Source organism: Paenibacillus germinis (genome assembly GCF_013141785.1).
Classification (GTDB): domain Bacteria; phylum Bacillota; class Bacilli; order Paenibacillales; family NBRC-103111; genus Paenibacillus_E; species Paenibacillus_E phytorum.
The window spans coordinates 1-57671 of record NZ_WHOC01000137.1; the positions used below are offsets into that span (position 1 = coordinate 1).

50 protein-coding genes, 1 riboswitch and 1 other annotated feature (1 of these 52 running past the window's edge) are annotated in these 57671 nt (G+C 44.5%); of the genes, 40 read left to right on the forward strand and 10 right to left on the reverse strand.

Features of this window, described 5'->3' with window-relative positions:
* Window positions 1-254: 254 nt before the first annotated feature.
* The gene (locus GC102_RS24755; protein ID WP_171691873.1) at window positions 255-563 is read right to left on the reverse strand and encodes a hypothetical protein; all 309 of its coding nucleotides are present in this window, start codon (window positions 561-563) and stop codon (window positions 255-257) included.
* A gap of 56 nt (window positions 564-619) precedes the next feature.
* The gene (locus GC102_RS24760) at window positions 620-913 is read right to left on the reverse strand and encodes a DUF3055 domain-containing protein (protein ID WP_171646239.1); all 294 of its coding nucleotides are present in this window, start codon (window positions 911-913) and stop codon (window positions 620-622) included.
* Window positions 914-1112: 199 nt separating this feature from the next.
* Here GC102_RS24760 and GC102_RS24765 point away from each other — a divergent pair, with 199 nt between their 5' ends.
* Together GC102_RS24765 and tyrS are read left to right on the forward strand one after the other, a co-directional pair.
* On the forward strand, window positions 1113-2126 hold the full coding sequence (locus GC102_RS24765) for an HRDC domain-containing protein (RefSeq protein ID WP_171691874.1): 1014 nt from the start codon (window positions 1113-1115) through the stop codon (window positions 2124-2126).
* 52 nt (window positions 2127-2178) lie between these two features.
* Window positions 2179-2447: a binding site (T-box leader), on the forward strand.
* Window positions 2448-2499: 52 nt separating this feature from the next.
* On the forward strand, window positions 2500-3759 hold the full coding sequence (gene tyrS, locus GC102_RS24770; protein ID WP_171691875.1) for a tyrosine--tRNA ligase: 1260 nt from the start codon (window positions 2500-2502) through the stop codon (window positions 3757-3759).
* Window positions 3760-3832: 73 nt separating this feature from the next.
* Here tyrS and corA read toward each other — a convergent pair whose 3' ends face one another.
* Together corA and GC102_RS24780 are read right to left on the reverse strand one after the other, a co-directional pair.
* A complete protein-coding gene (gene corA / locus GC102_RS24775) occupies window positions 3833-4768 on the reverse strand; it encodes a magnesium/cobalt transporter CorA (protein WP_171691876.1) in 936 nt (311 codons plus the stop codon).
* Window positions 4769-5071: 303 nt separating this feature from the next.
* Entirely contained in the window at window positions 5072-5299 is a 228-nt protein-coding gene (locus GC102_RS24780; protein WP_171691877.1) for a hypothetical protein, read from the reverse strand.
* 237 nt (window positions 5300-5536) lie between these two features.
* A riboswitch (SAM riboswitch) is annotated at window positions 5537-5665 on the forward strand.
* Between the two features lie 101 nt (window positions 5666-5766).
* Between GC102_RS24780 and metA the strand changes: the two genes are divergently transcribed.
* From metA to GC102_RS24825, 10 genes are all read left to right on the forward strand, one after another.
* Window positions 5767-6711 carry a homoserine O-acetyltransferase MetA gene (gene metA, locus GC102_RS24785; RefSeq protein ID WP_171691878.1) on the forward strand — a complete coding sequence of 315 codons (945 nt, stop codon included), beginning with the start codon at window positions 5767-5769 and terminating at the stop codon, window positions 6709-6711.
* 35 nt (window positions 6712-6746) lie between these two features.
* Window positions 6747-7916: an aminotransferase class I/II-fold pyridoxal phosphate-dependent enzyme gene (locus tag GC102_RS24790; protein WP_281367704.1), complete on the forward strand. Its 1170-nt coding sequence runs from the start codon at window positions 6747-6749 to the stop codon at window positions 7914-7916.
* Window positions 7913-9085, forward strand: a complete 1173-nt coding sequence (locus tag GC102_RS24795; protein WP_171691880.1) for a trans-sulfuration enzyme family protein — start codon at window positions 7913-7915, stop codon at window positions 9083-9085. The genes GC102_RS24790 and GC102_RS24795 overlap by 4 nt, the downstream gene beginning before the upstream one ends.
* 136 nt (window positions 9086-9221) lie before the next feature.
* The gene (gene mqnC / locus GC102_RS24800; protein WP_171691881.1) at window positions 9222-10358 is read left to right on the forward strand and encodes a cyclic dehypoxanthinyl futalosine synthase; all 1137 of its coding nucleotides are present in this window, start codon (window positions 9222-9224) and stop codon (window positions 10356-10358) included.
* 1420 nt (window positions 10359-11778) lie between these two features.
* Window positions 11779-12720 carry a putative sporulation protein YtxC gene (gene ytxC, locus GC102_RS24805; protein ID WP_171691882.1) on the forward strand — a complete coding sequence of 314 codons (942 nt, stop codon included), beginning with the start codon at window positions 11779-11781 and terminating at the stop codon, window positions 12718-12720.
* Window positions 12721-13067: 347 nt separating this feature from the next.
* Window positions 13068-15002 (forward strand): threonine--tRNA ligase, encoded by a 1935-nt coding sequence (gene thrS / locus GC102_RS24810; protein WP_029194118.1) that lies wholly within the window; start codon window positions 13068-13070, stop codon window positions 15000-15002.
* Between the two features lie 187 nt (window positions 15003-15189).
* Window positions 15190-15843: a 3D domain-containing protein gene (locus GC102_RS24815; RefSeq protein ID WP_171691883.1), complete on the forward strand. Its 654-nt coding sequence runs from the start codon at window positions 15190-15192 to the stop codon at window positions 15841-15843.
* An 86-nt stretch (window positions 15844-15929) separates the two neighbouring features.
* Window positions 15930-16058, forward strand: a complete 129-nt coding sequence (locus GC102_RS40155) for a hypothetical protein (RefSeq protein WP_281367701.1) — start codon at window positions 15930-15932, stop codon at window positions 16056-16058.
* Window positions 16059-16204: 146 nt separating this feature from the next.
* Window positions 16205-17728: a methyl-accepting chemotaxis protein gene (locus tag GC102_RS24820; protein ID WP_246321116.1), complete on the forward strand. Its 1524-nt coding sequence runs from the start codon at window positions 16205-16207 to the stop codon at window positions 17726-17728.
* A 78-nt stretch (window positions 17729-17806) separates the two neighbouring features.
* Window positions 17807-18184, forward strand: a complete 378-nt coding sequence (locus GC102_RS24825) for a hypothetical protein (protein ID WP_171646250.1) — start codon at window positions 17807-17809, stop codon at window positions 18182-18184.
* A 42-nt stretch (window positions 18185-18226) separates the two neighbouring features.
* On the opposite strand, the gene GC102_RS24830 is transcribed toward GC102_RS24825, so the two are convergent.
* Window positions 18227-19516: an ammonium transporter gene (locus GC102_RS24830; protein WP_171691885.1), complete on the reverse strand. Its 1290-nt coding sequence runs from the start codon at window positions 19514-19516 to the stop codon at window positions 18227-18229.
* 268 nt (window positions 19517-19784) lie between these two features.
* Here GC102_RS24830 and liaF point away from each other — a divergent pair, with 268 nt between their 5' ends.
* The 22 genes from liaF (at window position 19785) to GC102_RS24940 (ending at window position 42414) form a co-directional block, all read left to right on the forward strand.
* Complete coding sequence (gene liaF, locus GC102_RS24835; protein ID WP_171691886.1) at window positions 19785-20897, forward strand: cell wall-active antibiotics response protein LiaF; 1113 nt, start codon at window positions 19785-19787, stop codon at window positions 20895-20897.
* Between the two features lie 9 nt (window positions 20898-20906).
* A complete protein-coding gene (locus GC102_RS24840; protein WP_171646253.1) occupies window positions 20907-21974 on the forward strand; it encodes a HAMP domain-containing sensor histidine kinase in 1068 nt (355 codons plus the stop codon).
* Complete coding sequence (locus GC102_RS24845; RefSeq protein WP_171646254.1) at window positions 21964-22614, forward strand: response regulator transcription factor; 651 nt, start codon at window positions 21964-21966, stop codon at window positions 22612-22614. Before GC102_RS24840 ends, GC102_RS24845 begins: the two co-directional genes overlap by 11 nt.
* A gap of 87 nt (window positions 22615-22701) precedes the next feature.
* Window positions 22702-23115, forward strand: coding sequence for a YugN family protein (locus GC102_RS24850; protein ID WP_171691887.1), 414 nt, complete (start codon window positions 22702-22704; stop codon window positions 23113-23115).
* Window positions 23116-23256: 141 nt separating this feature from the next.
* Window positions 23257-24861: a S1C family serine protease gene (locus tag GC102_RS24855; protein WP_171691888.1), complete on the forward strand. Its 1605-nt coding sequence runs from the start codon at window positions 23257-23259 to the stop codon at window positions 24859-24861.
* Between the two features lie 143 nt (window positions 24862-25004).
* The gene (locus tag GC102_RS24860) at window positions 25005-25694 is read left to right on the forward strand and encodes a response regulator transcription factor (protein WP_171691889.1); all 690 of its coding nucleotides are present in this window, start codon (window positions 25005-25007) and stop codon (window positions 25692-25694) included.
* A 1-nt stretch (window position 25695) separates the two neighbouring features.
* On the forward strand, window positions 25696-27168 hold the full coding sequence (locus GC102_RS24865; protein WP_171691890.1) for a sensor histidine kinase: 1473 nt from the start codon (window positions 25696-25698) through the stop codon (window positions 27166-27168).
* Window positions 27169-27214: 46 nt separating this feature from the next.
* The gene (locus tag GC102_RS24870; RefSeq protein ID WP_171691891.1) at window positions 27215-28171 is read left to right on the forward strand and encodes a 4-hydroxy-3-methylbut-2-enyl diphosphate reductase; all 957 of its coding nucleotides are present in this window, start codon (window positions 27215-27217) and stop codon (window positions 28169-28171) included.
* 60 nt (window positions 28172-28231) lie between these two features.
* Window positions 28232-28753, forward strand: a complete 522-nt coding sequence (locus GC102_RS24875; protein WP_312880355.1) for a DUF2062 domain-containing protein — start codon at window positions 28232-28234, stop codon at window positions 28751-28753.
* 129 nt (window positions 28754-28882) lie between these two features.
* Window positions 28883-29926, forward strand: a complete 1044-nt coding sequence (aroF, locus tag GC102_RS24880; RefSeq protein ID WP_057304848.1) for a 3-deoxy-7-phosphoheptulonate synthase — start codon at window positions 28883-28885, stop codon at window positions 29924-29926.
* 243 nt (window positions 29927-30169) lie between these two features.
* Window positions 30170-31594 carry a type I glutamate--ammonia ligase gene (gene glnA / locus GC102_RS24885; RefSeq protein ID WP_171691892.1) on the forward strand — a complete coding sequence of 475 codons (1425 nt, stop codon included), beginning with the start codon at window positions 30170-30172 and terminating at the stop codon, window positions 31592-31594.
* Between the two features lie 181 nt (window positions 31595-31775).
* The gene (locus GC102_RS24890; RefSeq protein WP_171691893.1) at window positions 31776-32330 is read left to right on the forward strand and encodes an NADPH-dependent FMN reductase; all 555 of its coding nucleotides are present in this window, start codon (window positions 31776-31778) and stop codon (window positions 32328-32330) included.
* A gap of 246 nt (window positions 32331-32576) precedes the next feature.
* Complete coding sequence (gene bioA / locus GC102_RS24895) at window positions 32577-33908, forward strand: adenosylmethionine--8-amino-7-oxononanoate transaminase (protein ID WP_216628159.1); 1332 nt, start codon at window positions 32577-32579, stop codon at window positions 33906-33908.
* On the forward strand, window positions 33905-34642 hold the full coding sequence (bioD, locus tag GC102_RS24900; protein ID WP_171691895.1) for a dethiobiotin synthase: 738 nt from the start codon (window positions 33905-33907) through the stop codon (window positions 34640-34642). Before bioA ends, bioD begins: the two co-directional genes overlap by 4 nt.
* A 52-nt stretch (window positions 34643-34694) precedes the next feature.
* Window positions 34695-35693, forward strand: coding sequence for a biotin synthase BioB (gene bioB, locus GC102_RS24905; RefSeq protein WP_171691988.1), 999 nt, complete (start codon window positions 34695-34697; stop codon window positions 35691-35693).
* A gap of 12 nt (window positions 35694-35705) precedes the next feature.
* Complete coding sequence (gene bioF, locus GC102_RS24910; protein WP_171691896.1) at window positions 35706-36884, forward strand: 8-amino-7-oxononanoate synthase; 1179 nt, start codon at window positions 35706-35708, stop codon at window positions 36882-36884.
* The gene (locus tag GC102_RS24915; protein WP_171691897.1) at window positions 36881-37627 is read left to right on the forward strand and encodes an alpha/beta hydrolase; all 747 of its coding nucleotides are present in this window, start codon (window positions 36881-36883) and stop codon (window positions 37625-37627) included. Before bioF ends, GC102_RS24915 begins: the two co-directional genes overlap by 4 nt.
* Entirely contained in the window at window positions 37617-38486 is an 870-nt protein-coding gene (gene bioC / locus GC102_RS24920) for a malonyl-ACP O-methyltransferase BioC (protein ID WP_171691898.1), read from the forward strand. Before GC102_RS24915 ends, bioC begins: the two co-directional genes overlap by 11 nt.
* 115 nt (window positions 38487-38601) lie before the next feature.
* Window positions 38602-39921 (forward strand): DUF1800 domain-containing protein, encoded by a 1320-nt coding sequence (locus GC102_RS24925; protein WP_171691899.1) that lies wholly within the window; start codon window positions 38602-38604, stop codon window positions 39919-39921.
* Between the two features lie 15 nt (window positions 39922-39936).
* On the forward strand, window positions 39937-41166 hold the full coding sequence (locus GC102_RS24930) for a DUF1501 domain-containing protein (RefSeq protein WP_171691900.1): 1230 nt from the start codon (window positions 39937-39939) through the stop codon (window positions 41164-41166).
* Window positions 41167-41275: 109 nt separating this feature from the next.
* On the forward strand, window positions 41276-41794 hold the full coding sequence (locus tag GC102_RS24935; protein ID WP_171691989.1) for a mismatch-specific DNA-glycosylase: 519 nt from the start codon (window positions 41276-41278) through the stop codon (window positions 41792-41794).
* Entirely contained in the window at window positions 41794-42414 is a 621-nt protein-coding gene (locus GC102_RS24940; RefSeq protein ID WP_171691901.1) for an NUDIX hydrolase, read from the forward strand. The genes GC102_RS24935 and GC102_RS24940 overlap by 1 nt, the downstream gene beginning before the upstream one ends.
* A 17-nt stretch (window positions 42415-42431) precedes the next feature.
* Here the strand turns inward: GC102_RS24940 and GC102_RS24945 are convergent, their stop codons facing one another.
* Both GC102_RS24945 and thpR read right to left on the reverse strand, forming a co-directional pair.
* Window positions 42432-43292 (reverse strand): DUF421 domain-containing protein, encoded by an 861-nt coding sequence (locus GC102_RS24945; protein ID WP_171691902.1) that lies wholly within the window; start codon window positions 43290-43292, stop codon window positions 42432-42434.
* Window positions 43293-43408: 116 nt separating this feature from the next.
* Complete coding sequence (gene thpR, locus GC102_RS24950; protein WP_246321110.1) at window positions 43409-44257, reverse strand: RNA 2',3'-cyclic phosphodiesterase; 849 nt, start codon at window positions 44255-44257, stop codon at window positions 43409-43411.
* Between thpR and serC the strand changes: the two genes are divergently transcribed.
* From serC to nrdF, 4 genes are all read left to right on the forward strand, one after another.
* Complete coding sequence (gene serC / locus GC102_RS24955) at window positions 44256-45344, forward strand: 3-phosphoserine/phosphohydroxythreonine transaminase (RefSeq protein WP_171691903.1); 1089 nt, start codon at window positions 44256-44258, stop codon at window positions 45342-45344. The genes thpR and serC overlap by 2 nt on opposite strands.
* A 590-nt stretch (window positions 45345-45934) precedes the next feature.
* Window positions 45935-46294: a class Ib ribonucleoside-diphosphate reductase assembly flavoprotein NrdI gene (nrdI, locus tag GC102_RS24960; protein WP_047677314.1), complete on the forward strand. Its 360-nt coding sequence runs from the start codon at window positions 45935-45937 to the stop codon at window positions 46292-46294.
* Window positions 46281-48365 (forward strand): class 1b ribonucleoside-diphosphate reductase subunit alpha, encoded by a 2085-nt coding sequence (gene nrdE, locus GC102_RS24965; RefSeq protein ID WP_171691904.1) that lies wholly within the window; start codon window positions 46281-46283, stop codon window positions 48363-48365. Before nrdI ends, nrdE begins: the two co-directional genes overlap by 14 nt.
* A 22-nt stretch (window positions 48366-48387) precedes the next feature.
* Window positions 48388-49374: a class 1b ribonucleoside-diphosphate reductase subunit beta gene (gene nrdF / locus GC102_RS24970; protein WP_171691905.1), complete on the forward strand. Its 987-nt coding sequence runs from the start codon at window positions 48388-48390 to the stop codon at window positions 49372-49374.
* A 427-nt stretch (window positions 49375-49801) separates the two neighbouring features.
* On the opposite strand, the gene GC102_RS24975 is transcribed toward nrdF, so the two are convergent.
* From GC102_RS24975 to GC102_RS24985, 3 genes are all read right to left on the reverse strand, one after another.
* A complete protein-coding gene (locus GC102_RS24975; protein WP_171691906.1) occupies window positions 49802-50908 on the reverse strand; it encodes a GerAB/ArcD/ProY family transporter in 1107 nt (368 codons plus the stop codon).
* A 273-nt stretch (window positions 50909-51181) separates the two neighbouring features.
* Window positions 51182-52378: a Ger(x)C family spore germination protein gene (locus GC102_RS24980; RefSeq protein WP_171691907.1), complete on the reverse strand. Its 1197-nt coding sequence runs from the start codon at window positions 52376-52378 to the stop codon at window positions 51182-51184.
* 43 nt (window positions 52379-52421) lie between these two features.
* Window positions 52422-53996 (reverse strand): spore germination protein, encoded by a 1575-nt coding sequence (locus GC102_RS24985; RefSeq protein WP_376769409.1) that lies wholly within the window; start codon window positions 53994-53996, stop codon window positions 52422-52424.
* A gap of 196 nt (window positions 53997-54192) precedes the next feature.
* On the opposite strand from GC102_RS24985, the gene GC102_RS24990 reads away from it, so the two are divergent.
* Together GC102_RS24990 and GC102_RS24995 are read left to right on the forward strand one after the other, a co-directional pair.
* Window positions 54193-56511: a helix-turn-helix domain-containing protein gene (locus GC102_RS24990; protein ID WP_171691908.1), complete on the forward strand. Its 2319-nt coding sequence runs from the start codon at window positions 54193-54195 to the stop codon at window positions 56509-56511.
* A gap of 196 nt (window positions 56512-56707) precedes the next feature.
* On the forward strand, window positions 56708-57671 hold the 5' portion of the coding sequence (locus GC102_RS24995; RefSeq protein WP_246321112.1) for an extracellular solute-binding protein. The gene runs 671 nt beyond the window's last position; the window shows 964 of its 1635 coding nt (coding positions 1-964); it begins with the start codon at window positions 56708-56710; the stop codon falls past the right edge of the window.

The following is a 57671-nucleotide window of genomic DNA, read 5'->3' on the forward strand; positions in this document are numbered from 1 at the left end:
TAAATACAACAATTTTCTCCTTTTAGAAGTGTAAATGGTGAAGATGTTGTACGTCATACAACAATTTCCATTAAATCGAGTGAAATAGCTCCAATTTAAGCAAACATGTTGCACTTTCTACAACACTGGAGAGCTTTATAGACAAAATTGAAGAAAATTGTTGTATGTTTTGCAACTTGATGGGCTCTATTCACATCTAAAAACATAAAACGAGCCGAACGTTTGTAGTTTCAACGTTTGGCTCGCTTGTTTTTTTATTCTTCATTTGTAGGTTCATTTCGATAATCGTCTTCACCCGGATAGTCCCGCTTAATGCCTTCATGCAGCTCGCGATTCTCGTAAGAGAAAGGGTTAGGCGGGCGTTGATCCTTACGCCATGGTGAGCTCTTTCCCAGCGATTCTGTATTTAGGCTAGTGCCGTATGGACCCTCTGGGAACTCCTCTGGAATTAGGTCATTGCGCTGCGACTCAACCGTCTCTAGATCAGTGAAGTCATCGCGGTATTCAGGGATGAAGCCTTTTGCTTCAGTTTTCTTAGCTAGTTGGGGGGATTCGTCAATCATGGATAAAGCCTCCTTATCAGGTTGCTATGCTTTTTCCAGTGTCCCCCGCAGACAGCTTAAATATCCGTAAAATGAATGGAACCAATAATTTGCGACAAGAATTCATTAAGTTCTAGCGCTTGTTCCTCATTCAGTTTATACACATGTTCCAAATATCCTTCTTCAGCCAGATCATCTGGACCAATAACAGCACTGCGTCCGGATTGCAAATCAATAACAAGCTTTTTGCCGAAATAACGGGATGTCGTCATAATTGCCAGATCAAATCGATGCAATGCGTTGCCAACGAAACAAACGAAACGCGTTGTTGTTTCTTCCTGATGGTCGTATAAAAAGTCATAATCAGACATGAGGGCCCTCCATTCTCTTTCTAGTATGCATCTCATTATAACCGAAAAAAGCTCGTCAACAAAACATATCTTGCGCCCATCTGACAAACATGGTATGATTTGGATATTAGAAAAAGGGAAGCACCTTTTCAGCTAACGCTGAAGGGGTGCTTTTTCGTTTTTCTGAACCTATTTTTAGCTACCGTTTGGAGGAGAAGGCATGAACATTGTATTTATGAACACATTGGAGAAAGAAGCGGGGGATCATCGCGTTACATCGGCCCAAGTGTCGATTGGGGAAGAACAAGGCATTTGGAATGTCTATTGGAATGAGCCTGATAGCGCTGGAAAAATTCAACAAGATCAGTGGTATCAGGGGGTGAGCTGGGATGAGATGTTAAGTGCTTTCCGTCAGGGGTTGCGGGATAAAGTTCGTTCCGGTTACCGTCCGCTTGTTAGTACGGATTTGGAATCAGCGCAAGGACTGTCAGGCAAAGCTAGAATGACACAGATGCTGACCTACTACTGCGAAGAAAATCCAAGTGAGGAAGTGTACGAAACGCTCCGCGCTTGGAGGCGCGAACAAGCTGCCCGCGAGGGGAAAGCACCGTATATTCTTGCCACGAACCGAGTCCTTCGCATGATCTCCGTCTTCCTGCCTCAGAGTAAGGAAGAGCTGCAGCAAATTCCTGGCTTCGGCGAGCAGAAGACGACCATGTACGCGGCAGATGTGCTCAATCTCACCGCTGAGTATACTCGTTCGAATGGCTTCCCATTAGATTGGGTGGCTAAAAGCGTAGACACAGTGAAGTTTGAGGCTTGGCTCCACGCACAGAAGGAGCAAAAGCTGCGTACGGAGCTTGATCGTGAGGTTAGCAAACGCAAACTTCTTGAGGTTGTTGCTGGCGGAGGAAGCTTGGCGGATTTGCAAGCAGTGCTAACGATGCCACGCAGGGAACTGCTGCTTTGGGTGGAGGATTTGGAGCGAGAAGGGTACGATATGGATCCGCTTGTGGAAGCGGAGCTTGCTTCGATCCCGGAAGAAGAGCAAATCAAAGCATGGAACGCCTTCGAATCGGAAGGTGACCGCTACCTGAAGCCGGTGCTGCAGCGCATCATCGGCACGGAGGAGCTCAAAGGCAAAGAACTTGACCGCGCCTATGAGTGGCTGCGCTTGCTTCGTTTGCGCTTCCGCAGGGAGAAGGAAAGGTTTGCTTCTCAAGCTGCAAGCTAGTATTGACATTGCTTAGGATTATATGATTAAATGGTCAATAATCTAAATATCAATTAAAGCGATGACGAACATGGGCTATGCCCGAAGTAGGAGAAATGCCGCTGCTGCAGAGAGTCGGTGTAGGGTGCAAACCGATGCAAGTATGGCTCCGAATTACAGTTCTGAGTTGGTTAAGGGAACATGCTCGTTAGGGCATCAGTAGCTTTTACCCGGCATTCATTTGTCGTTATGTATCTAAGTGAAAGAGAAATTTGCGAATGAGAGCGCGAACCCTTCTCTTTAATTAGGGTGGTACCGCGAGACAACCTTCTCGTCCCTTTGTGGACGCGCAGGTTGTCTTTTTTGTATTTAACATGATGAGGAGGATAATACGATGTTGATATGGGATCATCTTACCGAAATACAGCAGCAGGAAGTGGAACGTCAATTGCTTATCATTGGGCGGGGTGCTGCCGAAATCGTGCCTGAGGAAGCACTCAAGCAAAAGATCATGCACGCAGTGGTTACAGGAAAGCCGTTAAAAGTGAAGCTTGGCTTAGATCCATCTGCACCCGATATTCATATTGGTCACACTGTTGTTTTGCAGAAGCTGCGTCAATTTCAAGATTTGGGACACGAGGTTCAACTCATTATTGGAGATTTCACAGGACGCATCGGGGATCCTACCGGAAAGTCAGAGACGCGCAAACAGCTGTCAGAGGAAGATGTTAAGCACAATGCGCAAACGTATCAGACGCAATTGTCCAAAATATTAGATTTGACCAAGACCACTTTTTACTACAATTCATCTTGGCTTGGAGCGCTTAGATTCGAAGATGTGCTGAAGCTAGCAGGTAAAGTAACGGTTGCGCGCATGCTGGAGCGGGACGATTTTGCAAAAAGATACGCGGCTAATCAGGCGATTCATGTTCATGAGTTTTTCTACCCTTTAATGCAAGGATATGACTCCGTTTCTCTAGAAAGTGACATTGAGCTAGGTGGAACTGATCAAACCTTCAATATATTGATGGGCCGAACGCTTCAAAGTGCTTATGAGATTAAAGATGGTCAGGTTGCGATTCTGATGCCGCTGCTCGAAGGCTTGGATGGTGTTCAAAAAATGAGCAAAAGCTTGCGAAATTACATTGGCATCGATGAGCTTCCTAACGAAATTTTCGGCAAAACGATGTCGATTCCGGATTCGCTCATGACCAAATACTATGAGTTAACAACGACCATCTCAAATGAATCCCTGCATGATCTCAAACGAGGACTAGAAGCAGGTGCCATCCATCCGAGAGATGCCAAGATGAAGCTGGCTAAGGAATATGTGCAAATGTATCATGGTACGCAGGCAGCAGAAGAGGCGGAACAGCATTTTATAACCGTGTTCCAAAAGCGAGCTTTGCCCGAAGACATCGAAGAAATGACTCTAAGTATCAGCCAGCTGGAAGAAGGCCAAATCTCCATCATTAAGCTTCTCGTTTTACTAGAACTGCAAGCTTCCAACGGGGAAGCAAGACGCAGTGTGGAACAAGGGGCAGTGAAGATCAATGAACAGAAGATCATGCAAATTCATGACCAAATAACCCCAAAGGAGGGGGATATTATTCAGGTGGGGAAACGGAAGTTTGTTAAAATTAAGTTGCTTTAAACAGGACAAAAAGGGCTCCTTGATAGCAGCTTACTGCTTCAAGAAGCCCTTACAGTTCTAAGTTCAAAAGTACCTACAGCCATTCTTTTTTGCGGAATAATACATACATGCCAATGCCCAATGCACCCATGAACGCCAAAACAATTTCATCGCCATGAGCCACATGAAGCCCGAGAATGTTATCAAAATTCATCCCGAACACGCCGGTAATGAACGTTAAAGGCATGAAGATCGTCGAAGTTGCTGTGAAAACGCGCATGATCTCATTCGCACGGTTAGCGACGCTAGACTGATAGGCTTCTCGTAAGTTGCCCATGAGATCGCGCAGCGTATCAAACGTATCCACGATCTTTACGGCATTTTCATAAATGTCTCCGAAATATTTTTGCAGCTGATGGTCAATTAATCTAAGCTCTTTTTTACCAAGTGTTCCAATGACATCGCGCTGAGGAACAAGTACTTTTTTGAGCCATAGAATCTCTGACCGAAGTCCAATAATTTCATTCAAATGCGACTTCTTCGTTGCCACCAGGATATCTTCTTCCAGCTTTTCAATCTTGGCCTCGATACGGTCACCGACCGCCACATAATTATCGACGACAAGATCGACCAGATGGTATAGGAAACGATCGGCGCTGTTTACTTCCTCTTCCCAGAGAAAAGGTTTCAAAGCTCGAAGTTCATTAATTTTTTGTCTAGTAACGGTAATAATGACATGTCTGCTTAGAAATAGATTAAGTGCGCGAAGGAAAATTTCTTCATCATCAAATCGAATACTATTAATAACGATAAAATAATGGGAATCGTAAAACTCAATTTTGGGACGTTGTTCCTCTTCGCTTAAGCAATCCTCCACGGCCAAATCATGAAGATGGAACAAAGGTTGAAGGATCTCTAAGTCCTCTACCCCTGCATCAATCCAATAAAAGCCTCTTTCTGGAGGTGTTAGGGCGATAGTCACGTCATCAACCAACGTAAAAATGCCATTCTGAACCCACCGTGTTTTCATCTGATCCACCCCTTTGAATGGAATCAGCCGGTTAGTTCATCATTTAGAGCAAGGCTCCGGATGAAGGAATAACCGACTGCATTCCTACACTATTAAATTGTTTAAGATCCTTGCAGGTTCTACTCCTCGGTTCTCCGTCCAAACGTATGCCCTCCTTTTTCGTCCGTGTCGAATACTTGTCTAGTATAACCCTTCATATATCACGTTTCAAGCCATAAAAGTTTGCTGAAACTGGGTAAATTGTTGTTTAGATAAAGTATGGAAATAATGCTCAGTAGGTGTCAAAAAAATAGCCACCATGACTTACATGGCGGCTTTTAAAATTTTATTTTTAATTTCTTTGTAAATCTCAATTAATTCAGGATCACCGCGCTGCAGCAATACTTCTTCACTGTTAGCACCGTAAATACGGCATAACAGGGCGGCAGCATCCTCTGCTTGTTGAATCGTTGGTTTTGTGGTTTCAATCAGGGCGAAAAAGCGGTTCAATGAGGCAAAAGCAGAGAAGCTATCGATCGTTTGGGTTGACATAAATGACCTCTTTTCATGAAATAAGATTTATAAAATAGGGTGTTGTTATATATATTTCGTTGTTTTAATATCATATAACCCGTTTTTAAGCTGGCTTAAACATATTCCTTTGATACGTTTTGTAACAATTGTTTCATAAGGGGACATACCGTTTCAATTTCTTCTCTTGACAAGTCTTTCATGCCTTGACTTTGGTTGAATTTATAGTATGATAATTTTAATCGCATACGTTACATTTTCTTATCAAGAGTAGGTGGAGGGACTAGCCCTATGACACCCGGCAACCGACAAACCTTTGCAAGCAAAGGGATGCACGGTGCTAATTCTTGCGGAAACGCTGATTAAAGCGAATCTGGGAGATAAGAGAAGGACATTGACTTTGATTTTCCATGGCCTTTCTCTGATTCCAGAGAAGGTCATTTTTGCATTTTTTATCCATTTAAAACTAATGAAGAGGAGTGAACAGGATGCCGATCAAGATTCCTGACAACCTGCCTGCCAAAGAAATTTTAAACCAAGAGAACATCTTCACAATGGACGAATCCGTCGCGTATCACCAGGATATACGTCCACTTCGAATTGCTTTATTGAATCTGATGCCAACCAAAGAAACGACGGAGACGCAGCTGCTGCGCTTAATCGGGAATACGCCATTGCAGGTGGAATTCGTGCTTCTGCATCCGAAAACTCATACTTCTAAGAACACTTCCGTCGAGCACTTGGAAATGTTTTATAAAACATTTGACGATATTAAAGATGAAAAGCTGGATGGCATGATTATCACGGGTGCTCCTGTCGAACAGATGGAATTCGAAGATGTGAATTACTGGGAGGAATTGACGCAAATCCTGAATTGGAGCAAGCACAACGTCACTTCTACCTTGCATATTTGTTGGGCTGCTCAAGCGGGCCTGTATCATCATTTCGGTGTGCGAAAGTTTGCGCTCGAGAACAAGATGTTCGGTGTTTTTCCTCATACTGTTCAGGTACCGAATACAAAGCTGCTGCGCGGCTTTGATGAAGTCTTTCATGTACCACAATCTCGTCATACGGATATTAGTCGTGAAGACATTGAACAATGTCCGGATTTGGAAATTTTATCGGAATCTGAGGAGTCCGGTGTTTATATCGCCGCAACGCAAGATGGGAAGCATATTTTCGTAACAGGACATTCGGAATATGATGCTTGTTCATTGAAATGGGAGTACGATCGGGATGTGAGTAAAGGGCTTACAATCGAGATCCCCAAAAATTATTACCCGAATAATGATCCGAGTAGACAGCCTTATAATACTTGGAGAGCGCATGCGAATCTTCTGTTCTCCAATTGGTTGAATTACTATGTCTATCAAGAAACACCATTTGAACTGAACGCTAACATCAACGAAAGCTTGGCAAGCTCGCAATTGTAATTCGAACCCATATCCCTGAGGAGGAACTCCCTTTGTTGAAAATCGAAAGTCGTCTCGCCCAAATTGGGTCTATTGAAGAACCTGTTACTGGAGCTATCAGCTTCCCAGTCTACCAAGCTACTGCGTTCCGTCATCCGAAGCTTGGGCAAAGTACAGGATTCGACTATGCACGTACGAAAAGTCCGACACGCAAGGTGCTCGAGGATGCTATTGCTCAGCTGGAGTCTGGAGATGCGGGCTTTGCATGTTCCTCAGGAATGGCTGCGCTGCAAACCATTTTTGCTTATTTCAGCCAAGGAGATCATCTGATTGTTTCCTTGGATTTATATGGCGGAACGTACCGTCTGCTTGAGAAAATCATGTCGCGCTTTGGTGTGACCGCTTCGTATGTAGATACGAATGATTTAGACGGATTGGAAGCGGCTTACCAGCCAAATACCAAAGGGCTTGTCATTGAGACACCGACGAATCCGCTGATGATGATTACAGACGTTGAGCTTGTGTGTACATGGGCTCGTAAAAAGGGCATAGTATCAATTGTCGATAACACCTTGTTAACGCCGTATCTTCAACGTCCTATTGAGCTTGGTGCTGATATTGTCATTCATAGCGCGACCAAGTACCTCGGCGGTCATAATGACGTGCTCGCAGGTCTCATCGTGACCAAGGGCAAAGAGCTCTCGGAGCAGATGGCTTTCCTGCACAACTCCATTGGTGCTGTGCTTGGACCGCAAGACAGCTGGCTCCTTATGAGGGGGATGAAGACGCTTGCGCTTCGCATGGAGCGTCATGAGCAGAATGCAACGGCAATCGCAAAGTTCTTATTAGAACACCCGCTGATCGGTGAAGTTTACTACCCAGCGCTTGAAACGCACCCTGGTTATGCGATTCAAAACAAGCAGTCGAGTGGAAACACAGGCATTTTCTCCTTTAAAGTAAAGGATGCAAGACTGATTGAACCGATTCTTCGTCACGTAGAGCTCATTGCTTTCGCGGAAAGCTTAGGCGGTGTCGAATCACTTATGACCTATCCGGCTGTACAAACACATGCAGATATTCCACTCGAAATTCGTCAGCAAATCGGTGTAGATGACCGTCTTCTACGTTTCTCTGTGGGCATCGAGCATATTGATGATCTGATTGCGGATCTTTCGAAAGCTCTCAGCAAGGCGCAAGCCGAATTGGAAGGAGATTCGCTATCATGAACCATCCACAAGATGATAAACGCAAGCCGCATGGCAAATTCGCAACGAAGCTCATTCATTTCGGTGGAGAGATCGATGAAGCAACAGGGGCATCCAGTGTGCCCCTGTATCAAGCCTCGACCTTTCATCAAGCCGACTTAGAAGTCTCACCAGAGTATGACTATACCCGTTCCGGCAATCCAACCCGGCAAGCTCTGGAAGACTACATTGCATTACTCGAAGGCGGTACACGCGGATTTGCTTTCGCCTCGGGTATGGCGGCTATTTCATCAGCCTTCATGCTGTTGTCGCAGGGTGATCATGTTATTTGTACCGAAGATGTATATGGTGGTACTTATCGCTTACTGACAACGATTATGAATCGTATGGGCGTTGAGTCGACTTTCGTTGATATGACGGATATCGCCCAAGTACGTGCTGCACTGCGATCTAACACAAGAGCCGTATTTATCGAGACTCCTTCGAATCCGACACTCCGAATAACTGACATCGCGGAAGTAGCAGCTTTTGCTAAAGAGCACGATTTGCTTACGATGCTGGATAATACGTTCATGACACCTTATCATCAGCGTCCAATCGAGCTGGGTATCGATATTGTGCTGCATAGCGCAACGAAGTTCCTCGGCGGACACAGTGACGTTCTGGCTGGACTGGCTGTAGTCGCTAATGACAGTCTTGGTCGCAGAATGAAACAAATCCAGAATGGCATGGGGAATGTACTAGGCATTCAAGATTCTTGGCTGTTGATCCGTGGGATGAAAACCTTGCGAGCTCGTATGGAAATGTCCGAAACTAGTGCTCGTAGACTGGCAAATTGGCTTTCAGAGCAGCCTGATATTGATGTTGTTTACTACCCGGGACTTCCGAACCACCCTCGTAGAGACGTTCATGAAAAGCAGTCTTTAGGCTATGGAGCGGTTGTTTCGTTCGATGTTGGTTCCGGCGAGAAAGCGAAAAAGCTATTAAGCAAAGTGCGTATTCCACTCGTTGCGGTAAGCTTGGGCGCAGTGGAAAGCATCTTGTCCTATCCGGCTATGATGTCGCATGCCTCGATGCCGAAAGAAGTTCGCTTACTGCGCGGCATTACAGACGGTCTTGTGCGATATTCGGTAGGTCTTGAAGATATCGAAGACATTATTGAAGATTTGGAACAAGCCCTTCGCGGTTAGACCTCCATTAATTCGGAAATTATTCATATTTGAAATGGAATACACCTTGGTAAAAGCAGCATATTGCTGCTTTTTTGGCATGAATATGGTACGATTAGTGGATACAAGCCTTCAGAAAGTAAAGGAGTGAGTAGCTTTGAAACCGATTGATCGCATTTTATATAAAGCACAGTCAGGCGGACGAATTGATATAGAGGAATGTGTTACGCTTTTCGAATCCGATCAAATAGAGAAGATTGGCGACACCGCTAATCAGATTATGAAGAAATGGCATCCCGATCCAATAACGACATTCGTCATTGGGCGGAATATTAACTATACGAATATTTGTGACGTTTATTGCAGATTTTGTGCGTTTTACCGTCCACCGGGTTCATCAGAAGGTTACGTATTGCCGGATGAAACCATTTTCCAGAAGATCCAAGAGACTCTGGATGTAGATGGGACCGAAATCCTCATGCAGGGCGGCACGAATCCGAATCTTCCATTTAGCTATTACACGAATATCCTTCGAGAAATTAAGAAACGTTTTGACATTACGATGCATTCTTTCTCACCAGCTGAAATTATGAAAATGAAAGATGTTTCGGATGGTTTATCTTTAGAGGAAGTCGTTCGTCAATTACACGAAGCAGGACTCGATTCTTTGCCTGGTGGCGGCGCAGAAATTCTGGATGATCGCACTAGACGCAAAATTAGTAAGTTAAAAGGTTCATGGCGCGATTGGATGGACGTTATGCAAACCGCTCACAAAATTGGTATGCATACAACGGGTACCATGGTTATCGGATTTGGCGAATCCATGGAAGAGCGCGCGCTTCATATGCTGCGTATCCGTGATGCGCAAGATGATGTTCTGTTTCAGAAGCTCAATACACCAGGTTTCCTAGCTTTTATTCCGTGGACATTCCAACCGGATAATACGAACATGAAGGTAGAGAAAGTCACGCCTGAGGAGTATTTGAAGACGCTGGCGATTAGCCGAATTATGCTGGATAACATTCCTAACTTCCAATCGTCGTGGGTGACGATGGGACCTGAAGTTGGCAAGCAAACACTCAGCTACGGCTGCAACGACTTTGGAAGTACGATGATTGAGGAGAATGTAGTCTCCGCGGCGGGTACAACGCACAAGGTCAACGTTAACTCCACGCTGCGAATCATTCGCGAAGCAGGTAAAATTCCTGCACAGCGGAATACGAAATACCAAACATTGCGAGTGTTTGATGATGAGTCGCTCGTTATCGATAAAGATTTCGTGATGCAAAACTAATAATGTAATTTGGAGAGTAGCTGCGGCTGCTCTCTTTTTTTATTGTATAGGAGATTATGATAGATGCCGATCTGTGGTGTTGTAAAATGAAATCGGAAATGGAAGGGATACATGTGGAGAAGCAGTCCCACGGGGACGTGAATACAGAATTACGGATATCCTTTAAAACCAAAAAGGACCGTCAAGGTGATCTTCCCAGCCGCTCCTTTTACTAAGTAGCCAAACGTTTCCCAAACTCAACACGTACCTGGCATCACCAGATTTTAGCGGAACGTAGAAGCCTTATTTTGCTCAAAACAGCGTAATTCACGTTTTCGCGGAACGAGGAGCCTCTATTTCCCACTTTCGACGTGGAAAAACAAGTAAAACACCAAAATAGAGCCTCTACGTTCCGCGTGCGGGTTCCCCATCGACATAATCACCGAAATAAAGGCTCCTCGTTCCCCGCGATCCTCAGATTTGCAGCTTAAATGATCGAAATCACTCCATAGAGTTTCGCTTTCAAGTTTTAAGGTTAAGTTCACGAAAGCTGGAACAGTCAGATTGAATCGGAAGGTGAGCGAGTCGAACGGATCATTCGTGAATCACAGGCGGCTCGAGAGAATCAAGCGAATAGAAATCCGTCAACGGAGAGAGCTGAGCCTACCTTTGACCGACATCGAGATGAGTGGTCAACCTGGAAGTCTAAGGAGCCTTATTCGGAAACAGGGACAGGTGCCAGATACGCGAAATCAACGAGTACTCCTTGGATTCGAATTGCTACATCAGTGGCAGGAGCGGTGGTGACGGGGATTGCGTTTGAATTCTTTGTTCTTTCAAATTTTACTTGGACAAGCTATGAAAAAATTAATGTTATTTTCATGTTTGTTTCTGAAAAAGGAGTATAATTGAAGTAGTTCACAATTTAGACAAACATGATAGGAGTGATTCTTGTGAAACTATTCAAAAATTTTCTTCAAGGATTTTTTTATGCTTTTGTCTCAATTGGTGCACTACCATTCTTGCTTGTAAAGAGTATTTTTGAATCATACTTAGGATAATGGCACAAGATCGATAAGGATTTCGTGATGAAGAACTAGCCAAGGATAAACGACTTCGTCGTCCTTCTGGGACGAGCGCGTTTGTCAAGGTAGATGCGAAGCAAAAGTATAAAACTTATACTTTCTTATCTACTAAAAAAGGCCTCCAACTTGGAGGCTTTTTTTTAATTGCTCGGGTGACAAAGAATAGAGAAATTCGTAACTTCCGATTCCAGTCCTGTTTGTGCTGATTGAATGCGTCAATTTGCGAGATTGGCATATATTAACTAGAGATTCGACAAAAAATGAGGAATGGAAATGGCAAATTGTTCGTTGTATATCTGATTCCTATCGACCATATACTCTTAGGAGGAGGATGTATTGATGAAAGGAGTTAGCCGATGGAACTGTTTGCCATAGTTGTAATGAATGCCGATGAGGCCTATGTACGTTCGCTATGCGCTCAGATAGAACGTGAGCTGCAGCTTTTACATAACGCTGAAAGTGGAGTAACAGCCCCATTTGATCTACATGAAACACATGCTTATATTCGAGTAGAAGTGAGGATGAAGGAAAGAGAAATATCTTCAATTCACAAAGAAGTAAGGGAAGGACTTGCTGGCGTTTTGGCTGATCATATCATCGCAGAGAAAGAGTTGCTTATTTTGCGTGATTTGATTGTTAAAGAATTTAAATATGAAGCCATAGACGATGTGGAAGCCATAGAAGGGTACTGCAAGCAATCCATGTGTGCCGAGACGGTCATTGAGGAATTGCCTATTTTGAATGGCAGCTCAGCAAGACTTCGCCGCAAACAAATGCTAACGGAGCAGCTCACGCAGTCTCTGGAGGAAACTCCGCGACTAAGCTTGGATGGTTTTCTCAAATTTCGCTTACAGGATTATACCGAGGAGCTGCGAGAGATAGCTGAGTATGCCATTGATGAATTTATGATGGATCGCCAGTATCAGGAATTTATTTCTCTATTGCAGTACTTTGTATATATTCAGGAAGCCAAGATCCCCGTTGCTCATCTTATACATAAAGGCGGGCATGAGTTTGTCATCTTGAATGATCAGCTTGAACTCATAGACGCGAATGAATTCGATACAACCTTTAAGCTAGAAGTACTTGAAAAAGATATTAATTTCGAGGACATGATTGTTAGCACACTCATTACGGTATCTCCGGCAAATATCTACATCCATACGCGAGATCCCGAATTAACAATCATCAAGACGATTAGACAAATATTTGAAGATCGAACAACAGTCTGCTCCTATTGCCGAACTTGTGATATCTTCTTGGGTGAAGCCAAGAAACAAGATCAACTGTCCCCTTGACCTTGAGCGATGAGGCAATTATAATAGTGATCGAAGGCGTTAATATCAAAGACATGAACTTTCTGCAAGAACTGCTCAGAGAGAGGAGACTAGGCTGCAATCTCCTTCAGCTATTCAGATCGTTTACCCCTTTGTAGCCGTGTTGTGGAATTCGACCTGACTTGCAGGATCGTTAGTATACAATACCGGAGTCATTCCCGTTACCGAATGCTGATGAGGATTCGCCTTACCCCTGTGGGCATGCAGCGAATCGAACTAGGGTGGAACCACGAGCTGAGCGCACTCGTCCCTTTTGGGATGCAGTGTGCTTTTTTGCGTTCAAAAATGAACCTATAGGAGGAACAAAAATGGTTGTTCAAGTAAAATTACCAGATGGCGCAGTGAGAGAGTACGCAGTTGGAACGACCATTGAACAAGTGGCGGAATCCATTTCATCCGGACTGAAGAAAAATGCGATTGGCGGCAAAGTTAACGGGAAATCTGTGGATCTGTCGTTCTCCTTGGAAAATGATGCAGACGTTGAAATTCTAACGCTCGATAGTGAAGCGGGATTAGAGATGTATCGTCACAGCACAGCGCATTTGATGGCTCAGGCGATTAAACGTATTTATGGTGAAAAAGCGGTTAAATTAGGGATTGGACCTGTCATTGAAGACGGATTTTACTATGATATCGATTTGGAAACACCGCTTAATCCCGAAGATTTGGTGAAAATCGAGAAGGAAATGGAGCGTATTTCCGGTGAGAACCTGGCGATTACTCGCCGCGTTGTTTCCCGGGAGGAAGCGATTCGCATTTTCACTGAAATGGAAGATCCGTTTAAGCTGGAATTGATTCGTGATCTGCCGGAAGATTCGGTACTTACTATCTATGACCAGGGTGAATTCTTTGATTTATGCCGCGGACCGCATTTGCCATCAACTGGCCGAATCAAAGCGTTCAAATTATTGAGCGTTGCTGGTGCTTACTGGCGTGGAGATGCGAAGAACAAAATGCTGCAACGTATTTACGGCACTGCTTTCCCTAAGAAAGCGCAGCTGGATGAGCATTTGCATCTTTTGGAAGAAGCTAAGAAACGTGATCACCGTAAGCTGGGCAGAGAGCTTAAAATGTTTGCTTTTTCACGTGAGGTTGGGCAAGGGTTACCGCTTTGGCTGCCAAACGGTGCTAAATTGAGACGTACAATGGAACGTTATATTGTCGACCTGGAAGAACGTTTGGGTTACCAACACGTTTACACGCCAGTTCTCGCTAATGTTGAGTTGTACAAAACATCCGGGCACTGGGATCATTACAGCGAGGATATGTTTCCGAAAATGGTGATGGACAACGAGGAGCTTGTCCTACGTCCAATGAACTGTCCACATCACATGATGGTTTATAAAAGCGATATGCGCAGCTACCGTGATCTGCCGATTCGGATTGCTGAGCTTGGTACTATGCACCGTTATGAAATGTCAGGAGCTTTAACAGGCCTACACCGTGTTCGTGCCATGACACTGAATGACGCTCATATTTTCTGTCGTTTGGATCAAATTAAAGAAGAGTTTTCCCGCGTTGTGAACCTGATTCGTCAGGTTTATGCGGATTTCGGAATTACAGAGTACCGTTTCCGTCTTTCCTATCGGGATCCTAAGGATACAGAAAAGTATTTCCAAGATGATCAAATGTGGGAAACTTCCCAACGCATGCTGCGTGAGGTTGTTGAAGAGCTAGGACTTGATTTCTACGAGGCTGAAGGTGAAGCGGCCTTCTATGGTCCTAAACTAGACGTTCAAATCAAAACAGCACTCAAGAAAGAAGAAACACTTTCAACAGCGCAAATTGATTTCTTGCTCCCAGAGCGCTTCCAGCTTGAATACACAGGTGAAGATGGTCAGAAACATCGTCCGGTCGTTATTCACAGAGGGATTATCAGTACTATGGAACGTATGACTGCCTTTTTGCTTGAGAATTTCGCTGGTGCGCTGCCAACTTGGTTGATGCCTATCCAAGCCAAAGTCATTCCGGTATCTCCGGCATTCGAAGAATTCTCGAATCTCGTGACTGAGCGTCTACGCGAAGCCGGTATTCGTGTTGAAGCAGATAATCGTAATGAGAAGCTGGGTTATAAGATTAGAGAAGCGCAGCTGGAGAAGATTCCTTATATGCTAGTCGTCGGTGAAAACGAAGTGAAGAGCGAAAGCTTATCGATTAGAAAACGTGGTCAAGGGGATCTAGGAACCCATCCGATTGATCAAGTGATTGGCATGATTAACGAGGAAATTAGCAAGAAACTTTAAGAGTTCAATCCTATAAATGAAGCAGAGAAGATAATCTTCTCTGCTTTTTTGTTTTCAAATTCAGTTAATTGGGTATGTATAGGGGAGCGTGATTAGGACACCTTAAACAGTGAGTCTGCATCCGGAGGTTTAAAGGTGGTAGGTATTGGACAACCTGCAATAGTAGGGGAGGTATTAAAAAATAGTAATGTTAACCAATTTTTTGACTCAGTCTAAATGGTTTAGTGCGTCGATCATCGTTGTTCTGATGGCACTTTTCGGACAAGAGACGACGGGCAAAAGTGACCAAAGCTACACGACGGCAAACTCCGTCACCCATATACAAGATCAGCAGCAAAAGGTTATTCCGGTCAAAACGGCACCAGCTTCACTGCCCGTTGCGCAAGAAAACCTGCAACAAATCAATTATCGTTATGTTCCGAAGTTAGACTCAGATTTGTCCAAGCTCAAGGCAGTCGAAGTGACAGCCACCGGTTATTTTGCAGGTAAGGAATCAACAGGGAAAAATCCGGATCATCCTGAGTATGGGATCACGTATTCAGGTATTAGAGTAAAGCGGGATGATAAATCCTTATCAACGATCGCAGCAGACACGAACGTTTTTCCGCTTGGAACTGTCTTGTTTATTCCCGGTTATGGCTATGGCGTTGTTGCAGATACAGGCAGCGCAATTAAAGGTAAGAAAATTGATCTGTATTTCGACACAAAGGATCAGGTTTATAAAGAATGGGGTAAGAAGACGGTTAAAGTATTTATCGTCAAAGAAGGGCATGGGAAAGTGACCGAACTCATCTGGAATCAACTAAAGGATGAGATCATCGCACCTACCAAAGCACTATGACGAGAATTAGCTTTTCACAAAGCCGAACATTTCCATCATAAATTCTCCTGTTTGGGAAATCCTATACTTACAGGAGGTGATTGAACATGGCTAAGAACAAGAACAACAAGAATAAAAATTTGAGCTCGAATGTAGCTCAAGACGTAGAATTTGCTGCCGAAACATCAGCAGCGAACAAGCAGCAACAAACGAATACACAAAACCAAAATAAATAATGAAATATCAATAAGCTGAAAAGCGATAAAGAGCAGAGATCTGAAAAGGTCTCTGTTTTTTTATTTCTTTTCAACATCTCCTATTTTCGATATAATGTAACAAAAACTAACATTTAGGTTCCTTTTGGGAGGAGTTCCAATTGCTTATGCGCGCAGAAATGAAACTCAAAGCTTGGTTGTATGCTCTTATTCTCATTGGTATTACGGTAAGTGTATTCGCATTATTTACTTCCTCTCGGTGGTTTACGGCTGCAAGTTTGGCTGTTTTTTTGTTTATAGGTAGTATTACTTGGCTTAGTACCAGATCATCAAGATCATCTAATAGCCACGATTATAAGGGCCAACAAGAGCAATTCCGAACGTTTATACAAGAATCACAGGTTGTAGCGGACAGATTAGCAGCTGCTGTTGAGGAAGTCAATCGTTCGATCGGACATCTTTTGCAAATAGCCGATGCTTCGATTCAAGGAGAAGAGGATCTAAAGCTACGAAGTAATCAAGCCGTTGGACAACTGCAGGAAGCATTCGCTGCGATTCAGCAGGTAGCGGCTGCAGCAGACCAAATTCTAGATTCGTCCTTACATATGCATCAAGAGAGTGAGCAAACCAAAGATACGGTGGTCGATGTATGCCGGTCACTGAATGCCACAGATGAAGTCATGAATGATCTACATATTAATAATGATACCATGCAGAGGAAGATTCAGGATTTGACCGGACATACTTCCAAGATTGAAGAAATCAATACATTTATTGCGGAAGTAGTGACTCAAACCTCGCTGCTCGCGCTTAATGCATCCATTGAAGCAGCCAGAGCGGGTGAGCATGGACGAGGCTTTTCTGTCGTCGCACAAGAAATTAAGAAGCTGGCCTCACAAAGTCATGAAGCAGTTACGAAATCTTCCGAACTATTGGCATCCATCGAGAGCGGTGTTTCCCAAGTTGTGACAGCGGTTGCTGAAGAGAAGGCATCTGTCGCTCATGGGATTGCTGAGATGAAAGTAATAAAAGACAAGATCGATACGATCTTCGCGTTGATTCTGAACGTCAATAATCTTGTATCGAGTACAACAAGCTCCACCCAACATCAGTCCTCGCTTGTCTCAGGTACAAGAACATCACTGGGTCAAGTTGTTGATTTGATGAATGAGACGATGTCTAGTGTAGAGATTACCTTGGATCAAATGAAAAAGCAGCGCCATGAAGTATCGATGCTGCAGCATATCAACCAAAATCTAGATCGTTCCTCTAAGGAACTGATACAGGCGATACAAGCGGTAGGTATGCAAAATAAAGAAGGTACGATTCATGTAAATATCCAAGAAATGAAGCAAGTACTTAGCTCACTTGTACTAATACCTGACATAACTTCATTGATTGATGGTAAGCATGCTTCCCATTTAGGCACTGTATTGCAGAAAACGGCCGGCATTGAAGCAATTTGGTCTAACCGCGCGGATGGAACCTTCATCTATTCGATGCCTGAGGCAGGTCTAGTTAATGCTAAGGGCAGAGAGTGGTGGAAGCGTGCGATGGGGGGAGAACTCTTCGTTTCTCCGGAATACGTGTCAGCTATTACTAAAAAACCGTGTATCACGATGTCAAAAGCGATAATAGATGACACGGGAACCCCTGTTGGTGTTGTAGGAATCGATTTAATATTGAAATAAAGGTTCTCAAATCGCTTATTTTGGTGTAAAATAAGATTACTGTTATAAATCTTGACACGGGGAGATAGGTGAGTGATCATGCTGAATGCTTTGCGATTGGACGGAAAACCTCAAAGAACACCAAGGAAAGCTGCAGAGGTACTTCCTTTCTTGGAAGCTTACATTGTCCGCAAGGAACAGCAGGTCCTGGATATTGAGCAGGTAGTAGAGCGCTATGAAATCAAAAGAATGAAAGAAGAGCGCGCTTATCAGACGATGTCATCATTACGCCGCATGTTTTCTGGTAAGAAACCTGACCATCATCTTGCTGTCGAGTATATCCACTATGTGAAGAAACCCATGGAGCAAGTTAGGAAGCTTCGAGCTGAAATTGCCCATGCGAGACAAATTATGAATGAATCCAAACCTGGCGATGTGATCTCAGTACCGGATGAGATTGAAGAGCTGCTTTCTTAATACAAACAAAAAAACCTTCCAATTGGAAGGTTTTTATTGTTCTCATTGACCTTTTTTTAGTTGTTCTAAGTCCAAAAATCCATCCTCTTGGCTGTAAGCCGGAACACCATGGATACCGACGTCCAATCCGACTAATTCCTCATCTCTACTAACTCGCAGTGGAACGATAAGTTGAATTAGCTTCATACAACCCCATGTAATAACGAATCCCCATATACAAATCGTAACAAGTCCTAATGCTTGAACACCTAGAAGGCTGAAGCCTCCGCCATAAAATAAACCAGCAGTACCTTCACGAATCGCGTCAGGCTGTGCAAAAAATCCTACAGCGAGAGTCCCGATGCTGCCGCTGATACCATGAACAGGAAAAGCCCCGACTGGATCATCAATCCGTCTTGCTTCAAGTATTTCTGTTGCATAAACCATTGCGATCCCGCAAATTGCTCCGATTAAAATGGCCGCAGCATCACTAACGAAAGCACAGCCTGCGGTAATGCCGACGAGCCCTGCAAGAGCGCCGTTGATAACCATAGGGGGATCGGCTTTGCGGTAGCGCATCATGGTGAATAGAATGCACGTTGCACTGCCCGCCGCTGCTGCCAGCATGGTGGTTACTGCAATGTGGCCGATCGAAGTATTGGTGGCACTTAGCGTGCTTCCTGAGTTAAAGCCAAACCAACCGAACCAAAGGATAAATGCGCCTACAGAGGCAAGCGGCAAATTGGATGGTGGGACAATATTAGCCGTACCGTTAGCGGAAAATTTGCCAATCCGTGGACCAATGATCATCGCTGCGGCAAGAGCGGAGAAGCCGCCAAGTGCGTGAATGACAGCTGAACCTGCGAAATCAACCATGCCTAATTTGCCGAGCCATCCATTGACGGCCCAAACCCAGTGGCCAGCAATGGGGTAAATTAAACCAGTCATTGCGATGGTGTATAGAATGTAAGCGCGGAAGTTGATGCGTTCGGCTACAGCCCCAGATACGATCGAGATCACAGCGATAACAAAGGCACACTGGAATAGCCAATAAGTCTCATGTGAGATATTTAAAACGATATGTGTTAAATCTCCTCCCATGAAGAAACCGGTAGTTCCAAATAATCCAGAAACATCTTTTCCGTACATAAGGGCAAAGCCGAATAAATAAAAAATAAGTGCTCCGAAAGAGATATCAACAAACACTTTCATAATGATACTTACTGCATTTTTTTGTCTGACGAAACCTGCCTCCAATAAAGCGAAGCCGCCTTCCATCAATAGAATCATGGCAGCTGTCAGAACCACCCATATGGTATCTAGGCCGCTAGAAAGCTGTTGGATAGCATCCATAATCTGATCTCTCCTTATGTTTGAGGAATTCTTTGCACCAATTATACGGTTCTGATGATAAACATGTCAACGATATACGTAAGAATACATAACATCTGATGGTTATTGTTCGTTTTCCAAATAATTGATGTCAGTTATTCATCTAATTCTGCGAAAACTCAGTCTCTAGACCGAGGGAATCATCAATCTTTCGTCTCTTTTCATTCATGGCTGTATCTTATAAACTAGAGGTATCTTAACGACGTTGCACACAAATGGAGGAAGAAGCATGAATCCGCATATGTTTCAAAGAATAATTTGGGGGCTTGTCCTCGTAACGGCAGGTGTCCTTTATTTACTTAACCAACTAGGGTTTATTGATATTGATCTTGCTTATATGTTTTCCACTTATTGGCCTGTCATTCTTATTTTCTACGGTCTCGTTGGTTTTGTTTGGCAGCGTAAGTATCATTGGGGAGGCTCGATTTGGAGTTTGCTCGTTTGCTGTATTGGGACGATCTTTCTCCTGAAGAATTTAAGGCTGACCGATCGATCGCTTGGAGAGATGTTTCAGATTTTGGGACCTGTTGCCTTAATCTTATTTGGATTGAATGTGATATTTAAACCTAGCAAGAAAGAGTCACCGGATTGGCCTTCTATTAAAGAAGAGAAAAATCAAGTTAGACAGGCAAGACGTGAAGCTAGAAGATTGCAGCATGAAAAATATAGAAATCCATGGGATCAACCCAAGTGGACTGATGGAGCACCATCGCCTACAAATGAGAAGGAGCGCGAAAGTAAATCTACTTTTAATGAAGCAAAGCATGAGCTCAGTGACGAAGAGAAAGCTGTACTCAAGGATATTCATGGTGAGTTTCATGATAAGCATATATGGGATGTCCCTGACGCGCCGGGAGAACCGGATCTAAAGCAACCTCAGCCACCGGGACAACCGAAAACGCATGCGTTTAACCATCATGGGCACAAATACGATGATTTTGTACGTAACTTCGACTCCGGTGATGTACTTCATCGGCATGGTTTTATCGGAGATGTGCATCTGGGACAAGAAGCTTGGGAACTGAAGCCGATTCAGATTTCACATTTCATTGGTGATTCCGTCATAGATCTTACTCGCGCAGCCATTCCCTTGGGAGAAACGACGATTCATGTTTCAGCATTTATTGGTGATGTGAAAATATTCATACCAAATGATATTGATGTTGAAGTTCGCGTAATGGCAAGTTCTTTTATCGGAGATATGAAAGTGCTTGATCGGCGTGAGAGTGGGTTTCTGCGCAGCGTGAGAACTCAGACCTCGCAATATGAAGAAGCTGATCGGAAAATAATTGTAACCTCGAGCATGTTTATTGGTGACATTACAATCAAAAAGATAGGTTAAGGATGGAGCATGTACAAATTGCGAATGTTCAATATGAAGTGGCAGCTGCTGAATTATTTTCTTATCTCGAGTTTACTCACGGTATCTAGCATATATATTGTGCTTGAGTATTATAAGGAGGAGCTTGTTTCGTGGCAATTCCGCATGTGGTTCGTCATAGCCATTCTCTTGGTCTGTTTAACGGTGGGTTATGTTGCGACCAAGAGATGGCAGCGCAAAGTGGATGAACTGCATGTAGCCATGCTCGAATTGTCCAAGGGGAATTTCTCCAGTCGGATTGAGATGGAACCCGTAGAACCATTCTTGTATTTGTATGATGCTTTTAATAACATGGCCTCTGCCGTTGAAGAGCGTATTCAGCTGCTGCAAAAATTGGGTGAGGCCGAGGCGATTCGAGATCAGGAGCTCACGGAAAATGCTGTGCTTGAGGAAAGACGCCGACTGGCACGGGATTTGCACGATACAGTTAGTCAAGAGCTGTTCGCCATTCATATGTCAGCATCCTCTTTACCCAAAATTCTGGAGAGAAACCCGGATGCGGCTCCGGGCGTTATGAATCAACTTATTCAAATGTCTCACCATGCCCAGAAGCAGATGCGCGGACTTATTTCGCAATTAAGACCCATCGAATTGGGAGATATGAGCTTACAAGAAGCCCTAGAGAAATGGTTTCCGGAATATTGCCGAAACCATGAACTGCAGGGCCAACTTGATGTTTCTTTGCGTGAAACGATATCTGAAGCGATTGAACATCAATTTTTCCTCATTATACAAGAAGGTCTTGCGAACGTAGTTAAGCATGCTTCTGCTAAGCAAGTTCGCCTAGCTATATATGAAAGAGAGCACCAATATGTGCTTCAGCTGCAGGATGACGGTCAAGGTTTTGAACGTAGAGACATCCCATCGGCTTCACATGGTTTATCGACAATGAGAGAGCGAGCGCAAAAGCTTGGTGGCGAAGTGGAGATAGACAGCAAGTTAGGATCAGGAACACGAGTTAGAGTGCGTATTCCGCGGTTTACGGGACAGTCGAGCTTGCTAACGAAGGAAAGAGAGGGAGAAACAAATGAGCAGTAACATTAAAGTGATGATCGTAGATGATCACGACATGGTTCGGGTTGGGCTTCGAACCTACATCTCATTGGAACCCGGTTTGGAAGTTGTGGGGGAAGCAAGCAATGGCCAGGATGCGTTCGATAAGTTAAATCAGGAACTCTCTCATCAATTGCCGGATGTTATTTTGATGGATCTGACCATGCCTGTTCTGGATGGTATAGGCGCCACGAAGTTGATTTGCGGTAAATTTCCACAGGTTAAGGTTATTATGCTGACCAGCTTCTTGGAGGAAGCGAAGGTTCTTGAAGCCGTCGAATCGGGTGCCATCAGTTATATGCTGAAGACGGTTTCATCCGACCAATTGATTCATGCAATTATGAGCGCTTACCGCGGTATGCCAGTTATGAACTCGGAAGTGTCCTTGGCGCTTACAAGAGGGATTAGGCAGCGTAATAGTACACCCGAGGAAGAAGGGTTGACTTCACGAGAGAGAGAAGTATTGCTTTTGATTGCAGAGGGAAAGAGTAATAAAGACATTTCAGAAGAGCTTTTTATTAGTATCAAAACGGTCAAAACACACGTCAGCAACCTTCTAATGAAGTGTGAATTAGAGGATCGGACTCAGCTTGCTATCTTCGCGCACCGCAAAGGCTTGGTTTGATAATAAGGAACGTACCACACATAAAAACTAGATTTTGACACATTCTATGCGTAAGTAAAATAATATGAGCGCTTAAGGAGTGTCTGAATGAAAACATTATCATCATCATTGGAGCAGGTTCAAGAATCTTTCGATAGTGTCCGTGAGCACCTGCATGAATTCGATTTTGCGCTGGGTGGCAATTGGGATTACGATCATGGCTATTTCGACCACTACTTAGATGAAGACCATCTAGTTTGGCTGCGTATTCCTTTTCAAGTTGTGACAGGAAGGATTGATGGCGATGCTGAATCAACAGATGCGATCGTCGAAGTGGGAACTCCTTTCGTGCTGAAGCATGTGTATAATGAAGGACTTAGTCAGGATGCGGAAGCAGAAACCTATGGCGCATTGATCGATCAATTCCAAACTCCGCTCGATCCGGATGCCAAAATCGAAGATAAATGGGTGAAAGAAGCAGCGGGACTGCTCCATAAAGTGGAACAAGCTTGGATACAATGAGTTAGCCCTTTTTTTACCTCCATTTTATTGTTTTTTAATATTCGTTTAAGGTTGCAGGTGCATGATAGAACTACAGAGAACAAGACATCCCTTCAAGAAGCATGCACTTATAACTTTATTAATCAAATGGAGGTAAGAACTATGGAAGACAACAAAAAAGACTATAGCGACTTCTTTAAGCCGCAGAACGACAATAGCAGTAACAATGATCAGGCTAATCGAAATGATTCTAATCATCAAGACCCGCAAGATCCACAAGATCCTAACAAAGCAAGACCTTCCTACTATTATTCGTATGGCCCTTACAAGTCGGCTTTTAACGAAGAAAACGAAGGTCATTCGCTTACAACTTCTTCGTCGGGAACTGAAGGAACCTCCAGTGTTGAAGTTACTCCGCCTAAAAACTTGCGTCCTTTCAGTTTTGGACCTGAAGCAGGCGCTCCACAAGGCTCGGGTCCTTGGGATCCAAACGCAAGAAAGCGTTCATCTGTGAAAAGCGTTTTCGCGGCTTTCATGGCAGGCGCCTTGGTCGTAGGTGCACTTATGTTCAGCGCTGATAAATTGAATTTGTTTACTGGCAATCAGCCTCTAGCTTCGGGCAGCTCCACAGCGGCTGCAACGAAGAGCGGGAGCACTAATGGAGGCGAAGTGAAAAATGTTGGGCTGGACGTTGTTCGCCCGGGGAACATTTCGGCTATTGCACAGAACGCTGGGCCTGCCATTGTTAAGGTTGAATCACTAGTAAAACCGAAGCAATCAAGCCGTGGCGGTAATTCCCTCTTTGATGATCCGTTCTTCCGTCAATTCTTTGGTGATAATGGCGGCGGTAATACAACGCCTAACAATAATCAGAATAATTCCGGCAGTGGTGAACTACAGCCAGCAGGTATGGGAACAGGATTTATTTTTGAAAAAACCGGATATATTTTAACCAATGAGCACGTTGTGGACGGTGCTGATGAAATTCAAGTAACGGTAGAAGGTTATGATAAGCCTTTTAAAGCTAAATTGTTAGGTAACAGCTACGATTTGGATTTGGCTGTACTCAAAATCGAAGGCGAGAAAGAGTTTCCAATCCTTCCACTTGGTAAAGCTGAAGATGTGAATGTTGGGGATTGGGTTGTTGCTATCGGTAATCCATACGGCTTCGACCACACGGTTACTGTAGGTGTGCTTAGTGCGAAGGAGCGTCCTATCAGCATTCCAGATTCCAAAGGAACTCGCGAGTATAAACACTTGCTGCAAACGGACGCATCCATTAACCCTGGTAACTCCGGCGGACCTTTACTGAACTTGAATGGTGAAGTTATTGGTATTAATACTGCCGTTAGTTCTCAAGCGCAAGGTATTGGTTTCGCCATTCCTACTAGCACAATTTCTTCTGTTCTTGAAAATCTTAAAAACAATGTTCAAATTCCTAAAGAACCAGTTCCTTACTTAGGTGTAGGTCTACAAGATATTGGTAAAGACTGGGTAAGTGAACTGAAGCTTTCGAACACAGACGGAGCATTAGTTGGCAGCGTTCAACGTAAAAGCCCTGCTTTCCAAGCTGGTCTGCGTCAATACGATGTCATTGTAGACATTAACGGAGCCAAGGTGAAAAATTCGCAGGAATTGATTACCAAAGTTCAAGCGACTAAAGTTGGCGACAAAGTTACTTTGGGACTTATTCGAGACGGCAAGCGTATGGAAGTACCTATTACAATTGGGGATAAAAACTCACTAGCCGAGACCCCTGCCCAATAATAAAAGAAAAATTAGAGATAAATAAAGGTTAGTTCGGAATAAAAGGAAGTGGAGTCCCGCGGCCGCAAGCTTGCAGGCTCTACTTCTTTTTGCTTAGATAGCTGAATTTGTTACAATGGTTGATAGAAGGGTGGTCAAAGTCGATGAGAGAGAACATAATGGTGATTGATGATGATGAGAAAATTACGTCTATGTTGAGACGAGGTTTGGCTTTTGAAGGATATTCGGTCGTCACTGCGACTAATGGTGCGGATGGTCTTAAGCAAATGTTGACAGCGGAACCACATCTGCTGATCTTGGACGTTATGATGCCGCATATTGATGGCTGGGAGGTCGTTCGTCGAGTGCGTGAAAGCGGCAGCGAAGTACCGATTCTTATGCTTACAGCAAAAGATGAAGTCAGTGACCGCGTGAAAGGCTTGGATCTCGGTGCTGATGATTATTTGGTCAAGCCGTTTGCGCTTGAAGAGCTGCTGGCTAGAGTGCGTGTACTTCTTAGGAGGAGAACAGAGCGTCCTGAGCAGCAGACGAATAGATTGAATTATGAGGATACCATTTTGGATTTGGATACACGTGAGGTTTTTCGCGGTGAGAAACTGATTGAGTTAACAACCAAAGAGTTTGATTTGCTTCACTTGTTCATGCAGAATCCGAAGCGTGTCCTTTCACGAGATATTATTATGGAAAAAATATGGGGCTACGATTATAGCGGTGAATCCAATGTTCTGGAGGTCTATATCGCGCTGCTGCGCCAAAAGACCGAAGAATTTGGCCATAAACGATTGATTCAAACGGTTCGGGGGGCAGGTTACGTATTGAGAGGGGAATCTTAATATGTCTCTTCGCTTGCGGCTAACGCTTTGGTATTCAGGGATATTGGCACTAACCATGCTGCTTTTTGGCATTGTTCTTTATTTTTTCTTGAATTATTTCCTATACGATCAGATTCGCCAAGATGTGAAAAGGGAGGCAGGCAATAGCTCCTTGCGTATTCAGAAGAGCATTGCTCTTTCACAGAAGGGACTCGTCGTTGATTTGGAACTGGAAAGCAGGGATTTCTACTCTACGAATACGTTTCTGCAATTATATAATGTTGCACTCAAAAGCTTTAATCGCTCGGCTAACTTACAATACTATGATGTTACTTTGCCTTTAGCGAAGAATACGATTGATAAATTAATGCAAGAGGATGGTTTTTTCGAAAAGACCAAGGTGCTTGGGCAAGACTTCCTCATTTATAATCAAGCGATCAGGTCCGATGCCCAGAACCAACTTATCGGGATTCTTCAAGCGGCAGTACCGATTGGCAGTTATGAAAAAACAGCTGTTACCCTTAAATATACGCTGATGATTTGGGCATTGCTAACGATTATTGTGGCAGCTTCACTAGGCTGGTTCTTGGCACGCAAAGCGCTCAAGCCGATCGAACGCGTCATTGACGCCGCGAATCAAATAGGAAGCAGCGATGATCTGGAGAAACGTATCCACTATGACGGTCCACTTGATGAGATTGGGCGCTTGACGGAGACGATCAACGGGATGCTCTCTCGTATTCAGATCACCTATCTGGAATTGGATGAAGCGTACCGCGCCCAGCGCAGGTTCGTATCGGACGCTTCTCATGAGCTGAGAACACCGCTTACAACGATTCGAGGAAATGTCGACTTGTTGGAAAAGATGTGGAAGCAAACTTCGGGGAGTACAGAACTTGCTACGCCAGATCAAATGCAGATGTCACTTGAGGCCATGCATGATATTGCAGGAGAAGCACAGCGAATGAGCAGACTAGTCAATGATCTTCTTGCTCTGGCGAGAGCAGATGCCGGCGTTCTTATGGAAAAGAAGCCAGTTGAGATCATGTCGCTCGTTCAAGAAGTGGTAAGGCGTGCTCAATTGCTCGAGCATACCGCTGATTGGCAAGTGGGTGATTTAGATGCATTAGAACATGCGGTTGTGCAAGGGAACCGGGATTACTTGCAACAATTGTTGTTTATTTTCATCGAAAATGCGTTCAAGTATACACCCGTTGGAACCGTAAGGTTCGAGGCGTCGCGAACGGATAGCTTTATTGGAATTCGGATTACCGATACGGGAATTGGCATGGATAAAGAGGATATTCCTCATATTTTCGACCGCTTTTATCGTGCAGATTTATCCAGGGGACTGACGTCTGGAACTGGACTTGGTTTATCGATCGCCAAATGGATTATTGATGAACACGGTGGGTCTATTGAAGTGACAACACGTAAAGACGAGGGAAGTACCTTTATGATTTGGCTGCCAGCAAACTTTCCTCTCTCTGTATAATCAGCTATAATGAAAGAAAATAATGTTTCTTAGGCAGGTGGAAGAAATGGAAGTAGTCCGAATATCACCCAGAGGCTATTGTTATGGTGTTGTAGACGCTATGGCACTTGCTATGCAAACTGCTAAAAACTTAAATCTTCCGAGACCTATTTATATATTAGGCATGATTGTTCATAATGCGCATGTCACTGATTTCTTCAAAGAAGAAGGTGTCATCACATTAGATGGTGAGAACCGGCTTGAAATATTAGAACAAATCGAAACAGGGACGGTCATATTCACAGCTCATGGGGTATCTCCTGAGGTAAGACGCCGAGCCCGAGACAAGGGCCTGACCGTTGTGGATGCAACCTGTCCAGATGTAACGAAGACACACGATTTAATTCGAGAAAAAGTAGCCGACGGCTATGAAGTTATCTATATCGGGAAGAAAGCTCATCCTGAGCCGGAAGGGGCAATAGGTGTAGCTCCGGACAAAGTACACCTCATCGAAAAACTTGAAGAAGCAGACCGGCTAGACATAAAAGCCCAACGTATTATTATTACGAACCAAACAACAATGAGCCAATGGGACATTAAGCATATTATGAATCGTTTACTGGAACTATTCCCAAAAGCTGAGATCCATAATGAGATCTGTTTAGCCACGCAGGTTAGACAAGAAGCGGTTGCTGAACAAGCGAAGGAAGTCGATCTGGTCATCGTAGTTGGAGATCCGAAAAGTAATAATTCGAACCGCTTAGCGCAAGTTTCAGAGGAAATTGCAGGAGTAAGAGCGTATAGAATATCTGATATCACGGAGCTTAATCGCAGATGGTTAACCAATGTACGCAAGGTCGGTGTTACGTCTGGTGCTTCAACTCCGACACCTATTACCAAAGAGGTAATTTCCTACCTGGAAGCTTATGATTTAAAAGATGAAACCAGTTGGGATATTACGCGTACTATTAATATGAAGAAGCTCATTCCAGCTGTTAAATCCAAAGCAGCGAGTAGTGAGTGATCTCTATTTATTCCACAGGGCGGGATTGAGACCAGCATGCAAAGCACTCAGAAGGTGAAAATGATGAAAGTGAAAGCTCGCTACGATTGGAAAAGCACGAAGCGCTGGTTTAGATATAAATATTTACTTCTCTTACGTGCCAAAGGCGGTCCTTCCAAGGTAGCACGCGGCTTTTCAATTGGATTGTTTGTAGAGATGTTTACACTACCTACAGCCGGTTTTGCATTCGCTCTTATCTTTCCGTTGGTCTATTTATTAAGAGCTAATTTACCTGGAGCGTTAATTGGTTTTGTGTTTGGAAAAGTGATTTATATTCCATTCTCGATTCTCAATAAGCAAGTGGGGGATTGGTTGGTACCGAAGCACTTTAAGATTTATCTGATCCATCATTTACCCCACATGCTTTCTAACATTATTAGAAGTGGTTTGGATTTGATTGTAGGCGGTATGGTGGTTGGGTTGATACTCGGAATTATTGCTTACTTCCCAATTATGCTCTTACTTAAATACCATGCGAATCGTCGCAAAGAAAAACGTAAAATCCGTAAAGATCAACTTGCCCCTTCGAATACAAAAGAATAGCAAATAAATAAACGCTTGACGAAAACTCGTCAAGCGTTGTATATTTACTTTAGTGATTAAAAGCGTAGAAGCGAACAAGCGTTGAAGTAAACAAGTGTTCCAACCCATATAATAAGGAGCGTGTTTAAGATGATTGCCATTACATCCAACAAAACGTCAGATGAGCGTATTCAGGAAATTGTACAATTCATAGAAAAGCAAGGTGTCCAAGCTCATGTCTCCAAAGGTGAGGATCGCACAGTAATCGGAATTATTGGTCAAGCAGATCCTAAATTAGCAGAACAGTTGCGTCAAATGTCAGGAGTTGAGCAAGTCGTGAAAATTTCCAAATCCTATAAATTAGCAAGTCGTGACTTTCATCCGGCTGATACGGTTATCAAAATTAAAGGTGTTGAAATCGGTGGCGAGCAGCTTGTTGTCATGGGCGGCCCGTGTGCTGTAGAAACGCCAGAGCAGATTGATGAGATTGCACGTTTAGTGAAAGCAGCGGGAGGTCAAGTTCTCCGCGGTGGCGCATTTAAACCAAGAACAGGTCCTTACAGCTTCCAAGGTGTTGGCGTTGAAGGCTTGATCATGATGGCAGAAGCGGGTAAGAAGCATGGTCTTCTTACCATTACAGAAGTCATGACACCTGAGTATGTTGATGTATGCGCACAATACGCGGACATCCTACAAGTAGGTACACGTAATATGCAAAACTTTGATTTGCTTCGCAAGCTCGGAACCATTCAAACGCCAGTACTGCTCAAACGTGGTTTCAGCTCCACATATGATGAATTCTTGAATGCTGCTGAATACATTCTTGCTGGCGGTAACCCGAATGTTATGCTTTGTGAACGCGGAATCCGAACATTCGAAACGTACACGCGGAATACACTGGATTTATCGGCAATTCCGGTTCTTAAACAATTGAGCCATCTTCCGGTGATCTCAGATCCGAGTCACGGTACTGGCCGTAGAGAGCTTGTTGTTCCTATGACTAAGGCATCCGTAGCCGCAGGAGCAGATGGTTTGATCATCGAAATGCACACAGATCCAGACAATTCAATGACTGGCGATGGCGTTCAATCCTTGTTCCCTGATCAATTCGCTAATTTGCTTGTTGATCTTGAGAAGCTTGCTCCACTGCTTGGTAAAAAGTTTGATACACATAAAGAAGTTATCTTGGCGTAACGGTTATAGTTCTAATATGACTGGTTTCCTCGAAAGAGGAAGCCAGTTTTCATGTTTTTAGATATAAGACGGACAAATATGTGAATTAGTGTGAGCATAGCTTACACATCTTTAAAAAATACCTGACATAAGTATTGACTGTGTAAGCTTAATCGCTATATAATATGTGCAAGATAACAACCAAAAGTTGAACATTAATCATGCAAAGTACGTTGAATGTACGGAAATGGGAGGGTTTTTAAAATGTCAGTTCAAAATGTGTTGAACCTTATCAAGGAAAAAAATATTGAGTGGGTAGATTTTCGTTTCGTAGGTCTTTCCGGAAAAGCACAGCATATTTCTTTGCCTGCTACTGAAGTAGATGAAGAAACTTTCGTTAACGGAGTCGCGTTTGACGGTTCATCCATCCCAGGATTCCGTGGTATTGAACAATCTGACATGGTTATGATGCCAGATACTGAGACTGCGTACATTGATCCTTTCACAGCGCACCCAACATTGATCATTATGAGCAATATCCATACGCCTGAAGGCGAACGTTATGATCGCGATCCACGTAGCATTGCTCAAAAAGCTGAAGAATATTTGCAAACAACTGGTGTAGGTACAACAGCATTCTTCGCACCTGAGTCCGAGTTCTTCATTTTTGATGATGTGCGTTTCGAAAATGGCATGAATAAGTCTTACTTCGAAGTTGACTCCGAAGAAGCAGGCTGGAACACAGGCCGTAAAGAAGAAGGCGGAAACCTTGGTTATAAAGTTCCAGTTAAAGGCGGTTACGTTCCGGTAGCTCCAATGGATTCCCAACAAGACATTCGTTCCGAAATGTGCAACAAGCTTGCTGATGCAGGTCTTCGTATTGAGCGTCACCATCACGAAGTGGCTACAGCTGGTCAAGCTGAAATTAACTTCCGTTTTGACACATTGACTAAAACAGCAGATAACCTGCTCAAATACAAATATATCGTTGCTAACACGGCTAGAGAATATGGTAAAGTTGCTACTTTCATGCCTAAGCCACTGTTTGGTGACAATGGTAGCGGTATGCACGTACACATGTCCATCTTCAATGAAGGCGAGCCTTTGTTCTATGAAAAAGGAGCATATGCAAACCTGAGTGAAATGGCAATCAACTATATCGGTGGTATTCTTTACCACGCACCAGCATTGATTGCTTTGACAAATCCAAGTACAAACTCCTTCAAACGTCTGGTTCCTGGTTATGAAGCGCCGGTTAACCTTGTATTCTCCAAAGGTAACCGTTCCGCAGCAGTTCGTATTCCAATCGCAGCTGTGACACCTAAAGGTTGTCGTATCGAATTCCGTACACCGGATAGCACGGCTAACCCATACCTCGCTTTCGCAGCAATGCTGATGGCAGGTCTTGACGGTATCAAAAAGAAAATCGATCCGCGCGCTCTTGGATACGGTCCTTTCGATACAAACATCTATGAAATGTCCGATGCAGAGAAAGCTGAGATTCGCAGCGTTCCTGGTACATTAGATGAAGCTTTGGATGCTCTTGCAGCAGATTCCGACTTCTTGATTGAAGGCGGCGTATTCACACAAGATTTCATCGATAACTATATCGAATTGAAACGTGGCGAAGCGAAAGCTGTAGCAATCCGTATTCACCCACACGAGTACAACCTTTACTTCGATTGCTAATTCCTTAGCATTTATACATCAATATCATACGAGCTGCTTCTTTCATAGTTTTCTATGGAGGAAGCAGTTTTTTCATTTATCGATATTAAAACTCTTTTGATAATAATTCTAATTAATGCTGTTATTTGATGGAAATTAAGGTATAATGAATGCATGAATCAGATGTGAAAGGAAGATCATTATGAAAATTACCATGATAGCAGGAAGTAATCAGAGAGCAGCGACAAGTACAAGACTTGCTGAATATATCAAGCATCTTGCGACCCTAGAGGGCCACCAGGTGACATTGATTGACTTGTATCAAACACCGCTCCCTTTCTATTCACCAGACGATGCAAATGCGGGGCACGAAGCTCTAGAGAAATTAAAAGAAGCGATGCTTGAAGCAGAGGGGATCGTGTTGGCAACACCGGAATATCATAGTGGAATTTCCGGAGTTTTGAAAAATGCACTTGATCATCTTGGACAAGATCATTTCAATAATAAGGTTGTCTTATCTGTAAGTTCAGCAGGCGGGGCAATTGCTGTAAGCTCTCTGACACAGATGCAAACCATTGTACGCAATCTGCATGGCATTAACTGCCCAGATTGGCTATCTATTGGAGGCGACCAACGGAAGAACTTCCAAACGGGTGTAACCTATCAAGATATCCATCCAGATGTCGAAAAACGTGTTCGTCGTGTTGTGGGTTCATTCCTCGATTTAGCCAAACAATTGACAGTTAAACTAAGATAATAGTTTCCGATAACAAGACGCCATTAAATATATTATGAGCAACGCAAAGTGTAAACTACGCTTTGAGTTGCTCATTTTTTTATGTTTAACAACATGCTGCGATGAATTGGAATTCTCTTTACAGGGACGTTCCGATCTGCTAAAATAACCACAATCAATTGTCAACCTTAAACCAGATTTTAAGTTGACAATCAAATATATGGATGGTGATCATTTGTGACAACGGATTACGAACGTCTTGCTGCAATGAACAAGTCGCACTTATGGCTTCCTTTTACGCAGATGAAAGACTACAACAACGCTGATCCTCTCATTATCGAACGCGGCGAAGGTATCAGGCTTTATGACGTCCAGGGAAGAGCCTATTACGACGGTTTTTCGTCCGTTTGGCTTAACGTACATGGACACAATGTACCGGAGTTAAATCAAGCGATTGCGGACCAGTTAGGGCGAGTCGCCCACTCCACCCTTCTAGGAATGGCCAATATTCCGGCAATCGAGCTAGCAGAGAAGCTGGTAGGGATCGCTCCGAAAGGATTAAATAAAGTATTTTATTCGGATTCAGGAGCAACCGGTGTCGAGATTGCGATCAAAATGGCATTTCAATACTGGCACAACCAGGGAGCACGGGGGAAAACAACGTTTATTACGATGAATCAAGCGTATCACGGAGATACGCTTGGCGCGGTTAGTGTGGGTGCGATACCGCTGTATCATGATGTGTTCCGTCCCATGCTGTTTCCATCGCACGTTATTCCATATCCCTACGCTTATCGCCATAAAGGGGGTGCGGCAGAAGCATTGGAAGCTACGATAACTGCACTGCGCAAGTTGCTTGAGACGAGCGCGGATGAGATCGCGGCTCTCATTGTGGAGCCTATTGTGCAAGGGGCTAGCGGGATGATTGTCATGCCGCCGGGCTGTTTACGTGAGATGGCAGCGCTCTGCCGCAAGTATGACGTACTGCTTATCGCCGACGAGGTGGCAACCGGCTTTGGTCGTACAGGCGCTATGTTCGCCTGTGATCTCGAAAATGTATCACCAGATTTGATGGTGGTAGGGAAGGGGCTGACCGGCGGCTATTTGCCTGTGGCAGCGACACTTGCAACGGACGAGATTTACACCGCGTTTTATGCGGATTACCAAGAGCAAAAAACATTTTTTCACGGTCATTCCTACACGGGGAACCCACTTGGCTGTGCCGTTGCTTTGGCCAGTTTGAAGCTGTTTGAAGAGAACAACATCATTGAAGGAGTTAGAGCTAAGGCGTCACTTGTCGAGAATAAGCTCGCAGCACTTAAGGAACGACCGCATATTGGTGACATCCGGCAAAAGGGACTGATGATCGGAATCGAGCTCGTACGCGATAAAAATTCACGTGAGCCCTACGATTGGGTAGAACGAATCGGTGTTCGTACGAGCATGAGGGCCAGAGAGCTCGGGATGCTGACGAGGCCGCTCGGTAATGTAATTGTCTTCATCCCTCCGCTTGTTAGCACAGAAGCTGAACTTGAATCGATGACAGATATTTTGGCTGAATCGATTGTTGACGTCACGGAAGGCAGCGCAATTTCATGAACAAAGTCAACATGGGATCGATACGCGGATTATTTGTGACAGGCACAGACACCGGCGTTGGGAAGACGATTGTGACGGCAGCCATCACCGCTGCGCTCCGCGCCGAAGGACTGGACGCAGGTGTATGGAAGCCGGTGCAGTCCGGTGCACTCCTTGGAAGCGGAGTTACCGATGCTGAACGGCTGCTGCAAAGCACGGGAATCAATGGGAGGCCAGAGGCGGTGGCGCCATTTACATTTGAAGCTCCACTTACTCCGATGCTCGCCGCAAAGCATGCTGGTGTGACCTTTACGCTGAATGAGCTTATCGCCGCTGGTAAACCGCTCATTAAACGTTATGAAGCGCTGCTCATTGAAGGTGCAGGCGGTGTAGCAGTTCCGCTGACCGATGATGCTCTCGTAGTGGACTTGATTTCTGAGCTTCATATACCTGCTCTAATTGTAGCCCGTTCTAGCCTCGGCACGATTAACCATACGCTTTTGACTGCATCATTTCTGCGGCATCATGAAATCCCGATTGTAGGCGTCATAATGAACGACGGTGAATTAACGGAGCGGCATGACGATCCGAGCGCTGATACGAATGCGGAACTTATCGAGCAATACAGCGGCCTTAAGGTCCTCGGTCGATTTCCCCGTATGCACACCGATGTGAATTCAGAAACCTTGATACATACCATACAAAAAACAATACAACTCGCACCCATCAGACAGGCTTTGAAATTTAATCTATAGCAAATGTTTACAAGAAAGCTTTCCTACGAAAGCGCTAAGGAGGATGAAAATGATGGAAATTATTGCTGCCGATATGGAGTGGCAAGCGCTTGCCAAAAAAGCGTTGAGTGGGGAATGTTTAACGTTAGAGGAAGGGCTATCTGTGCTCGAAGCTGACAATGATGAGGTACTGCCCTTGCTGCAGGCTGCTTTTAAAGTGAGAAAACATTTTTACGGTAAAAAAGTGAAGCTGAATATGATCATCAACGCCAAAAGCGGCCTTTGCCCCGAGGACTGCGGCTATTGCTCACAATCCATCGTTTCTACGGCACAGGTTAAAAAATACACCCTGCTTGATAAAGACACGTTGCTTGCAGGCGCGCGTGAAGCCATGGCACGCAAAGCAGGAACTTATTGCATTGTAGCAGCCGGAAAAGGTCCGACAGACAAGGAACTAGATCAAGTGGTGGATGCAGTCAGAGAAATCCGTGAAACGATGCCGCTAAAAATTTGCGCATGTCTGGGCATTCTGAAGGATGAGCAAGCTGAACGTCTTGCAGAAGCGGGCGTACATCGATATAACCACAACTTAAATACCAGCAAAGCCAATTACACATCTATCACCACGACCCATACCTACGACCAACGTATTGAAACGGTGGAAAAAGTAAAGACACACGGCATGTCTCCCTGCTCCGGTGTGATTATCGGCATGGGTGAGACAAATCAGGAAATTGTTGAAATGGCTTATGCACTCCGCGAGATCGATGCGGATTCGATTCCGATTAATTTCCTAAATGCGATTCCGGGAACCCCGTTGGAACATGCAGGCCGCACGCCGTCTATGAAAGCTTTGAAAGTACTGGCACTGTTCCGTTTCATCTGTCCGTCTAAAGAAATTCGAGTAGCGGGCGGTCGTGAGATCAACCTTCGTACTCTGCAGCCGCTATCATTGTACGCTGCAAACTCACTATTTGTTGGTGATTATTTAACAACAGCAGGCCAAGATGTTGGAGCGGATCATCAGATGATTGAAGATTTGGGATTTGAGATTGAATTAAGTGCCCTTTAAGGTGGAACTGACATGAATTGGATGGAAAAAGAACTCGAGGCAATGGCGGACGCCTCGTTGATACGTTCCTTACGTGCATGCAGCTCGATCCCAAAATGTCCTGGTTATACGGTTCGTGGAGAACGCGCGCTGCTCAACTTGTCTTCCAATGACTATTTGGGACTATCCCAACATCCCAGCATTATTGAAGTGATGCGTGAAGCGCTGCTCATCGAAGGTGCAGGCTCTGGTGCTTCGCGCCTTGTGACAGGCAACCGATTGGCTTATGGCCGACTTGAAGAAGCACTATCCGATTGGCAGAACTGCGAAGCAGCGCTTGTTTTTGCAAATGGATATATGGCGAATTCTGGTGTTATTAGTGCGCTAGTAAGGCGAGGTGACGTTGTTTTCAGCGATCAGTTAAACCATGCCAGCATTGTGGACGGCACTATATTGAGCCGTGCGGAGCTCGCCAGGTATCGTCATAACGATATGGAACATTTGCGTTTCTTATTGAGTAAGTACCGTGATAAACGGCGAAAGCTGATCGTTACAGATGCCGTCTTCTCAATGGATGGTGATCAGGCGCCTTTGCATGAACTCGTTCTGCTCAAACACGAATACGGGGCGATGTTGATGGTGGACGAGGCACACAGTGGGGGGATATACGGGGGGCGCGGTGAGGGATTGTGCCATGAACTCGGGGTGCAGAATGAAGTGGATGTCCATATGGGAACGTTCAGTAAATCTTTCGGAGTGTATGGCGCCTATGTATGCGGTAGCCACACACTCATTCGTTGGCTGATAAATAAGGCAAGGCCGCTCATCTATTCAACAGCGCTGCCTCCTTCTCTTGTTGCTGGCAGTACAAAAGCATTAGATTTGGTACAGACTGAGCACTGGCGCCGTGAACGGCTTCACGAGGCTATTATGCTATTTCGGTCCTCGCTTAGCGCGGCAGGATTTGATGTCGGTGCCGGCGATTCTCCAATTGTTCCGATAATCATCGGCGATAATGATATGGCCCTGCGTTTCAGTAATGCTCTTGAAGATGAAGGGATAGCGGCGGTTGCTATCCGCCCACCTACTGTGCCTGATGGTACAGCGCGTATCCGCTTTTCATTGTCAGCCGCTCATACGGATAAGGAATTGATCGCTGCCACCGCAAGAATCCGTACTGTCGGACTTCAACTAGGAGTGCTAAGACTATGATTGCATCGACAAGCGGCACCATCTTATGGCTGACCGGTTGGAGCATGCCGGATACGGTTTTCGATCGACTTCGCGAGTCACTGCCGGATTTTCATCATGTTTCCGTAGATTACAGTGATGCCGATTCTCCGGAGAAAATGCTGCTGCTCACGGAAACGGCTGTAAAAAATTTGATAACAACTGAGTATAAGAAGGCTTTACTTGGACCGCTATTGATCGGAGGTTGGTCGCTCGGCGGATTACTGGCGTTGAGGCTAGCGGTTAAAGGTTATGCTGATGGCCTGGTGTTGTTTGCGGCTACAGCTCGTTTTACCCGTTCTAAGGAAGAATTGGACCGTGGCTGGGCAGATGCCTACGTTAGGCAGATGATTAAGGGTCTCATGAAGGACCGACAGGGTGTTGAAATGAAATTCCGACAAAATATGTTTACGGAAGCAGAATGGGAGGCAGGTCTTGGCAAAAGATTTCCTCTCCTTGGCAGCTGGACAACTTCGGCGCTAATTGCTGGTCTTCAGATTTTGCGAAGTGAGGAAATCTTGTCTGGACTGCCGGAAATTAAATGTCCGGTTCTTCTTGTTCATGGCACGGAGGATAAGATTTGTCCTTACAACGCTGCGGAGGAGCTTGCAGCACAATTGCCTCAAGCAGAGTTGTTTTCCATACCCGACAGCGGGCATGTGCCGTTTTTGGGAAGAGAAAATGAGATAGCTGAGGAACTGAGGCGATGGTGGGATGAGCAGTAGGATAACGAATATTGAGCGTCAATTTAACCGGAGTTCAGCGGGGGCGTATGATGTTTACGCGAATGTACAGCGCATTATGGCAGAGCAACTTGCAAAATCTCTCATTGCGTGGAAAGGCGAAGAAGTTATAGAGACGTCTAACATTCTTGAGATTGGCTGTGGCACGGGTACTCTGACCGGAATTCTGGTTAACGAATGGTCCAAAGCGTCTATTACAGCACTAGATATTGCACCTGGAATGATCAAAGTGGCGGAACAACGTGTCCGATCAATTGCGGTTAACCATTCAGCTATCAGTAATAGTCAACCAGATCGATTAAGCTTTATTCATGCCGATGTAGAAAGGTGGTCGACAGATGCGCAAGAAGCCTCTTTCGACCTCGTTGTCTCGAGCGCCTGCTTTCAATGGCTTAAAAATCCGAAGCAAACGTTACGTCACCTTCGGCAGATGCTTCGTCCTGGAGGCTTATTGGTGTTCACAACATTCGGGCCGAGAACGTTTTACGAGCTGCATCAGTCATTTAATGAAGTGTATCGAGCTAGTGACATGGAACCACAGCGGCACGGACTGTCGTTTCAATCCGATGCTCAGTGGAAAAACTCGCTCAAGGAAGCAGGATTTTCAAGTATTCAAAATGAGCGTTTGATTCAAAAAGAAACGTATGCTTCCGTTAGAGATTTTCTACTTTCGGTTAAAGCAATGGGAGCCAGCACTTCGGAAGCTGCCGCTACGCCTGGCCTCAGCTCGCGAAGGCTGTTCGCAGGCATGTATAAGGCATACGAAGATAAGTTCAGCATACAGGGAGGCATCGCTGCTACTTACGATCTTCTTTTGATCCAAGCTAGGGTCTCACGTTAATAGGTTCATGGATAGAGAATCAGATATTTTCTGAGGACTCTATCCTTTTTTGTTTCCACACACTTTTGACACATTTATGTGGTACAGTTTGGAAAATAGGGCGAGGGGGGAGATCATGGGAGTACCATGGACTAACAAGGAAGTCGTTTATTTATTACATCGAGCCGGATTTGGTTCCACTGGGGAAGAAGTCACCGCTTGTATTGCACTTGGTCATGAGGAAACGGTGCGTCGTCTTATTGCCGGAGAAGCGTTGATCGATCAAGCGCCATTGCTAACCCCATTTGATCAATTAACCGCTGATGGTAAGAAATCATTAGATCCGCTGCAATTAGCCGATCAACAAATGTACTGGTTATATCGAATGGTCTATTCTAGTGCGCCGCTCATTGAGAAGATGACGTTGTTCTGGCATGGACATTTTGCTACGGCGAATTACAAGGTTAACGATGTCACGTTAATGGTTCAACAAAATACACTTTTTCGCAAATATGCACTAGGAAATTTCAAAGAACTCGTACTTGCCATTGGCAAAGATCCAGCTATGATGATTTGGCTAGATGTGAATCGGAATAAAAAGGGTAAACCGAATGAGAATTATGCCCGCGAAGCCATGGAGCTATTCACGCTTGGTATAGGTCACTATACAGAGACTGATGTGAAGGAAGCAGCGCGCGCTTTCACTGGTTGGACCTATGATAAGAAGGAAAATAAAGTAGTTTATAATCCCAAACAACACGACAATGACACGAAAACGCTGCTTGAAGAAACGGGAAAGTTGGATTCGGATGATGTGATTGAAATTATTTTCCATCAAAAAACGCTGCCGATCTTTCTTGCTACAAAGCTGCTCAAATATTTTGCTACGGACAGCCCATCCGAAAGTTGGATTCAAAAAGTTGCCGAACATATATCAAATAAGGCTACTTTAGGGGAAGTGCTTCAGGAGCTATTTCTATCTGACGAATTTTATGAGGAGAAATTGCGGTTATCTCTCATCAAAACACCGGCGGACTATGTTGCAGGTATTCTCAAATGCTGTAAGCTAACTGTTTCGAAGGGGCATGCACAAGCGATGAGGAGGATGGGACAGGAGCTATATTCCCCGCCGGATGTTGCAGGTTGGAGAGGAGGCGCCTCATGGCTGAATACAAGCTCCTTATTATCAAGGTATCAGTTTGCCGAGTCCATCGCCAAGCAACTAAACGGCAAGGTGCTCTTATCGGCAGAGTATACACCTGAACAACAGAATCGTCCGGAAGAATGGGTGAAATTGTGGAGTCAGCGTATTGGAATCACTGATTTATCGGATAAGACTTTACAGGGTTTAAGCACTTACGCAGACGATACCATTATACATACAAAGCAAAAAAATGCGGGTTTGAGAGGCTTGCTTCAATTAGTGCTGATTAGCCCGGAAGCTCAAATGAAATAGCAAGGGGGGAGAAAAGTGAAGTTATCGAGAAGGGATTTCCTGCTTAAAGGAACAGCCATGTTTGCGACTTTAGGCCTAGGTGGGGCTTTCTTTACGGAAACGGGAAAATCGATTTTGGCTGGCGGTTTTGACGATGATGTTGATGAACCAGTGCTTGTTGTTGTTCAGTTAAGTGGCGGGAATGATGGCATTAATACGCTAATCCCTTATGGACAAGGGATTTACTATGATGAGCGGCCAACGCTGGCTTACCAGCAGAAGGATGTGCTTGCTTTAGATAATCAAGTAGGCTTGCATCCGAGTTTAGTTGGCCTGGCTGCACTTTATAAACTTGGGAAGATGGCTGTCGTACAGGGAGTTGGATATCCAAGACCCGATCACTCTCATTTCCGCTCAATGGAAATTTGGCAGACAGCTGAGCCAACGAAGATTAGTCGAAGCGGTTGGCTTGCACGCTATGCAGAGTCTTCTTTGCGGGATAGCAGCAATCCGCTCAAAGCTATTCAGATTGGCGCAGGGGGCAAGGCTTTTGCTTCGGAGAAAATGAGCTTTCCCGTTATTCAATCTTTAGAAACGTATCATCTGATTGATCCGAAAACAGCGATGATGGACAAAAATCGGATCACCAAAGCATTCTTGGAGATGTATGGTGTACAGAATCAAACGGAACAGCTGCGTGTCGTATCAGGCCGTGGATATGAGGCCTTCAAGAGTGTAGAAGCGATTCAAGCTTTAACGGCTACCTATGCGAATAAAGTGGAGTACCCGAAAACTAATTTTGCAAGAGATCTCCAATTAGTATCCAAGCTGCTGGCTGGTAAATCGGGCACAAGGATATTCAATGTACAGATTGGCGGTTTCGATGATCATGCCGATGAGAAGGTACAGCATGCCAAAGTGCTGACTCAAGTCGACGAGGGGCTGACAGCGTTCTACAAAGACTTGGAGGCGCAAGGGCTGCAGGACCGTGTTGCGGTGATGATGTTTTCGGAGTTTGGGCGCAGGGTGAAGGAGAATGGAAGCGGCGGAACAGACCATGGAACAGCAGCTCCGATGTTTGTGATAGGAGGCAAGGTGAAGGGCGGTCTCTATGGAGCGTACCCGAGCTTAAGCAGTTTGGACAATGGCGATTTGAAGTATGAAGTTGATTTCCGCTCTGTTTATAGCACGCTTATTGATAAATGGTTAAAAGGTGATACCACCGCTGTGTTAGGCAAGTCCTATGAGTCTTTAAAGTTTATCTAATGAAAGCCGGGGCTCTGTGCCTCGGCTTTTGGTTTTTAGTCGTTCATGGTAACCTATTAAAAAAAGACAAAAAATTCATCGTGCCGGTGGAGGTGACTTAACGTTGAGCATAGAGCCTATTTCAGATCATCTGCAGGAGCATTTAAGGATACTTTTCGTGGGGTATAACCCCAGTATACGATCCGGAGAAACGGGTCATCATTATGCGAATCCGAACAATCGCTTTTATCGGATCCTTTTCCAAGCGGGATTAACACCTCGGCTGTATAAACCTCAAGAGGATGGGGATCTGCTGAAACTCGGGTATGGATTTACGAATATCGTGGCTCGCCCCTCGTTAACAGCTGCTGAAATTACGCCTGAGGAATACCGAGAAGGTCGACTTATTTTGAAACAAAAGATCCAGGCCTTTCGACCTTGTGTAGCCTGTTTTGTAGGAAAAGGCGTATATGAGCAGTATAGTGGCCTTAGGGGGATGAATTGGGGGAGTCAACAGGATCCTCTGGTTGAAGGTGTGATCGACTATGTATGTCCCTCTTCTAGTGGGCTTGTTCGGATGAAGCTTGAGGAGATGGTAGCTATTTATAGTGGAATTAAGACTTATATCGAAATGGAGCTGGGTTACTGATGAATATTCCATGGTTGGAATGGGCCAAAGAGATCCAGGCTATTAGTCAAGCTGGTCTTACTTACGGTGAGAATGGCTATGACTTGGAGCGATATGAGGCGTTGCGCAAGATCAGCGTGGAGATGTTGAGTTATTTCTCAGAGACACCGATCGATAAGGTGACGGCTTTGTTCGCCAGCGACACGGGGTATCAGACGCCGAAAGTAGATATTCGGGCCGTTATCTTGAGTGAGAACAAGCTGCTGCTTGTGAAGGAAAGAACCGACGGTGCTTGGGCTTTGCCTGGAGGCTGGGCGGACATCGGCCTCACACCATCGGAGGTCGCCGTCAAGGAGACCCGGGAAGAGGCCGGCTATGATGTCAAGCCGGTGCGATTACTGGCGGTCTTCGATAAGAAGCGCCACGCGCACCCACCCTCGGCAAATCACGTGTACAAGATGTTCATCTTGTGCGAGCTGGTGGGCGGGGAAGCACTTGAAGCCGGTCTGGAAACGATCGGCGCTCAGTTCTTCGGCGAAAGTGAGCTGCCGCCGCTCTCGGTGGAGCGAAACACCGCTGAGCAGCTGCAGCAGATGTTCAAGCTAGCCCGTGACCATACAGCGCAGACGCTGCTCGATTAGCCAAGCGCGTAAGGATTTTACCGCTTAAGTACGGGCTTCAATTGTGCGATGATATCCTCCATTTGCTTCGAGCAGTGTTCGTACATCTCTTTTGCAGCTTTATTTTTCGTTGTAAGCCCGAATAACATCAGATCGCCTTCGCACTTTTTTAATGTAGCAAAAAGGGAAGCTTTTTCCTGTGGCACAGGTACCATGATCTTGTCGTCAAATAAATCCACATACAATTGGCCGTAGGAATCGACTTGACCTAGAAATACATTTTCAATCGTCACACCTATTTTATCCAATTCGGTTTTAAGCCATCCCCGGTTAAAACCGATTGTGGCTAATGCTTCATCCATAATTTCACCATCCATGATAACCGCTTGGGGCTCCTTCTCAGGTGCGACTTTGATGCCCAAATGTTTTGGAGTCAACGGTTGATTATCACGTGTTAATAGAACATTAATTTCCCCGTTGGGCTCCATGATCGCAAATTCAACATCAGCCACTTTAAATGCCGATCTCTTTCGTAATTGCTCCATGAGTTCATCGGTGGTGAGTCGTTCCTTCTTTAAATTCTCTTCCAAAACTTTTCCGTCTCTAATAAGTACGGTTCCTTTACTATCAAAAAAGTCCCGCATTTTTTTGCTTTTCAGCTGCAAAAATTCAATCCCTAAAGAGCAAGCGACCCAAGCGGCTAAGGATACCAAACCAAGATACCAATCCGTATCCAAGTCCATCGATATGTAAGCCGCAAGACTACCAATTGTAATACCGGTAATGTATTCGAACAAGGAAAGTTGAGAAACTTGCCTTTTACCCAACACTTTCGTCATAACGAAAAGTACGCCAACCGCTAATAATGTACGTAAAACAATTTCAAACCAATCAGGCATATTGGTTCCTCCTCTGTTATTAAATCTAATCCAATCGGTTAAATTGTTTGTATAATCCTTGAAAGTTATACAAAAACAAGAGATTAATTCCAATGTGGGAAATCATGTGCAGGGTGTTAAGTAGCCTGTTGTTCCTCAAAAGGGAACACGCCTAACGGCTCGTACGCCGGCTGGCGGCCCAAGTGGCTGCGGTAGAGGACGATGTCCTCTACCTGCCACGCGGGCCAGCCGCCGGTAGGCGCTCCAACCGCTGCTAGGGCGGAGCGTTTGAATGGCCCCGCCGCTGTGCGGTAGCGGCGGGCTAGTGTGAGGTGCGGCCGATAGGCGCGAGCCTCGGCCGGGAAGCCGTGGCGGGCGCAGACGCCCGCGACCTCGCGCTGCAGCGCAGCAAGCGCGTCTAGGTCGCCGGCGAGGCCCGCCCAGAGGATCGACGGCGCCGCCGGAGGTCCGAACACGCCGAGGCCCTCGGCGTGCAGGGTTAGCGGCAGCGCAGCTGCAGCAAGCTGGCGCAGGTCGGCCGCCAGCGCTTCGGCCGTCTCGGCGGATGCGTCGCCGAGGAAGCTTAACGTGACGTGGACGTCCTGCGGATGCGTCCACTTTTGGAAAGGCAGCACATTCTGGATGCTGTCTTTCCATATCTCGAGCTCCCGCTGGACGTCTTGCGGGAGCTGAATGCCTACGAACAGCCGATACGTCTCGGAGGCGTTTGTGGAACTTGAGTTGTTAGTTGAACTTGATGCGTTCGTGGAACTTAAGGTGTTGGATTTTTCAGAATTCGCAGCGTTTGTAGAACTTTCTCCTATCGTATCAAGCAATGTCATAAATAAATTAGGCTCCTTTTGTATCCAAATCTGTTCTCTTCTTCGTTCTTCTCCTAGCATTGCCAACTGAGGTTTTACTTGATGCATGAAGAGAATATTGCTATCATAGCCATAATACAAAAAAGCAAAGGTGTGGTCATTCATGGGAAATAGGGCCTATAACTTTAACGCAGGGCCTGCGGCATTACCGCTCGAAGTACTGCAGAAAGCACAAGAGGAGCTTGTCGAATTTAAAGGCATCGGCATGTCCATTATGGAAATTTCTCACCGCAGCGCGGAGTTCGAGCAAGTTCATAATGAAACGCAGCAATTGTTGAAACAAATTTTTAGCATCCCTGATGGGTACCAAGTGCAGTTTCTGCAAGGTGGTGCGAGTACACAATTCGCCATGATTCCGCTTAATTTTCTAAAGCCAGGTAAAGTAGGCAGCTATGTGCTTACAGGTGCATGGGCGGAGAAAGCTGTTCAGGAAGCAAGCTTGTTCGGAGAAGTTGCCATCGCAGCAAGCTCGAAAGAACAGAAATTTATGAAAATTCCGGACTTAAATGAAATCAACATTCATCCGGATTCCGCTTATCTGCATTTGACTTCGAACGAAACGATTGAAGGCGCTCAGTTCCAGAGTTTTCCGGATACAGGGAATGTGCCGTTAATCGGGGACATGTCCAGTGATATCTTGAGCCGTCCTGTTGATGTTTCGAAATTCGGCATGATCTATGCAGGAGCGCAAAAGAATCTAGGTCCTTCTGGTGTAACTGTGGTTATTGTTAAGGAAGATTTATTACAAGATCTGCCTAAAACGATTCCAACCATGCTTCGCTACGAAATCCATAGCAAAAACAATTCTCTGTACAATACACCACCAGTTTATTCAATCTACATGATGAACCTAGTATTAAAATGGATTCAGGAACAAGGTGGACTAGCTGTCATCCAGAAAAACAACCTTGAGAAATCAGGTTTAATTTATAGCGCAATCGACCAAAGCGGTGGTTTCTACCGTGGACCTGTTGATACTGGCAGTCGTTCCGCGATGAATATCACGTTCCGTTTGCAGGATGAAGAGCTGGAGAAGAAGTTCATCAAGGAAACCGAGCAGAACGGATTCGTTGGGTTGAAGGGTCATCGCAGTGTAGGCGGTTTGAGAGCATCTACGTATAATGCTGTTCCTTATGCATCCTGCAAAGCGCTCGCTGAGTTCATGAGTGATTTCCAAAAACGCAACGGTTAAGAAATATGATCAAGCTATTCATGGCACCCTCGTGTGCACGTGAATAGCTTTTTTTGTTTCTGGATAGGGAATGTGTCATCCTCGCTATTAATGACCTTAGACGGACTCTGAGACGGCTTAATGAGCCTATATTTGGAATGGAATGGATCAATATCTAGTGAGCTCAAAGCCCTAATCTTGTATTCGACAAATTCAAAAAATCAAGTCAAAATTGAAAAAATATTTTCAAAGCCTTCCGAGCCACGCCCTGTCTAGGTTTACGTATTTTAGTAGTCAAAAAGTGCCTTTTTGCTCGTTGACAAACACAATATATTGATATAAATTTGAATCTATCAACTAGATATCGTAAAAAAAGCGAAACACACAACTGCTAGAATTTGTGAAAAAATAGAATCAAATTCCGTTATAAACCGCGTGATTAGCGCCTTTTTCATAGGTTGCGTAATTCTGAAATCCGCATATTTTGTCGAAAGACAATGGCGTATTCCACCTTGGATTGCACGGAATGATTCATTTGTTTACTACATATAGGGTTACTTACATAAGCGGTACTAGATAGAGAATAAGAGAGTGTTAGGAGACGGAAGCCCATGCTGATTGCTTACGATTCGAAAACGGGAAATGTTCGCCGATTTATTGCTAAACTCAAAATGCCTGCGATTCAAATTGAGGAAGCGATGAAAATGGACGAGCCTTTCGTGCTCGTTACCTATACAACCGGTTTTGGTCAAGTTCCTCCGAAGGTAGCTTCTTTCCTAGAAAGCAATGCCTCTCGTCTTATCGGAGTAGCAGCAAGTGGTAACCGCAACTGGGGAGACGGATTTGCCAAAAGCGCAGATACGATCTCACAGCAGTACGATGTGCCTGTGTTAACCAAGTTTGAGTTATCTGGCACCAAAAATGACGTAGAACGATTTGTTCAGGGGGTACATGCAATTGCGGCACATTGAGCTGAATAATTTATTGATGCAACGCGGAGCGGATGGCTTTTTCCAACTAGAGAAGGATAAAGAAGCTGTTGAAGTTTTTATGAAGGAAGTCCACAGTAAAAGCCTCACTTTCCCCGATACTTCTTCTAAAGTTCGTTATATGATTGATCAAAACTATTACGAGAACGTATATGAGAAATATACGCAAGATGAAGTTAACGATGTTTATCAAGTGGCCCACGATAATCAATTCGAGTTCGCCTCCTACATGGCAGCTTCGAAATTTTATACGGATTACGCTTTACGCAGTGATGACAAGTCCTTATACCTAGAACATTTCCCGGATCGCGTTGCTATTGTTGCTTTGTACTTGGGACGTGGGAACGTAGAAACTGCGCGTGTTCTTGCTGTCTCGATGATGGAACAACGCTTGCAACCAGCGACACCGACGTTCCTTAATGCAGGTAAGAGCCGCCGAGGCGAAATGGTATCCTGCTTCCTGCTGGAGATGGACGATTCTCTTAATTCTATTAACTACGTGCTAGCTACCTGCATGCAGCTTTCCAAAATTGGCGGTGGCGTAGCCGTGAACTTGTCCAAGCTACGTGGTCGCGGTGAAACGATTAAAGGTGTGGAAAACGCCGCAAAAGGAATTATGCCGGTTCTTAAGCTTATGGAGGATGCTTTCTCCTATGCAGATCAAATGGGTCAGCGCAAGGGTTCAGGAGCTGCTTACTACAACATTTTCGGCTGGGACGTTATGGAGTTCCTAGATAGTAAGAAAATTAATGCGGATGAGAAATCTCGACTGAAGACACTGTCCATCGGTCTCATTGTACCGAACAAGTTCTACAAGTTGGCTGAAGAGAACAAACCGCTTCATGTATTTGCTCCTTACACGGTACTGCAAGCTTATGGTAAGCATTTGGATGATATCGATCTCGATGAAATGTACGATGAACTGCTGGCCAATCCGAAAGTCAAGAAAAAGGTTGTCATGAGTGCACGTGACATGCTAGTTAAAATTGCGACTACCCAACTGGAATCCGGTTATCCATATATGATGAACCGTACGAATGCCAACAAGGATCATGCCCTGAAAGGTATCGGTACGATTAAAATGTCTAATCTCTGTACAGAGATTTTCCAACTGCAAGAAACTTCGGAAATCAACGATTACGGCCTAGATGATCTTATTCTTAGAGATATCAGCTGTAACCTCGCTTCCATGAACATTGCAAACGTAATGGATCGTAAGAAACTGCGCGAAACCGTTCACGAGGGCATGATTGCCTTGACTTCTGTTAGTGATATGACGACGATCTGCAATGCGCCGGGAGTTGCCAAAGCAAACCGTGAGCTGCACTCTGTTGGTCTCGGTGTTATGAATCTTCATGGCTACTTGTCTAAGAACAAAATTAGCTATGAGAGTGATGAAGCCAAAGATTTCGTCCGCACGTTCTTCATGGCTATGAACTATTATTCGATTGAAAAAAGTATGGAAATTGCCAAATCCTCGGGGCAAACCTTTGAAGGCTTTGAGCTATCCGAATATGCGAACGGCGCCTATTTCAACCGATACACGGAGACGGATTACCGTCCGCTTACGGATAAAGTGAAGTCCTTGTTTGAGGGAATGCCGATTCCATCACCAAGCGACTGGGCCAAGTTAAAAGAAGATGTAAAAACCAATGGTCTTTATCATGCTTACCGATTGGCCGTTGCTCCAACACAAAGTATTTCTTATATTCAAAATGCAACTTCGAGTGTCATGCCGATTGTTGAACCTATCGAGACTCGAACTTATGCGAACTCAACAACGTACTATCCGATGCCTTTCATGGCACGCGATAATTTCTTTTACTATAAATCTGCTTATCAAATGGATCAGTTTAAGATTCTTGATCTTATTGCTGAAATTCAAACACATGTGGATCAAGGGATTTCAACCATTTTACATGTTAATAGCGATGTTTCGACGAGACAACTTGCTAAACTATACCTCTATGCGGCACACAAAGGACTTAAATCGCTCTACTACACGCGAACGAATCAGCTATCCGTTGAGGAATGCGTCAGCTGCTCGGTGTAATTTGGAAGGGGATTGAATATAAATGAGTACGGCCACTACCCTAAATAATGCCAGGAAAGCTGTGAATTGGAATCGTCCCGATGATGATTTTACGATCACTTTCTGGAATCAAAATATTATGCAGTTCTGGACAGATGAGGAAATCCCATTATCTGATGATAAAATGTCATGGATCACGTTAAGTGGTGCAGAACGTGAACTTTACATGAAAGTACTCGGTGGCCTTACGCTGCTCGATACCATGCAAGGCGGCGTTGGCATGCCGAAAATTCTTGAGCATGTCGATGGGCTCCAGCGCAAAGCTGTGCTAAGCTTCATGGGTATGATGGAACAAATACATGCGAAGTCCTACAGCAGTATTTTCACCACGTTGTCTACAACGGAAGAAATCAATGAGCTGTTCCTATGGGTTGAACGCAATCCTTACTTGCAGTTTAAAGCAAACAAGATTTCCCATTTCTACGAAAACATTGGAACACCTAAAGAGCTATACTTGGCTATGGCAGCATCTGTCTTGCTGGAGAGCTACTTGTTCTATAGCGGCTTCTATTATCCGCTTTACTTGGCCGGACAGGGTAAAATGACGAGCAGTGGCGAAATTATCGATTTGATTTTACGCGATGAGAGTATTCATGGTCTGTATATCGGTGTGTTGGCACAAGAGGTTTATGCGGAGTTAAGCCCTGCTGAACAGGATGAGGCGTATGAGACATTGTGTGCCTTGCTGAAGGAACTTCATGCCAATGAGGAAAGCTATACAGAAAGTCTCTATGGGCCTTTGGGCTTGGCTGAAGAAGTGAAAGCTTTCTTACGCTACAACGCGAATAAAGCGTTCATGAACCTTGGGGTAGATCCAATTTTCGAAGAAGAGGATATTAATCCGATTGTTCTAAATGGTCTGAGCACGAAGACGAAGCAGCATGACTTTTTCTCGAAAAAAGGGAATGGTTATGTCCGCACGATTCACGTTGAAGCGTTGACGGATGATGATTTCCTTTTTGGGGATTGAACATAAAGAAGGACCTGACGGTTATCGTCAGGTCCTTTGTTGTCTAGAGGGTATGTTTTGGGTTTATGGTAAGCATGCTGACCCTACCATCGATTCATTCATCCAACCTTTTTCTACATGTAGGTGTCTCTTAAATTGGAATCCATCTTCATATATGCTCACTTGAGGTTGCCGGGATGAATGAATCCATATTCTCGGTCGTCTGATGTTGTAGAAAGTGCAACAATTGCTGCCCAGATTCCGCCTCTCACCCTTCGTTGTTGCATAATGTACAACAATTTGGCCCCATACATGCCATTTCGCAACAAGTGGGTTCAAAATGTTGTACAAACTGCAACTTCAAAGACTAAAATAGCCTTTGGACGTGTGAAATGTTGTAGAAACTACAACACTGGTGACCACTATAGCCCTTCTACAGGGGGCGATCTCATGAAGTTGGATCAACTTTACTGGGTACTTTTCTTTTGCGTAAAACGGCCATAATAAGCAAAAGCAGCGGGATGAGCGTCATGATTACCGTTATTTCAAACGGAGCTGCGTTCTTTAAATAAGAATTTAATTTAGAAAAGTTGGGTAACCCCCACATGCTAAACACGATTGAAAATAAGCCAAGCGGAAAGACGACAAAGCGGTAATCCGACAGACGAAATAATTGCCCGAAAGAGAAAACTGCCGCATAATAGAAAACTCCGATTTTAACGAAGTTTCCGACGATCCACATGGCCAAGAGCAAGGCCTCCATATTTTCGAATAAATTGCCGAGTTTAATATATCGGAAAGCGATCAGAATGGGATGGATTTTGTTGGATAAGTCTGGACCAAGTAAGAATAAGGTGATGAGATTAACATAAACCATGCTCAAAATGACTATACACACTGAAATCATGGCCCATTTCCTACCTTTTGACGGATCGGACAAGGATGGTAGAAAGAAAGTCATCAAAAAAAATTCGGAAACCCAGGCTTGTGGTGTGATAGTTCCCTTGATTACAGGGGAAATACCGTGGCTAAGGATAGGAAATATGTTTTTTACGTCCGCATCAGGGATAAGAAGCAACAGAATTAAAGTTGGTATAAGAAATAGAGGTGTTAAAACCACGGCGCTCCTCGCCAACAGTTCAGCCCCGCCGCGCACAGCAAAAGCACACAGCAGGGTGATGGATGAAATAATTAATAGGAGGGGGGTTTTGAACATGAAATTACCTTTAACAAACTCGGCATACTCGCGAGAAATAATTCCGGTTGTATGAAGAAAATACAGGAAGTACGCCATACCGATGATTTTCCCCAGTATTTTCCCGACAATGTGCTCGCTATATTGAATGACGGTCTGATTCGGGTAGAGTTGGTGTAAGCGGGTTACCATATAAACGTTTAAAAAACCAATCAAAGATGCGAAAATCCCTGTCAGCCAAAGATCGTTCTTCGCAGACTGGGCCGCAATCGCCGGGAGTACTAGAAAACCTGTTGCTAACACGGTCGGATACATCATGACGCCTAATTGAAAGGCTGAAATTTTTCCTTTTTCTAACATCACCGCTCACCTTCCATTCCATCTATGACTTTACTCCTTCGTGTTTAGAAGTCCCTTATTGTTCAACTAGTCCCTTTAATGGTTTAAAAATGAACTCAAGAAACGTAGTAGGCCCAGGTGTATTTGGAAGGTCTAACATGGATAATAACCAAACGATGAGGAGGAGCATCACAAATGCCAGCCTGTCCTTTTTCGTCTTTTGTTTGAGATTCCTCCACTCTAACCAGAAAATAAGAGACGCAGCTAACGTAATGCAACTGAAAAAAATCCAGCTCATTTCTCCTTCACCTCTTCTTTAGGCATACCTCCTGGTGCATTGATATTTCCTGGACTGGTTATTTGTGCTTCGACTTCTGTATGTACTTGAATTTCAGGAAATATTTGATCCCAATTATCTTTCGCTTGTTCCCATTGTTTCGGATATTTGCGGTGGAACTCCTTGGAAAAATCAAAAATGTCAACTTTTAACTTATGCTGAGCTTCATCCATTGCTAATTCGATACGTTCTCTAACATCGCGCGCGTAAGCCTTTTCCAAAGTTTTTAACAACTCTGGATTCGTAGGATTCATAATCGTGCCATTTTGTACAAGATTTCCTTCCGTGTGTACCTTGATGTTCATTATCCATTGCTCACCTGCAATCTTCGGAATCAGATTTACTTTGGCTTTGACGGGACTTAAGGATACTAAGCCTTCAGACCCCTCAGCATGAAAGGTAACCGTATATTCTTTAATTTCATTTCTGACCCACATCACTCCCCGAGTCATCTTTTCTGAAATTTCTCCTACCATCTTGTCTTTATTAAAAACAGCAGTTCCGAGGATATAAGGAATCGTTTGGAAAGGTTCGGATGACTTGTTTTTGGGTAGAACATAGACCAGTGGGAGTACGGCTGTACGAGAATCCCCTTTTAACATGATACTCAGTTGTTCCAGATTTACTCGAATCCCGGTCTCCAGGTCAGATAATTTCCGCAGCACTTCTGCCGAAGAACGTTCAATAGGGGGGTACAATTCAAGCACATCGGCTGCCATCCCTTTGCTGACAAATACATAGGCCCTCTCTCTTTGCTGGGGATGGCGAATGAGGAAGTCAAAATGTTCCTGGATGCCTGATTTAGCGAGCTCTTCGCTGAAAATGAAGATTTTGCATTGCCCCCAAAACTGTTTCCGTGGGACTTTACGTTGAAGTTTAGATAGAGCCTCAGCGATATTAATTCCTTTATCAGATCGAATGGTTGTCCTTCGTCCTGCACCGCCAGTTCCTCCCGTTCCACCTCCCATAGCAGCTCCTCCGCCTTGGCTCTGTGGAATAATGGTTTGCGCGGTAACTTGAATCTGGTTATTTTCTCCCTTATCAAAGGCTAACGCTGTAATGAGCGCCAAATCGTTGAGTTCTATACGGTCCCAGCATCCGCCAAGCATGAAAAAAATCGGAGTTAATAAAACTAGCTTTATGAATGCTTTCATTGGGCCGATCCTCCTTCACCTGCCGCTTTACACCAAAATTGAATTATTTTCTATTCTTTTTGTCAGGGCCCGGTTTTTGGCTAGGTCCCTGCCTGTTCTTATTGTAATTATCTGTAAAGCGCGGACGTGTATTCATCTTCCACCAAGGAGCCCTAACGAGGACGTCCTTGAGTTCATTCACCTTTGGATTCGCAACGCTGGACAGGTAAAGAACGCCCAAAGAACGCAAACTGCATAGATGGAGCACAAGGGCGATAATGCCCATCATAATGCCGAGAAGCCCTAGAGATCCTGCAAGCAAAATGAGAGGAAAGCGAAGTAAACGTATCGCTAGCCCAGCTACATACCGTGGTATTAAGAAGGAAGAGATGCCTGTAATGGCAACGACGATGACCATCGGTGCAGAGACAAGGCCGGCCTGAACGGAGGCTTGACCAATAACGAGTGCCCCAACAATACTGACAGCAGAGCCTATTTGTTTAGGTAACCGTGCTCCTGCTTCACGAAGGGCTTCAAAGGTTACTTCCATCATCAATGCTTCGATTAATGCTGGAAAAGGTACCGCTTCCCGAGCAGAGGCCATACTGATTAACAAGGCACTAGGCACCATCTCCTGATGATAAGTTAGAATTGCTACATAAATGGACGGAAGCAAGAGAGAGATTAGTGTAAACGAGTAACGTAACCATCGCGTGGCTGTACCAACTATGTAATTAAAATAGTAATCTTCTTGTGTCTGCATTAACGAAAAGAAGGTAATGGGCGCGATCATGACAAATGGAGAACCATCGGTAATAATCGCTATTCGCCCTTCCAGCAAGCTGCTGCAGGTCACATCAGGGCGTTCTGTGCTAAGAAAGAGTGGAAAAGGCGTGTAAGGATTATCCACAATCATTTCCTCGATATATCCGCTTCCCAGTATGCCATCCAACCGAATACGTTCCATCCGACTTTTGATTTCTTCCACCAGTGTCAAATCCACGATGCCTTCGATGTAAGCAATGACGACATTCGTCTGGGTGTAATCACCGATTTTCATTGCTTCCATTTTGAGATCTGGACTCTTGATAATACGGCGTATTTGGGAAGTAGATGTTCGAAGACTTTCAGTAAAGCCCTCACGCGGGCTATGGATTCCCACTTCAGCGGAAGGTTCGTCTATGGCGCGTTTTTCCCATTTACACAATCCTAAAGCAAGACCGATTGCCTCGTTATCAAGCAGCAGGATCGGATTTCCGCTCGAAAGATACTCACTGCATGTTGAAAATGTATGGAATTCATTGACGCGAGATACGGATATTTTTTGCTCGATGAGCTGCCTGATTTCGATGAATTCTCTTGCTTCATCCCGCATCAGAGGGGTAATTACATATTCATCTATTCCATCGGCGTTGGCTAATCCTTCAATGTACATAATAAAGGCTTTTGTTTTTCCACCAATTAAAAAAGAGCGCAAGATAACATCCGAACAATTCGAATAAATGGATCGAAGCATATCTTCATTTTGCTGTAAATTCGGAAAAAGCGGCTGCTTTTGCTCATTGTCGGGAGGCTGTTGCTGCTGCTGAGTCGGCACTTGCGTGTGTTTGCTTAATAATAATTTGATAAAATACTTAATCAAGAGAGCTCCCTCATTTTGAAATTCAGTGGGGTGGTGAATTCCATGTAATTGAAAGTTTAACAGTAGGTTGAACGTAACTTTCCTTTTTTATACAATATAAGTTCTATCTAAAAATGAAATAACTTCAATCCTTCCATATTTTCTGTATAATGATGGTGAAAGCAGTTACAACATGGTGATGAGGGGTAATCCAATGAGTCTTGCTCGAATTCGGTTCAACAAACGCAGTGTTATCGTCACATGGCTCATATCTTATATCTCTGTCCTTCTTATCCCGATTATTATTAGTGGGATTCTATACGCAGCTGCCTGGCATGTCGTGGAATCGGAAGTCAACCGTGCGAACAATTCAGCCCTGGAGCAGATGGAGCAAGCGATCGATAACAGTCTTCGCGGTATTGAGCGGTTAAGTTTGGAAATCGCTTTAAGTAAATTGGTAACCGGTTTCATGAATACGGTGAAGCCATTGACCGATAGTGACTATTACGATTTGGTCAGCATTGCCAACGATCTGCGGGTGTATCAGACAGCGAATGATTTTATTGAGCAAATTTACATCTACTACCGGAATAGCGACACGGTTATATCTACACGTGACCACACGAATAGCCGTATGTTGTTCGAAAAGATCCATGAGAAAGACGGGATGAGCTACGAGGAGTGGGCGAAGTTTTTTGAGAAGCCTTACATCCAGGAGTATGCACCCATTACGTTTAGAGAAGACGGCCATTCAGTCAAAGCTGTGATGTATGCCAAATCCGTCATACTCGCTAACCCGGATCATCCAGGCGCAGTCATTTTATTTGTCATTAAGGATTCCAAACTGCTGGATAATATTCCATCCACGTCGGATAAAACCTCGATAGCGGTACTCGATAAGGAAAATCGTCTAGTTGCTTCAACTGGCTTTGAATCTAGAACGGACTTTCTGGATTACGACAAGCTTTCTGGTAAAAATGGGATGTTTATTAGCGAGGACTCCGGCAAAAGGGCAGCCGTTTCTTACATCACCTCTGGCAGCACAGGATGGAAATACATATCAACGATTCCCGCCGAATTATATGATGACAAGATGAAATACATGAAGAAGCTGATTTACGCCAGTGTGATCTTGAGCCTTATCATGGGCGGACTTGTCACTTATCTCTTTTTGAGAAAAAATTATAACCCAATCAACCTACTGATTCGGAGCTTTTCTGTGAAATCAGGGATATCCTTTCATGAAGGCTCGAACGAGTACGGATTTTTACAGGATGCGTTGAATAATACGTTTGCGGAAAAAGAACAGATTGATAGGCGGCTGCATCAGCATCGCGATGCCATTCGTTCGCATTTTCTTCAGGGGCTGCTGAAAGGGCGTTTGGAACAAAATGTCCCGATACACGAATCGCTTGCTGCCCATGATATTCGGTTGGCTTCACCGTATTTTGCTGTTCTGTTATTCCACATCGAGCATTTCGGCAAGTTTGAGATCGACGAGTATGCCGCTCCTGAGAAGGTGAGGATGCTTCATTTCATCATTATGAATGTCGCTGAAGAAGTGATCGGTCATCACAATCAGGCCTTCATTACGGAAGTAGACAATATGCAAGCGTGCATCATAAATTTCGGGACAGATCCGGATTCGCAAGAGTTGAAGCGTATTGCCGAGCAGGTGAAGTCCTTCTTACTGGATCATTTCCACGTCCATTTGACTGTGGCGATCAGCGGCATCCACCAGGAGCTGTACGGAATCCCATCAGCGTACCAGCAAACCTTGGCAGCCTTGGAGTACCGGCTCGTTATGGGGAGCGGGGAAATTATTGGGTACGATGATTTACCAAGTTCAGAAACGGTTAGGCAATCCAGCAGTTATTACTATCCATTGCCTGTAGAGCATCAACTGATCAATTTTGTGAAGTCAGGGGATTTTGAAAAATCGAGTGCGATCATAGACGAAATCATTGAGATTAACGTATCGGACGCGTCCTTGTCCGTTCCGCTCGCCAAGTGCCTCATGTTTGATTTGATAAGTACGCTGCTAAAAACGATGGATGAAATCGGTACGAGCAGCAATAATCGGGCGTTAATCGTAAAAACCGACCAAATCGACCGATTGATGAGCAGTTCAACCATCAAAGAGATGAAGGTACAGATTCGAGAAGTGCTGAGCCAGGTGTGCAGATTCATTCAAGAAGACCGTGGGCAGGAGCACAACCAACTTAGCCAGCAGGTCACCCTGTATGTCAAAAGCAATTACTCAGAGGAGAATCTAAACATCTCGATGGTGGGCGATAAGTTCGGGTTAACGCCTTCCTATTTATCCAAACAGTTCAAAGCACAGACGGGTGAAGCGCTGCTTGATTTTATCAGCAGAACTCGATTAGAAGAAGCAAAGCGGCTGCTTTCTCTTCAAGTCTTATCTGTCACGGACATTGCGAAAAAAGTCGGATACTCCGACATGAATACGTTCAATCGGATATTCAAGAAATTTGAGGGCATTACACCGGGCAAATATAAAGATATTCAATGACATGAAAGAAGCCGTACAAGCATGCTTGCGCGGCTTTTCCTTTTTTACATAGCGATTGCGTATATTGAAGGTTGATTATTATCGATTTTAATGATGCAGTTTCGGTTTTAACGATATCCGATTCATGGTTTTCGTTACATAATGAAATCACGGTGCACCGAAGTGCATAGAAGCAATTCATACGAGGGGGATTTACATGGGAAAATATGTGAACAAGAAGTCTTTTAGTATGGCATTAAGCGTTGTAGTGGCATCTAGTGTGTTCGTTGGTTGTTCCAAACAAGAGGCAGGTGTGAGCACGACTTCACCTAAAGCATCTGCTGCCCCAACAGCGGCTGGAGCTAAGTATCCAATTAGTACGCAAGAAACGTTAACGTCTTGGGAACAGATCGACACCAACTTGGCATCTTTCGTTCCTAATCTGGCGGAATCGCCGTTTGGTATGCAGCTTGAGAAAGAAACCGGTGTGAAAGTGAAGTATACACATCCGGCTGACGGGCAATCGAAGGAGCAGTTCAATCTAATGATTGCATCCAATAAATTACCGGATGTTATTGAATATAATTGGGGCGGAGGCGGGACTGCCGCTTATCCAGGCGGACCTGAGAAAGCGATTGCCGATAAAGTCATTCTTCCGCTCAACGATTTGATCGACAAGAATGCGCCGAACTTAAAGAAATTGCTTCAACAAGACAAAGAATTAGATAAGATGATCAAAACGGATAGCGGCAAATATTACGCATTTCCGATGATTCGTCCCGACAATGGGTTAGTATTCCGTGGGCTGATGATTCGCAAGGACTGGCTGGATGAATTGAACCTTCAGGTTCCGACGACGATCGACGAATGGTATACGGTATTAAAAGCATTTAAAGAAAAGAAAGGTGCATCCGCACCGTTTACTGCCCAGTATAGTAACGAGCTGAACATTCAGGACGCATTCATTGGCGCCTTCAAAACGGCTAATCGATTCTATATTGATGATCAAGGGAAAGTAAAATACGGACCAATTGACCCGCAGTTTAAAGATGCTTTGACCTTGCTACGTAAATGGTATGCGGAAGGACTGCTTGATAAAGACTTTGCACTTAACACCGATTCCAAAGCATTGGATAACAAATTAATGAGTGACAGTGCGGGGGCAACCGTAGGTCTTTTAA

What these genes read in the sequence shown, in the direction of transcription:
- GC102_RS24755 (WP_171691873.1), bottom strand. Translation starts at nt 563, where the DNA reads ATGATTGACGAATCCCCCCAACTAGCTAAGAAAACTGAAGCAAAAGGC.
- GC102_RS24760 (WP_171646239.1), bottom strand. Translation starts at nt 913, where the DNA reads ATGTCTGATTATGACTTTTTATACGACCATCAGGAAGAAACAACAACG.
- GC102_RS24765 (WP_171691874.1), top strand. Translation starts at nt 1,113, where the DNA reads ATGAACATTGTATTTATGAACACATTGGAGAAAGAAGCGGGGGATCAT.
- tyrS (WP_171691875.1), top strand. Translation starts at nt 2,500, where the DNA reads ATGTTGATATGGGATCATCTTACCGAAATACAGCAGCAGGAAGTGGAA.
- corA (WP_171691876.1), bottom strand. Translation starts at nt 4,768, where the DNA reads ATGAAAACACGGTGGGTTCAGAATGGCATTTTTACGTTGGTTGATGAC.
- GC102_RS24780 (WP_171691877.1), bottom strand. Translation starts at nt 5,299, where the DNA reads ATGTCAACCCAAACGATCGATAGCTTCTCTGCTTTTGCCTCATTGAAC.
- metA (WP_171691878.1), top strand. Translation starts at nt 5,767, where the DNA reads ATGCCGATCAAGATTCCTGACAACCTGCCTGCCAAAGAAATTTTAAAC.
- GC102_RS24795 (WP_171691880.1), top strand. Translation starts at nt 7,913, where the DNA reads ATGAACCATCCACAAGATGATAAACGCAAGCCGCATGGCAAATTCGCA.
- ytxC (WP_171691882.1), top strand. Translation starts at nt 11,779, where the DNA reads ATGGAACTGTTTGCCATAGTTGTAATGAATGCCGATGAGGCCTATGTA.
- thrS (WP_029194118.1), top strand. Translation starts at nt 13,068, where the DNA reads ATGGTTGTTCAAGTAAAATTACCAGATGGCGCAGTGAGAGAGTACGCA.
- GC102_RS24815 (WP_171691883.1), top strand. Translation starts at nt 15,190, where the DNA reads ATGTTAACCAATTTTTTGACTCAGTCTAAATGGTTTAGTGCGTCGATC.
- GC102_RS40155 (WP_281367701.1), top strand. Translation starts at nt 15,930, where the DNA reads ATGGCTAAGAACAAGAACAACAAGAATAAAAATTTGAGCTCGAATGTA.
- GC102_RS24820 (WP_246321116.1), top strand. Translation starts at nt 16,205, where the DNA reads ATGCGCGCAGAAATGAAACTCAAAGCTTGGTTGTATGCTCTTATTCTC.
- GC102_RS24825 (WP_171646250.1), top strand. Translation starts at nt 17,807, where the DNA reads ATGCTGAATGCTTTGCGATTGGACGGAAAACCTCAAAGAACACCAAGG.
- GC102_RS24830 (WP_171691885.1), bottom strand. Translation starts at nt 19,516, where the DNA reads ATGGATGCTATCCAACAGCTTTCTAGCGGCCTAGATACCATATGGGTG.
- liaF (WP_171691886.1), top strand. Translation starts at nt 19,785, where the DNA reads ATGAATCCGCATATGTTTCAAAGAATAATTTGGGGGCTTGTCCTCGTA.
- GC102_RS24840 (WP_171646253.1), top strand. Translation starts at nt 20,907, where the DNA reads ATGTACAAATTGCGAATGTTCAATATGAAGTGGCAGCTGCTGAATTAT.
- GC102_RS24845 (WP_171646254.1), top strand. Translation starts at nt 21,964, where the DNA reads ATGAGCAGTAACATTAAAGTGATGATCGTAGATGATCACGACATGGTT.
- GC102_RS24850 (WP_171691887.1), top strand. Translation starts at nt 22,702, where the DNA reads ATGAAAACATTATCATCATCATTGGAGCAGGTTCAAGAATCTTTCGAT.
- GC102_RS24855 (WP_171691888.1), top strand. Translation starts at nt 23,257, where the DNA reads ATGGAAGACAACAAAAAAGACTATAGCGACTTCTTTAAGCCGCAGAAC.
- GC102_RS24860 (WP_171691889.1), top strand. Translation starts at nt 25,005, where the DNA reads ATGAGAGAGAACATAATGGTGATTGATGATGATGAGAAAATTACGTCT.
- GC102_RS24865 (WP_171691890.1), top strand. Translation starts at nt 25,696, where the DNA reads ATGTCTCTTCGCTTGCGGCTAACGCTTTGGTATTCAGGGATATTGGCA.
- GC102_RS24870 (WP_171691891.1), top strand. Translation starts at nt 27,215, where the DNA reads ATGGAAGTAGTCCGAATATCACCCAGAGGCTATTGTTATGGTGTTGTA.
- GC102_RS24875 (WP_312880355.1), top strand. Translation starts at nt 28,232, where the DNA reads ATGATGAAAGTGAAAGCTCGCTACGATTGGAAAAGCACGAAGCGCTGG.
- aroF (WP_057304848.1), top strand. Translation starts at nt 28,883, where the DNA reads ATGATTGCCATTACATCCAACAAAACGTCAGATGAGCGTATTCAGGAA.
- glnA (WP_171691892.1), top strand. Translation starts at nt 30,170, where the DNA reads ATGTCAGTTCAAAATGTGTTGAACCTTATCAAGGAAAAAAATATTGAG.
- GC102_RS24890 (WP_171691893.1), top strand. Translation starts at nt 31,776, where the DNA reads ATGAAAATTACCATGATAGCAGGAAGTAATCAGAGAGCAGCGACAAGT.
- bioA (WP_216628159.1), top strand. Translation starts at nt 32,577, where the DNA reads ATGAACAAGTCGCACTTATGGCTTCCTTTTACGCAGATGAAAGACTAC.
- bioD (WP_171691895.1), top strand. Translation starts at nt 33,905, where the DNA reads ATGAACAAAGTCAACATGGGATCGATACGCGGATTATTTGTGACAGGC.
- bioB (WP_171691988.1), top strand. Translation starts at nt 34,695, where the DNA reads ATGGAAATTATTGCTGCCGATATGGAGTGGCAAGCGCTTGCCAAAAAA.
- bioF (WP_171691896.1), top strand. Translation starts at nt 35,706, where the DNA reads ATGAATTGGATGGAAAAAGAACTCGAGGCAATGGCGGACGCCTCGTTG.
- GC102_RS24915 (WP_171691897.1), top strand. Translation starts at nt 36,881, where the DNA reads ATGATTGCATCGACAAGCGGCACCATCTTATGGCTGACCGGTTGGAGC.
- bioC (WP_171691898.1), top strand. Translation starts at nt 37,617, where the DNA reads ATGAGCAGTAGGATAACGAATATTGAGCGTCAATTTAACCGGAGTTCA.
- GC102_RS24925 (WP_171691899.1), top strand. Translation starts at nt 38,602, where the DNA reads ATGGGAGTACCATGGACTAACAAGGAAGTCGTTTATTTATTACATCGA.
- GC102_RS24940 (WP_171691901.1), top strand. Translation starts at nt 41,794, where the DNA reads ATGAATATTCCATGGTTGGAATGGGCCAAAGAGATCCAGGCTATTAGT.
- GC102_RS24945 (WP_171691902.1), bottom strand. Translation starts at nt 43,292, where the DNA reads ATGCCTGATTGGTTTGAAATTGTTTTACGTACATTATTAGCGGTTGGC.
- serC (WP_171691903.1), top strand. Translation starts at nt 44,256, where the DNA reads ATGGGAAATAGGGCCTATAACTTTAACGCAGGGCCTGCGGCATTACCG.
- thpR (WP_246321110.1), bottom strand. Translation starts at nt 44,257, where the DNA reads ATGAATGACCACACCTTTGCTTTTTTGTATTATGGCTATGATAGCAAT.
- nrdI (WP_047677314.1), top strand. Translation starts at nt 45,935, where the DNA reads ATGCTGATTGCTTACGATTCGAAAACGGGAAATGTTCGCCGATTTATT.
- nrdF (WP_171691905.1), top strand. Translation starts at nt 48,388, where the DNA reads ATGAGTACGGCCACTACCCTAAATAATGCCAGGAAAGCTGTGAATTGG.
- GC102_RS24975 (WP_171691906.1), bottom strand. Translation starts at nt 50,908, where the DNA reads ATGTTAGAAAAAGGAAAAATTTCAGCCTTTCAATTAGGCGTCATGATG.
- GC102_RS24980 (WP_171691907.1), bottom strand. Translation starts at nt 52,378, where the DNA reads ATGAAAGCATTCATAAAGCTAGTTTTATTAACTCCGATTTTTTTCATG.
- GC102_RS24990 (WP_171691908.1), top strand. Translation starts at nt 54,193, where the DNA reads ATGAGTCTTGCTCGAATTCGGTTCAACAAACGCAGTGTTATCGTCACA.